Source organism: Curtobacterium sp. L3-7, from assembly GCF_048756585.1.
Lineage (GTDB): Bacteria > Actinomycetota > Actinomycetes > Actinomycetales > Microbacteriaceae > Curtobacterium.
Genome location: NZ_CP151474.1, coordinates 1633374 through 1691044, shown reverse-complemented (window position 1 = coordinate 1691044; position 57671 = coordinate 1633374). Strand labels below are relative to the sequence as shown.

The following is a 57671-nucleotide window of genomic DNA, read 5'->3' as shown; positions in this document are numbered from 1 at the left end:
AGTCCTGCCCGCGCTTGATGCCCTCGTCGAAGAGCCCCACCGCGAACAGCCGGTCGCGCTTGAAGACACCGAGGTAGGCGGTCTCGGCCGGACCCGCCTGGCCGCCGACGTGGTGCGGGGTCCCGCCGAGACCGACGCGGCTGCCGTAGGCGAGTGCGACCGCTTTCTCGAACGGCGTCCGTCCCTCGGCGCGCATGATGCCGCCGACGTTGTCCGCGCCGGACTCCTGCAGCGTGCGCACGGCGATCCGCGTGTAGTCGCGGGGCAGGACGGAGTGCGCGTCGACGCGGACGACGATCGGGTGCTCCGAGGCGCGGATGGCGACGTTCAGGCCGGCCGGGGTGGAGCCGACGGCGTTCTCGACCGCACGGATCCGGGGGTCGGCTGCGCTCATCTCGGCGACGAGCTCGTTCGTGCCGTCGATCGACGGGCCGAGGGCCAGGACGACCTCGAACGGCCCCTCGTAGTCCTGATCGAGGAGGCTCGCGACGGCTGCACGGACCTCGGTGACCTCGTTGAGGACGGGCATCACGTACGAGACGCCCGGCAGGGGCTGTCCGTCTGTCTGCATGCGTTCCTCGGGGTCCTGGCGGTGAGCGACCTGAAGCCTATCAACTGCCCAACCAGCGCACCTGCGGACCACCCCACCGCCGAGCGGGCGAAATACCCGGGCCCACCCCGCGCCCCACCGCGGTATTTCGCCCGCTCGACCGGACGCGGACGTTCCGCGCCCCGTGACGCGCGCCGAGCGGTGGCGGGACCACGGACGGACGGGAGGCGCGGTGCCAGCTGGCACCGCGCCTCCCGTCCGTCCGTCCCTGCGTCAGCTCTTGCTGTCGTAGGTCCCGAGCGTCACGTCCGCCGTGCGGGTCTCCCCGTTGCGGACGTAGGTGATCGTCGTCTTCGCGCCACCCGCGAAGTAGCGGACCTGCGCGGTCAGGTCGGTCGCGTCCGAGATGGTCGCGTCGCCGATCTTCGTGACGACGTCGCCCTTCTGCAGGCCGGCGGCTGCTGCGGCGCCACCGGACGTGACGGACTTGATCAGTCCGCCCATCTGGGTCGCCTTGGCGTCCTCGTTCGCGTCACCGACGGTCGCGCCGAGGAGCCCGTGGGTCGCCGATCCGTTGTCGATGATCTCGTTCGCGACGCGCTTCACGAGGTTCGACGGGATCGAGAACCCGACGCCGATGCTGCCGGACTGCGAGCTCGACGAGTCCGTGCTGCCCGCGCTGGCGATCGCGACGTTGATCCCGATGAGCTTGCCCTTCGAGTCGAGCAGTGCACCGCCGGAGTTCCCGGGGTTGATCGACGCGTCGGTCTGGATGACCGGGAGGGACACCGTGGTGCTCGCCCCGGAGCTCGATCCGTTGTCGCCGTTGCCCCAGAAGTCGAACGGGCCGCTGCCGTTGTTGCCCTGGCCCTCGTTGGAGTCGCCGCCGGCGTTCGGGTCGCTCGAGGTCACCTGGATGCTGCGGTTCAGCGTCGAGACGATGCCGTCCGTGACGGTGTTCGACAGGCCGAGCGGCGCACCGATCGCGACCGCGGTGTCGCCCACGTTGAGCTTCGACGAGTCAGCGAACGACATCGGCTTGAGGTCGCTCGCGTCGATCTTGATCACCGCGAGGTCGACCGTCGGGTCGGTGCCGATGAGCTTGCCGGGGTAGATCTTGCCGTCCGACGTCGTCACCTGGATGGTCCCGCTGGAGCTGTCGCCGTCGAGGGTCACCACGTGGGTGTTCGTGACGATGTAGCCGTCCTTGCTGAGGACGACGCCGGACCCGGTGCCGGCCTCGCTGGAGGACGACACGTTGATCGTCACGACGGAGGGCGTCGCCTGCGCGGCCACGGCGGTGACGACCGTCGCGGAGTTGTAGTCGTTGACGGTGAGGTTGCCGCCGCCGTTCGAGCTCGACGAGCTGGAGGTGGTGCTGCCGCCGTTCGACGTCGCTGCGACCCAGCCGCCACCGGCTGCACCGCCGACGAGCGCGCCGACGATGAGGCCGCCGACGACCGGCAGGACGAGCTTGGAACGGCCCGACTTCCGCTTCGTGGTGGTGTCGGTACCGGCCGCTGCTGCACCGCCGGCAGCGCCGCCGAAGTAGTAGCCGTTCGTGCGCTGCTCCGCGCCGTCGGTGTCACCGAAGGAGCTCGAGGTCGGCGCGGGGGCCGAGGCGTTCGCCGCCGGCTGGCCGTAGGCAGAGGTCGGCGCCTGGGCGGAGCCCTGCTGCGCGTACTCGCCGTACCGCGGCTGCTGGCCGTACTGACCTGCCTGGCCGTACTGGCTCGTCTGGCCGTACTGACCCGCCTGGCCGTACTGCGCCTCCTGGCCGTACTGGCTCGTCTGGCCGTACTGACCTGCCTGGCCGTACTGCGCCTCCTGGCCGTACTGGCCTGCCTGGCCGTACTGCGCCTGCTGGCCGTACGGGGCCTGCTGGCCGTACGCTGCCGTCGGCTGCTGGCCGGTCTCACCGTCCGATTGCCGGGACGCGGGCGCCGCGTACGCCGAGTGGTCCTGCCCGTAACCGCCCGACGTCTGCTGGGTGTCCTGGGCCGTCGGGTACGGCGCGGTGTACTGGCTCGTCGGGTGCTCCGAGGCGGGGAACTGCTCCGTCTCGCTCACCGTCGACGCCGGTTCGATCACGTCGGTGTGGTCCGCGTCGCGGTGCGCGCTGGTCTCTGCTTCGCTCGGCGTCGACGCTCCAGCGTCGCCCGCCTGCTGCGCGACGTCGTCGGCGCCGACCCCTGGGGTCGTGTCGTCCTGACGGTCGTCGTCGCCGTGCCCGTTGGGCGTGGTGTCGGTCATGCTGGACGTGCTCCTTTCAAGCTCGTGCAGTCTGTCGCACGCACCTGGGCGGTCATCCTGACAGGGCTGCGAGTGCCCTATGGCGATCTTATGCGTCAGCTGTGGGCAGGATCCCGGGGCTGTCCTCGGGGACGCACTAGGTTGGGGTCCGTTCAGCGGCACAGCGCGTCGAAGGGAACCCCATGCGGCACTCAGGACCATGGTTGCGAGCAGCGGAGGGCGCCATGCTCCTCGGCCCGGACGGCACACCGGCGCCGACGGTCTTCGCCGAGATGAGCGCCCTCGCCGCCAGCACCGGAGCGATCAACCTCGGGCAGGGGTTCCCGGACGAGGACGGTCCGGCCGAGGTGCTCGACGCCGCGGTCCGAGCGATCCGCGACGGCGTGAACCAGTACCCGCCGGGCCGCGGGACGCCGGACCTCCGGCAGGCGATCGCCGAGCACCAGCAGCGCTGGTACGGACTCGACGTTGACCCCGACCGAGCGGTCCTGGTCACCGCCGGGGCGACGGAGGCACTGGCCGCGACGCTCCTCGCCCTGGTCGAGCCCGGGGACGAGGTGATCACCTTCGAGCCGTTCTACGACGCGTACGGGGCGCTCATCGGGCTCGCCGGGGGCACGCACGTCACGGTCCCCCTGACCGCACCGGACTTCCTGCCGGACGAGGACACGCTCCGTGCCGCGTTCTCCGACCGGACCAGGGCAGTCCTGGTGAACACGCCGCACAACCCGACCGGACGGGTGCTCCCCACCGAGGTGCTGCAGACGATCGTCGAACTCGCCGAGCGGTACGACGCCGTCATCGTCACGGACGAGGTCTACGAGCACCTGACGTTCGACGTCCCGCACGTCCCGATCGCGACGCTCCCCGGCGCCCGGGACCGCACCGTGACGATCTCCAGCGCTGGGAAGACCTTCAGCACCACGGGTTGGAAGATCGGCTGGCTCACGGCTCCCCCGGCACTCGTCGACGCGATCACGTCGGTCAAGCAGTTCCTGACGTTCGTCAACGGTGCCCCGTTCCAACCCGCGGTCGCCGCCGGACTCCGTCTGCCGGACGCGGTCTTCGCCGGGATCACCGCTGACCTCTCGGCGAAGCACGGCGTGCTCGCATCCGGGCTCACGGCCGCCGGCTTCGACGTGATGCGCCCGGACGGCGGGTACTTCGTCATCGCGGACACCGCACCGCTCGGGTACGACGACGCGCGCGCGTTCTGCATGGAGCTCCCGGCACTCGCCGGGGTCGTGGGCGTCCCGGTGTCCGCGTTCGTGCGGCCCGATCGCTCGGCCGGCTACCGGTCGCTCGTGCGGTTCGCGTTCTGCAAGCGACGCAGCGTGCTCGAGGACGCGGCCGAACGGCTCGCGGGCCTCAGCGAGCCGTCACGTCGTACCGGCGCAACGCCAGCGAGGGGTTGACCCGCCGGACCTCGTCCGTGACGGCGGTGTCGACCGTCGCCACGAGCAGGCCGGGCATGGAGCCGAGCGCCGCCGTGGCGACACCGGCGGGATCGAGCACGACCGAGCCACCGATCCCGACCGGCGGAGCCTGTCCCACGCCGACGACCCACACCGTGTTCTCGATCGCGCGGGCGGTGAGCAGCGTGCGCCAGTGGTGTTCCTTGCCGGGACCGCGGACCCACTCCGCCGGCAGCAGGACGACGTCGACCGGGGCCACCGCCAGCCGCCGCGTCACCTCGGGGAACCGCAGGTCGTAACAGGTCTCCAGACCGATGCGCACGCCGGCGACCTCGAACACCGGCAACTGCGCGGGGTCACCGGGCTCGATCCGATCGGACTCCCGGGAGCCGAACGCGTCGTAGAGGTGGACCTTCCGGTAGGTCTGCAGCACCGCGCCGTCCGCGCCGATCGCGACGAGCGTGTTCCGGAACCGGTCGACCCGGTCCGAGCGCTCCGCGACCCCGACGACGACGGCCACGCCGGTCTCGCGGGCGATCTGCTGCAGGCCCTGTACGAACGGGCCGTCGAGCGGCTGCGCTGCGGCGACGAACCGGTCGTCGATCTCGGCGGTGAAGTACGAGGTGTACTCGGGCGTGACGAGCAGGTCGGCTCCACGGGCCGCGGCGTCGACCGCCGCCGCACGGACCGTCTCGAGGTTCGCCGTCGGGTCGTCGACCGGGGCGAACTGTGCTGCTGCGATCGTCAGGGTGGTCACGATGCCAGGCTAACCGGCTCCGGTCAGCGGACGTCGAGCACGTCGAACGACCGACGCAGGAGGCCGCTCACGTCCCGCTCGGGCCCGGTCGCCCATGCAGTGATCGCGACGTTCAAGCACCCCAGCGCCGCCTGCGCGATCGTGGGGATCTCACTGTCGCAGCTGGCCCTCGCGTGGATCCTCGCGCAGCGGGAGGACATCGTGCCGATCCCGGGATCGCGGAACCCCGGACGGGTCGCGGAGAACGTCGCAGCAGCCGAGATCACCTTCACGGAGGACGAGCTCGCCCGCATCGACGCGCTCGGTCACGGGGTGCGCGGCAAGCGCGCGGGCTGATCCGCGACCACTGACGGACGGGAGGCCCGGCCCCACGGCCGCCGCCGCGTCGCCGAGTCTCGGCCTGGGCGACATTGCTCGGGCTCCGGCGCCCGGATTCTGTCGCTCACGCCGAGACTCGCGCCAGCACTGGGCGCCAGGCACGCCGGGCACACGAAGAAGCCCCGGTCCGAAAGGACCGGGGCTTCTTGTGTCGCGTTGGTTGCGGGGGCAGGATTTGAACCTACGACCTCTGGGTTATGAGCCCAGCGAGCTACCGAACTGCTCCACCCCGCGGCACGTTGAACAGCCTACACGGCAACGGGCGGGGCACCAAATCGAGCGCCCCGCCCGTGTCGTCAGTTGCCGGAGCTGCTGCTCGCCTCGGCGTCGATGGCTGCCTGGATCGCCTCCTGCAGGCGCTTGTCCGCCTCCGCAGCGGCAACGAGGTCGTTGTCCGCGTAGGCCTGCTGGCGGTCCTGCAGTGCGGCGTTCGCGTCGTCGAGGGCCTGCTGCACGGCCGGGTTCGTCGACGTCGATCCACTGCCGCCCGTCGACCCGGATCCCGAGCTCGACCCCGAGTCCGAGGACCCGTTGTCCGAGCCGTTGTCCGACCCGCTCGACGAACCGGAGCCGCTCGCGGCGCCCTGGTCACCCGCGGCAGCGCCGGAGTCACCGCCGAAGAGCTGGTTGAGCGCCTCGTCGAGGGTGTCCTCGAACGCGATCTTGTCGCCGAAGGCCACCAGGACCTTCTGCAACAGCGGGTAGGAACCGCTCGACGTCGACTGCACGTACACCGGCTGGACGTAGAGGAATCCGCCGCCCACCGGGAGCGTCAGCAGGTTGCCCTGCTTCACGGTGCTGTTCCCGCGCTTCAGGATGTTCAGCTCCTGCGACACCGTGGTGTCCGAGTTGAAGAGGTTCTGCACCTGCAGCGGCCCCGGGATGTTGTCGGTCTTGGGGATCGTCAACAGCGTCAGCTTGCCGTACCCCGAGGCCCGTTTGCCCTTGCCGGCACCGCCCGCATCGGAGTCGACGGCGAGGTAGCCGGTCAGCACGTTCCGGGCGTTGGAGCCGGTCTGCTGCGGGATGTACGTCGTGTACAGCGAGTAGGCGGTCCCCTGCCCCGGCACCTTCATCGTGAGGTAGTACGGGTCCTGCAGATCCGCCCTGGTCGCCGTCGTCTGCGTCCCGAGGCCGGTCGTCGTGGTCGTCGTGCTCGTGTCACTGCTGGTGTCGCTGTCGCTCGACCCGGTCGTCGGGTCGGACGGGGTCGTCCAGGCGTCGTCACCCGAGTAGAACGAGTTCGCGTTGGTGACGTGGTAGGTCCCGAGGATCGAGCGCTGCACCTTGAACAGGTCGGTCGGGTACCGCACGTGGTCGAGGAGCTCGGCGCTCATGCTCGACACCGGCTTCATCGACGTCGGGAAGATCTTCTGCCAGGTCTTCAGCACCGGGTCCTTGGTGTCCCACGCGTACAGCGTGACCTTGCCCGTGTACGCGTCGACCGTGGCCTTCACCGAGTTCCGGATGTAGTTGACCTGATCGGTCCGGAAGGTCGACGACTCGGTGCCGGCGATGCTGTCGGACAGGCTCTGGCTCTGCGAGTACGGGTACGCGTCCGAGGTGGTGTAGCCGTCGACGATCCACTGCAGGCGGTGGTCGACGATCGCGGGGTAGGCGTCGGTGTCGGTCGTCAGGTACGGCGCGACCTTCTGGACGCGCTTGATCGGGTCACGGTCGTAGAGGATCTGCGAGTCCTTGTTGACCGCGTTCGACAGCAGGATCTGCTCCGACTGGAACTTCGCCGCGTAGACGAGCCGGTTGAAGAAGTTGCCGATGCTCGGCCCGCCGTTGCCCTGGTACGTGGTGGTCGCGTTGCCGCCGTTGTCGTCGGCGCTGTCCGAGCCGGACGGGTAGTCGAGCTCGACGTTCTTCGAGCCCTTCGGTGCGCCGACGATGGAGTACGGCGGCGAGGTCTCACCGAAGTACACGCGCTGCTGGTAGTCCCCCAGTGCCCCGGTGGACGGGATGCCCGACTCGAGGAACACCGGCTTGCCGTCGCTCGCGCGCTGGTTGCCGTACGCCGCGGTCACACCGAACCCGTGCGTGTACACGAACGTACGGTTGTACTGCGTGTTCGCCGCGCTGCTCAGTCCGTCGAGGTCGATGTCGCGGACCGCGATGACGGTGTCCTCGGTCTGGCCCTTGATGTTGTAGCGGTCGACGTCGAGCTCGTCCGGGAACTGGTAGTACTGCCGGGACTGCTGGAGCTGACTGAACGTGTCCGAGACGATCTTCGGGTCGATGAGCCGGATGTTCGTGGTCGTCTGCGCGTCCTCGGCGAGGGCACCGGTGGCCGTCTCGGTCGTGGCGTCGTAGTTCGACTCCTTGACCCCGGAGACGCCGTACGCGTCACGGGTGGCGTCGATGTTCCGCTGGATGTACGCCGACTCGAACGAGCGCTCGCTCGGTGCGACCTGCAGGCGCTGCACGATCCACGGGTAGATGCCGCCGATGACGATCGCCGACACGAGCAGCAGCCCGGTGCCGACGATCGAGATCCGCCAGCGGCCGATGATCGCCGTGACGATGAACAGGATCGCGACGATCGCCGCGATGCCCGCCATGATCTCGCGACCCGGGATCGTGGCGTTCACCTCGGTGTACTGCGCACCGGTGATGAGCGAGTTGTCCTTGGTCAGCGCCGCGTACTGGTCGAACCACAGGCTGAGGGCCTGCAGCGCGATGTAGACCGCGGCGGTGATCGCGAGCTGCACTCGGGCGGCCCGGGAGATGCGGACCTCTCGCCCGCCGAAACGCATCGCGCCGTACAGGTAGCTGGCGGCGAGCGCGGCCAGGCCGGCGATGAGCACGACGGCGGACGAGTACGCCACGACGGAGCGCCAGAACGGCAGCTCGAAGACGTAGAAGGCGATGTCCAGGCCGAACTGCGGGTCGGTCTTGCCGAACGGCGTCCGGTTGAAGTACTCGAGGACCATGCTCCAGCGCGGAGCGGTGGCGAGCCCGGCGAAGACGCCGAGGACCACCGGGATGCCGATCATCACGACACGGCGGAGCGGTTCGATGACCTGCTGGTACCGGTCGAGCTGCGAGCCGAGCTTCGCGTAGACCGGCCGGAACCGGAACGCGAGCAGGATGCTGACGTACACCGGCACGGCCATGCCGAGGAAGCCGGCGACGAACATCAGCCCGCCGGCGAGCCACCTGGTGGTCAGCACGTTCTGGAAGCCCAGCTGGGCGAACCATGCGTAGTCCGTGTACAGGCTCGCGAAGATGAAGAAGGCGATCACCAGTGCTGCGAGCACGATGATCGTGACCACGATCGGGACACGCGGCGAACGCCGTCCCGCGGTGGACGAGTTGGACGAGGTTGTCGTCACGTGATTGTGCTCCAGACGTGTCGGACCGGCAGGCCCGGCGCACCGGGCCGTCAGTGCACCGATCCTATGGGACGGGACCGACAGCGAACCTGTACCCGATCTCAGGAACCCCGATTTCAGGAAACCCGATCTCAGGAAGGCGCCACGAGCCTCCCGGCCCGGCCTGGAGGCACGGCAGACCCCGCCACGCGACGCGCGTTGCCGACGTGGCCGGGCTCATGGCCGCGGTCAGGACCCGCAGGTCGCCAGACCGGCCGTGCTCTTCCCGCTCGCGATGGTGTCGAGGTCGGTGACCGCCTGGTCCAGCGTCTTCACGGAGTAGACGTCGAGACCGTCGGGGACGTGTCCGACGACCTCGTCGCAGTTGTCCGCCGGGGCGAGGAAGACGGTCGCGCCCGCGTCCTTCGCGCCGTAGAGCTTCTGGCGGATGCCGCCGATCGGACCGACCTCGCCGTCGGCGGTGATCGTGCCGGTGCCGGCGACGTGCTTGCCGCCGTTGAGCTTGCCCGGCGTGATCTCGTCGATGATCCCGAGGGCGAACATCATGCCGGCCGACGGCCCGCCGACGTCCTGGAGTTTGATCGACACGTCGAACGGGAAGTCGTAGTGCTCGACCACACCGACACCGAGCAGCGCGGTGCCGCTCTCGTCGCGCGGGGTGACCGTCACGTCCTTCGACGCGCCGTCGCGGGTGATCGTGACCGTGGCGGGACTGGACGTCCCGTGCTTCGCCACCGCTTCCCGAAGGGTGGTCGCGTCGGCGTTCGTCGTGAGCGACGTGCCGTCGAACGCGGTGATGACGTCGCCCTTCCGGATCGTGCCGTCGGCGGCGGAGCCGTCCTGCACGGTGCCGACCTCGAGCGTCGTCGGGATCGCGAAGCCCTGCTGGATGAGCGCGGCCGCGACGGCGGACTGCTGCGAGTTCGACATGTCGGCGGCGTCCTGCTTGTTCACCTGCTCGGTCGTGGTCCCAGGGGGGTAGATCGCCGACGCGGGGACGACGGCCTGGGACTTCGTGAACAGGGCCCGGATGACGCTCGTCCAGGCGGGGCGCTGCGTGGCCGTGCCCTCGACGCTCACCGTGAGCATGTCGAGCGCGCCGGCGGTCGGGTACGTCTGGTGCCCGTCGACCTGGATGAGCTTGACGTCCTTCGCGTCCTTGCCGGTCCCCTGCCGCTGCGTCCCGATCGTGTTGAAGACCGGACCGGGCAGCTCGATGACGTACGGGCTCGGGAGCACGCTCGCGATGATCGCCAGCACGACGGCCCCGACGACGAATGCCCACCCGACGGTCCTGGTGCGGGAGCGGCGGCGGGGAGCGGGCGCGAAGAGGGTCAACGGGGTCCTTCCGGAGTGAGGTGCGCCGCGGCATCCGCCGGGCCGTTCGCCGCGGCGTCCGCTCGGCTGTTCGCCGTGGTTCTTGCTCGGCTGTTCGCCCTGGGCGCAGCCCGCGGAGCGATCCCACGGGTCCGTCCCAGGTCCGGCCCCACGAGCAGCGATTAGCGTAGTCGGCATGCCTGATGAACCGCAGCCGGGGCCGGACGACGACTTCCAGGAGATGCTCCGCAAGCTCCTGTCCGGGGAAGGCCAGATCGACCCGTCGCAGCTCGCCGGTGCGGCCGGTCTGCCGAACGACCCGGCCTTCGTCGCCAACCTGATGAGCCAGCTCCAGCGTGCGGCGCAGGACGGCGGGGACGGCATCGACTTCTCGGTCACGGCCGAACGCGCCACCGCGATCGCGAAGGACGGCCAGCACGGGGTCGACCCGGCGACGTCGCAGGCGAGCGACCAGGCCTTCCAGGTCGCCGCGCTCTGGCTCGACGAGGTGACGACCGTGGCCGAGCTGACCGCGACCCCGAGTCTCTACACCCGTGAGCAATGGGCGAAGGCGACCGCACCCGTGTGGACGCAGATCGCCGAGCCGGTCGCGGACAGCATCGCGACCGCGCTGACCGAGGCCATCGACCAGCGCGCCCCGGAAGAGCTCAAGGCCATGCTCGGCGACGTGTCGAAGGCGATGCGCGGCGTCGGCGGCGCACTGTTCGCGATCCAGCTCGGTCAGGTCGTCGGGCAGCTCTCGAAGGAGGTCGTGTCCGGCGGCGACGTCGGTGTGCCCCTGCTGGACGAGCAGGTCGCGGCCCTCCTCCCCCAGAACGTGGCCGAGTTCGCCGAGGGCCTCGACGTGCAGGAGGACGAGGTCCGCATCTACCTCGCCGTCCGCGAGCTCGCACACGCCAGGCTCTTCCGCTCCGCGCGGTGGCTCCGCCTGCACATCATCTCCTCGATCACGGAGTACGCCCGCGGCATCCACATCCCGTTCGACCGCGTCGAGGAACTCGCAGCGGACATCGACCCGACCGACCAGGAGCAGCTCCGCGACGCCCTGGCGTCCGGTGCGCTGATCCCGCCGCGCACCCCGGAGCAGGACGCGGCGCTTGCCCGCCTGGAGACGATGCTCGCGCTCGTCGAGGGCTGGGTCGACACGGTCACCGCGGCCGCCACGGCACGCCTCCCGCGTTCCGGCGCGATCGCGGAGACGGTCCGGCGTCGCCGCGCAGCCGGTGGTCCGGCCGAGTCCGCGTTCGCCACGCTGGTCGGCCTCGAGCTCCGTCCCCGTCGTCTCCGGGAAGCAGCCGCCATGTGGCAGCGGGTCACGGACGAGCTCGGCGCCGAGCAGCGGGACGCGCTCTGGGCGGCGTTCGACCTGGTCCCCGTGTCCGACGACATCGACTTCCCCGACGCACTCGTCGCCCGGCTCCGCAACCCCGGGCAGAGCGCCGCGGACGACGAGTTCGACCGGGCGCTCGAGGACCTGCTCAACGACACGACCGGCGACCGCCCGCACGAGGACGAGTCGGGCGGGATCGAGGACGACGACGAGGCTGGTGACGACGGGCCCAAGGGTCCGTCGGGTTCTCCACAGATCTGACGACGGCCCCCACCGGTCCCGGCACGTCCGGCACGGTGGGGCCATGGGCATCCGCATCGATCCGACCCTCGAGTTCGTCTGGCGCGACCCGACGACCGTCCAGCTCGGCGTCGATCCGCCACGCGCCGTGGTCGCCGTCCCCACCACGGCGGAAGAACGATTCCTGTGCACCCTCCGCCGCGAGACCGGGCGAGACGCCCTGTCCGGCGTCGCCGCGAGCGTCGGGTGCCGACCGGAGGTCGCTGCGCGGGTGCTCGGCGCGGCGTCACCCGCCGTGCTCGACATGCTCCCCGAACCGCTCGCCCGGGTCGAGGTGCACGGCGCCGCCGACCTCGCCGGGATCGTCGACGACTTCCTCACGGGTGACGGTGTGACCGTGGTCCGGACCGTCGCCCCGCGCGGCGGTCCGGTCGTGCTGCCGGATCCCGAACCGTCGATGGCCGTCGTCGTCGCCGAGCACGTGGTCGACCCGGCGCTGCGGTCGGCGTGGACCCGCCGTGGGACGCCGCACGTCCCCGTCGTGGTCGGTGACGGCCGCATCCGGATCGGACCGCTCGTGGTCCCCGGTACCGGACCGTGCCTGCAGTGCATCGAGTACGCCCACGTCGACGACGATCCCGCGTGGCCGGCGATCGCCGCGCAGGTCTGGGGCCGACCGGCCGCACCGCTCTCGCCCTACCGTGCCGGTGCGGTCGCGGCAGCGGTCACCCGCATGGTCCTCGAGCACCTGCCGGGGACAACGGTGCGTCCCGACGACGAGCAACTCGTCTTCGAGCGCGACGACCTGTCGGTCAGTCGGCGGCAGGTGCGGCCGCATCCCCGCTGCGCGTGTCGAGCGCTGCCAGGAACCGGCTCGGCGCCCGCGCACCGCCTCGGGTGGACCCCTGTCGTGACCACGTGACGGTGACGGTGCGGCGGGCACGGGTGAGTCCGACGTAGAAGAGCCGGCGTTCCTCGTCCACCTCGTCGTCGGTCGTCGCGTGCGAGATCGGCAGCAGCCCCTCGGCGACGCCGGCGATCACCACGTTCGGCCACTCGAGGCCCTTCGAGGAGTGCAGGGTCGCGAGTGTGACGGCGTCGAGCTCTGGCTCGTGGTGGGTCGCCGCGCGGTCGACCAGGTCCTGGGTGAACTGCTGCATGGTCGTGCCGCCCGGGGCGTCCTCGGCGAGGCCCATGATCGCCTGCAGCGCCTCCCACTGCTCGCGGACCGCTCCGGTGCCCTCCGGTGCGGTCGGTGTCCACCCGCTGACCTGCAGCACGAGCCCGACCCGGCGGGTGAGCTCGTCGTCGGTCTGCCGGATGGCCTCGCCGCGCATGTGGTGCACCGCGAGCTTGACCTCGGGACGGTCGAAGAAGCGCGTCCCGCCCTGCACCCGGTACGGGATCCCCGCGCGGCCGAGCGCCGCCTCGAGCGCGGCCGACTGTGCGCCGACGCGGAACAGCACGGCGCAGTCGCCGTACGTCGCGCCCCCGGCGACCAGGTCGGTGATCCGTCTGGCGATGGTCTGCGCCTCGTCGCCGTCGTGCACGCACGGCACGACCACCGGGTCCGGGCCGGGTTCCGTGGTCTGCGCGACCAGGTCGAGGGCACCCGGCTGGCCGCGCATCAGCGCGTTCGCGGCGTGCACGACCTCGCGCGTGGACCGGTAGTTCCGCTCGAGCCGCAGCACCGATCCCCGGGGGAACTCCGATCCGAACCCGAGCAGGTAGCGACTCGACGCCCCCGCGAACGAGTAGATGGTCTGGCTGGCGTCGCCGACGACGCACAGGTCCTGACGGTCGCCGAGCCATGCCCTGAGCAGGTCGTGCTGCACGGGCGAGACGTCCTGGTACTCGTCGACCACGAAGAACCGGTACTGCTGCCGGACGTAGCTCGCCACCCGGGGCTCGGTCTCGACCATGCCGAGCGTCGCCAGCAGGACGTCCTCGAAGTCGAGCTGCCGACGGTCGTCCTTCAGCCGCTCGTACGCGCGCATCAGGTCGATCACCCGCGCGGGGCTCGTCTCGCGGGGCATGACCCGTTCGGCGGCGGCTGCCTCGTACTCCTCGAGGGTGAGCCGCTGCACCTTCCGCCACTCGACCTCGGCGGCGAGGTCGCGGAGCACCGGCTTGTCGACGCTCATCCCGACGGTGTCCGCGGCGTGCGCGATCATCCGCGCCTTCGACTCCACGATCCGCGGCGCGTGACCACCGACGGTGTCCGGCCAGAAGTAGCTGAGCTGCGACATCGCCGCGGCGTGGAACGTGCGGGCCTGCACGGCGCCGGCGCCGAGCGCACGTAACCGGGAACGGAGTTCACCCGCCGCCCGGGTGGTGAAGGTCAGCGCGAGGACGTGCGCGGGCGAGTACGTGCCGGTCGCGACCCCGTAGGCGATGCGGTGCGTGATCGCACGGGTCTTGCCGGTGCCCGCGCCGGCGAGGACGGCGACGGGGCCGAGGAGCGTCGTCGCGACGGTGCGCTGTTCCGCGTCGAGCGCGGCGAGCAGCGCCTCCGGAGACGAGGCAGGGTTCACGGCAGGTCCAGCGGGCCGCCGTACCACTCCTCGATGATCGCCCGGGCGATCGACGTCCTGCCCGGGAGCAGGAGGGTGTCCCCGGCACGCTCACGGATCTCGTCGCGCGAGAACCACCGGACGTCGAGGATCTCGACCCCGTCCGGCCGTGCGGTGGAGGGGTCGCCGTCGACCGCCTTCGCCCGGAACCCGACCATCAGCGACGCGGGGAACGGCCACGGCTGCGACCCGAGGTACTCCGGCTCGTCGACCCGCACGCCGGACTCCTCCCAGACCTCGCGGCGGACGGCGTCCTCGAGCGACTCCCCCGGCTCGACGAACCCGGCGAGCAGCGAGTAGCGGTCCTGGTCCCATGCGGCGTTCGAGCCGAGCAGGATGCGGTCGTCACCGTCGGTGACGCCGACGATGATCGCGGCGTCGGTGCGCGGGAAGTGCTCGTGTCCCTCGGGGTCGCGGCGCACCCAGCCGCCGGTCACCACCTCGGTCGCCGAACCGGTCCGGGGCGAGAACCCGTGGACCGCGTGCCAGTTCGCCATCGCGACGGCCTCGACCGCGAGGCCCTGGTCGCGCGGCGAGAGCTCGGTGCCGAACATCCGCAGGCTCTCCCACGCGTCGGCGTCCGGCTCGATCCGTCGGGCGGCTTCGTCGTCGACCAGCGCGGCCGCGAAGCGCGTGCCGGACGGGGCGTCGTCAGCGTCCCGCACCGACCGCCCCAGGTAGATCACCGGCGCGTCGTCGGGCACGTCGGCCGCGCCCACGAAGCGCAGCGAGCCGGACGGCAGGCGCAGCATCGCACCGCCGTGGACCGGGAGGAAGCGGGTCTCCGGATCGTCCCGCAGGGACCGCTCGAGGTCGTCGGTGGTCCGGAACTCCGCGTCGCGGTCGAGTTCGTTGCGGGAGAGCGCAAGCCGGGCGGCGAACTCCACGGTCACGTGGGACTCCTCAGATCGGTGTCGTGTCGGGACCGGGTCAGCGTGGCGAACGTCGTTCGCGGCGCATGCGGACCTACCCTGAGGGGCATGGCGGGATCCCAGTTCACTCTAGCGGCGTTGGCGACGACGGCCGTTCCCGGACTCGTGGTCACGGGCACGCGCACCCTCGGTTCCATCGCGTCCGGGGACTACGAGTCGGCGGTCCTCCGGGACGCCGACGGGGCCGAGTCGGCCATCCGGCGACCCCGCAACCAGCGCGCGGAGGCACGGCAGTCGGCCGACCTCCTCGCGATCCGGGCGCTGAGCGCCGGGATCAGGTCGCGCCTCCCGTTCGCCGTTCCCGAGTACCGGGGTCAGGCGCCGATCGGGTCCACGCGTGCCATCGTGACCACCTACGTCCCGGGGGCACACCCCGCGCTCCGCGCACTCGCGGAGCGGCCGGAGCTGGCGACCAGCGTCGGCCGGTCCATCGCCGCCGTGCACGTGCTGCCGACGAGCTTCGTGACCGACGCCGGTCTGCCGTCCCTCACCCCGTTCGAGATCCTCCGTTCCGCGGTGTCCGTGATGGACCGTGCGGTCGCGACCAAGCTGGTCCCGGCCGCACTGCAGGAGCGGTGGGAGGGCGCTGCCCGCGACCAGCAGCTCTGGCAGTTCACGCCCACCGTCGTGCACGGCGCCTTCGGGGTCGACGCGATCCTCGTCGAGGGCGACGCCGTCTCCGGTGTCCTCGGCTGGGGCGAGCTCCGGCTCGGCGACCCGGCGAAGGACCTGGCGTGGGTGCTGGCCGGACGGCGCGAGGCGTTCGACACGGTCCTCAGCGCGTACGAGGCGAACGGCGGCGGCCGTGACCGGCAGCTCGCCCAGCGCGCCAGGGTGTACCACGAGCTCGAGACCGCGCAGTGGTTGCTCCACGGTGTCCAGGCGAAGAGCACCGAAGTGGTCGACGACGCGGTCGCGATGATGCACCGGCTGGTCGACGCGGTGCACGCGCCGACGTCGACACCGCTGCAGTCGGTCTCCCCGGAGACGATGGAGATCGGCGAGGTCGAGCAGCTGCTGTCGTCGACCGAGCGTCGGCACGGCTGACGCCGGTCGGGCCGCAGCTCTCACCCGGGGGGGCTCTGACCGGGAGGCTCTGACCGGGAGGCTCCGACCGGTCACAACACACCGCTCACGTTCGCCGAGCGGTCACGTTCCGTCGTCCGGTGCGCCTCCCAACGACGATTCCCGACCGGTCAGCGGGAGTGGGCGGCCGGGAGGCTCGGGGCGGCTCCGCCCCCCCCCCCCCCCCCGTCGCGTCAGCCGACGGCCGCGGTCCAGGCGCGCTCGAGCCCGGCGCGGTCGAGGAGCTCGGTCGGCCGGACCTCGAGGTCGTCGGCCACGAAGTAGAACACCGCGTCGATCTCGTCCACCGGTCGCCCGGTGAACTCCGCGTACGCCACGCGGTACAGCGCGAGCTGCAACTGCCGCCGTTCGAGGTCGGTCCCGCCCGACGGCGCCTTCCCGGTCTTCCAGTCGACGACCTCGATCCGGCCGTCGATCTCGTAGACGGCGTCGAGCTTGCAGACGACGCTGTGCCCGAGGAACGGGATGTGGATCTCGCGCTCCACCTCGACGGGGGTGAGCCCGGCCCACCGTGAGCGGGCGAAGGTCTCCTGGAACTCCCCCAGCCGTCGGGCGTCGTCGTCGCTGACCGCGGCGTCTGCCGGTGCGGACTCGTCGAGGTCGATGTCGAGTTCGTCGTCCCACGCGTCGAGCGTCTCGAGCGCACCGCCGGCACGCCCACGCTGTTCGACCCACTGGTGGAAGAGCGTGCCGAGACGGGTCGCACGGTACGGCCGCTCCGGCATCGGTCGGCGCAGCCGCTCGGCCACAGCGTCCGGCTCGGTGAGGTAGTCCTTGAACCCCGACGCCGGCACCCGGTGCGGCACCACCACGCGGTGCTTGCCGGAGCGGCTCGCGCGACGTTCCGCGAGGAGCAGGTCGATGTCCGCGGCGAACCGCCCGGCGGCACCGGGGTTCGCGTTCCGGACGCGGTCGGCCGCAGCCTGGACCCGGACGGCGCGAGCGCCGAACGGCACGTGTGGCCAGGACTGGGTCGCGCCGGCGTCGCCGAGGGGGTTCTCGTCGTGCACGGTCGTCTCGGGGATCGCGCCGCCGTCGATCACACCCGCCTCGACGAGGTCCCCGAGGTACCGGCTGGGCTGCATCGGCTTCACGCCGCCGGCCCAGAACGAGCCGGACACCAGGAGCTCGTGCCGCGACCGGGTCAGCGCCACGTAGGTCAGGCGACGCTCTTCGTCCTCGTTGCGCGACTTCACCTCGTCCTTGAACGCGTCGATCGCGACCGTGACGTCCTTCTGGGAGTCGTGCCCCCGCCACGCCAGACGCGGCAGCTCGTCGGCGTCGCCCCGGAACTCGTACGGCAGCCGCCCGAAGCCGATCCAACCGGACGAGCCCTCCTGCGGGCGGGCCGGCAGTGCGCCCTCGACCAACCGGGGCACCGCGACGGCGTCCCACTCGAGCCCCTTCGAACCGTGGATCGTCAGGATCTGCACGGTGCCGGACTCGGGTTCCTCGGACCGCGGTCCCATGTCGTCACGACGGGCAGCCGCGTCGATCCAGCCGAGGAACGCCCCGAGATCGGCACGGTCGTCGATAGCGACGAACCCGGACAGCTCGTCCACGAAGGCGTCGAGGAAGGCGCCGCTCCCCTGCTCGTGCGCGGCGACCTCGATGTCCAGGTGCATCTCCTGCACGACGAGTGTGACGAAGTCGACGAGGTCCCCACCTGCGCGGGACCGGAGCATCGCGAGCTGCTGTCCGAGCCGACGCATGCGTGCACGCCCGGCCTCGGTGATGCCCTCGAGCGCACCGTGGTCGTCCGGCGCGACGGCGACGAAGTCGAGTGCGTCGACGACCGAGCCGTGCTCGCCGACCGCGACGGACGCCCGGAACGCCGCGGTGACGTCGTCGTCGAGGCGCTGCTGGGTGTGGTCCCGCTTGAACAGCCACTGCGCCAGCCCGTGCAGCGCAGCGATGTCCGCAGCACCCACCCGCCACCGGGCACCGGCGAGCAGCCGGATCAGGTCGTTGCCGGCAGCCGGGTCGTGCAGCACGCGCAGGCACGCGACGAGGTCGACGATCTCCGGACGCTGCAACAGCCCCCCGGTGCCGAGCACGTGGTACGGCACACCCCGGTGCCCGAGCGCCGCGGTGAAGGCGGCGAGGTCCTTGCGGGCACGGAGCAGCAGCGCCATCGACCCGTTGGGGTTGCGACGCCGGTGGTCCTCGAACCAGGCGGCGACGGCGTCGGCCTCTTCCGGCAGGGTCTCGGTGAAGACGGCACGGACGTCGCCGGAGTCCGCGCCGGGACGCGGGGAGAGCCGCTCGACGTCGACGTCGGACGCCTCGGACAGCGGGGAGACCACGGCGTTCGCCCCGGCGAGCACGTCCACCGGGTTCCGCCAGCTCGTCGACAGCGCGAACGTCCGCGGTGCGAGGTCACCGGCGCCGCCGAAGTCACGAGGGAACCTGGCGAGGTTCGCCGCACTCGCGCCGCGGAACCCGTAGATCGACTGGTGCGGGTCCCCGACGGCCATGACGGCGTGCTCCCGGAACAGCCTGGCGAGGAACCGCGTCTGCACGACGGAGGTGTCCTGGTACTCGTCGAGCAGCACGACGCGGAACCGCTGCCGGAGGTCCGTGACGACGCGCGGAGCGGCCTCGGCTGCGGCGAGCGCCAACGCGATCTGGTCCGAGAACTCGACGAACCCGCGGTCGACCTTCTGTCGACGGAACTCCTCGACCAGGTCGGCGAGCGGCTCGAGTGCGCCGATCGACGCGACCGCGGCGGTGATCGCTGCGTACGGCTTGCCGCGGTTCCCGGGGAGTTCGAGGAGCTCCGTGAACTCGATCGCGAACCGGCGCAGCTGCTCGGGTTCGACGAGGTGCTCGGACGCGGCACCGGCGAGCGCCACCACGGCGGCGGTGATCGTGTCGACGTTCCGGTCCAGCCCGGCGAGTCGGTCGTCCCGCGCGGCGACGACGACCCGTCGCGCGAGCTGCCACGCGGACGGCTCGGTGAGGACCTGGGACTCGCCGTCGCGGCCGACCAGCAGCGCGTTCTCGCGGAAGACGCTGTTCGCGAAGGCGTTGTAGGTGGACACGGTCGGCGCTTCGAAGGCGTCACCCGGGGTGATCAGCCCCGCGGACTCCAGCGCGGCGATCCGGTCGTTGATGCGGATCGACAGCTCGCCGGCGGCCTTGCGCGTGAACGTCAACCCGAGGACCTCGTCCGGCCGCACGTGTCCGTTCGCCAGCAGCCAGACGACGCGCGACGCCATTGTCTCGGTCTTGCCGCTGCCTGCTCCCGCGACGACGAGGGCGGGAGCGAGCGGCGATTCGATGACGGCGCGCTGTTGTTCGGTCGGACGTGGTCGCCCGAGCGCGTCGGCGATGGCGTCGGCGCCGTGGCGGACCGTGGTGCCGGGCGCAGCAGGCGCGCCGGTCGTGCCGGTCGCGGCAGGCGTGCCGGTCATGTCGGTCGTGCTCACCAGGTCACCTCTCCCACCACGTGGATCCGGCACTCGACACCGGTGCGCGCCTTCTCGCAGTGGTCGTCCACGTTCGCGACGAAGGTCCGGCCGGCCATGCCGCGGGCCACCGCGTGCAGGCGTTCCCGGTACGCGGCACGGTCATCGGCGTCGAAGGCGTGCTGCGTGCGCTCCGAGTAGGCGTGCCCGCCCTTCGGGTTCTGCACGAAGACGAGTCGGGCATCGGCCATCGGCGACCCGGCGGGCACACCGTCGACCGCGCCGTCCTCCACCGCGAGCTGGTAGGCCCCGAGCTGCGGGTGCTCCGGCATGTCGTTCTTCTCGCTCGGCATGCTCCGCCCGGTCTTCAGGTCGACGACGCTCACGGTGCCGTCCGGGTCGATCTCGATCCGGTCGATGCTGCCGCGGACCCGAGCCGGCCCGGTGACGAGCGCGAACGAGGTCTCCGCACCGAGCAGCTGCCGACCGGCGGCGGCGAAGGTGCGCAGGTAGTCGCTCAGCCCCTCGATCATGCGGCGGGTCCTGGCACGCTCGCGGTCGGCGATCCACGGCGACTCGAAGGTGAGCTCACCCCAGCGGGCGTCCACCCGCTGCCAGAGGGACTCCACGTCGATCTCCGTGGCGTGCTCCATCGCTTCGTGGACGATGGTGCCGATGCCCATCGCCGGGCTCGGTGCCCCGCCGCCGAACGTCTGCACGAACCAGTGCACGGGGCACTCCTCGAAGGTGCCGATCCTGGACGGGGACACGCTGACCGTCGGCGGGGTGGGTTCGCCGCTGACGGGGTCCGGTTGCGGGTCGACGTCGAGGTCCACGAGCGGGTCGTCTGTGGTGACCTCCGCCGTGCCGTACCAGTCGTCCGGTGACGCGCCGGGGACGTCTTCCGCCGCCAGGCGCGCCAACGCGGAGGCCGCTTCGTGGTCCCCGGTGGAGACCACCCGACGCCGGAGCGACCCGGCGAGGCCGCGGAGGGACAGCGGGTGCACGGTGGGTTGCCGATCGGGCGGCACGGGGACGAGCCGGACGAACGGCGACGGCGCTTCGTCGTCGTTGGCGATCGTCCCGATGACGACCTGGGTGGTCGCGCGGGACACCGCCCGCGCGAACAGCCGCAGCTCGTCCCCGATCACGGCCGCACGGTCGTCGACGGGGGCGTGGTCGATCCCGGCGGCGGAGCGGACCAGGCCGTCCGGGTCGAGCAGGCTGCCGCGCACCCGGGTGTTCGGCCACACGCCGTCCTGCAGTCCGAGGACCACGACGACGTCGGTCTCGAGGCCGATCGTCGCAGACGGTGTCAGCACGCGCACCCGGCCGGCCGTGCGATCCGGGCCGATGCTGTCCTCGGCCAGGTCGGCGCCGAGCACGTCGTCGACGAACACCCGGGCGGGTGCGTCCGGCGTCCGCTCGACGAACCGCTTGGCGGCCGTGAACAGGCCGACCACGGCGTCCAGGTGCCGGTCCGCCTCGGCCGCTCCGACGCCGCCGGCGAGGGACTGCCCGCCCCAGATCCCGGCGAGACCGCTGCGCTCCCAGAGCCCCCAGAGGATCTCCTCGATGCTGGCACCGGCGTCGGCGTCCGCTCTGGCCTGCACGAGGCTGCGCGCGAGTCGGGTCGCGCGTCGGGCGAAGGCAGCGTCCACGGTTGCGAGGCGCTCAGGAGCCCCCAGCGCGTCCACGAGCAGCTCGTCGGCGGTCCGGGAGCCGCCACCAGCGAGCTCTTCACGGCGCAGCGCGAGCCGGAGCCGACGCATCGCGAGCGTGTCGAGCCCACCGAGCGGCCCGGTCGCGAACGCGGTGGCGAGGGTGGCGTCGAGGGACAGCACACCGAGCGACACACCGGCCGCGTCGATGAGGGACCGCGCGGCGGTGTCGTCCCGTGGGCGCGTCGGGGCAGCGCCGGCGGTCGCCGGGACCTCTGCGACGGAGAGGGCGCGGACGAGCTCGGGGATCGCCGCGCCGCTCCGCGTGACCACGACCATGCGGTGCCACGGGACGCCGTCGAGCAGGTGGTGTTCACGCAACCGCCTGGCGATCGCGACGACGAGCGCCGATCGACTGCCGGCGTCGAGGTGCAGCACGGAGTCGGCGCGCGCGTCCGTGTCCGCGGCGACGGCCGTGCGCTGACGCCCCGCGGCGGCGGCACCGACACGCCCGGTGATGGCAGAGACGAGCGCACGGATGGGCGCGGGGTGGCGGTGCACCGTACCGAGGACGATCTCCTGGACGCGGTCGACGCCGAGCCGCGGTGCGAGCCGGCCGAGGACGTCGGGCTCGGCGCCGCGGAACGCCGATGCCGCGATGTCGGGATCTCCGAACGCGACGACCTGCACACCGGAGCGCGCCAGGGCCCCGAGCAGGGCGATCTCGCCCTCGACGAGTTCCTGGGTGTCGTCGACCACCAGGAGCCGGAGCGCCGCGACGGCGGGTGGGAGTTCACCGCGGAGCACCGCGGCGGTGGCGAACGCGACGAGTTCGGCCGCGTCGAGACTCGTCGCACGGAACGCGGTGACCGCCGCGCGGTACTCGTCGACCAGGTCGCCCACCGCACGCCACTCGGGACGGCCGTGGTCGTCACCGAGCTCGCGCATGTCGTCGGGTTCGACACCGGCGGCGACGGCGCGCATCATCACGTCACGGAGCGCCGTGCGGAACCCCGCGCGCTCCCGGACGACCGCCGTGATGGGCTCCGGCCACGCCGGCCCGGTGCCGTCGGTCTCGTGCCCGGCGAGGAGGTCGCCGAGGATGCGGTCCTGCTCCCCACCGGTCAGCAGCGTCGGCGCCGGCTGCCCCTGGACGGCTGCGGCGTGCGCGACGATCTGGAAGGCGAGGGAGTTCACGGTCCGTGCGAGCGCGCCGGGGGTGACGCGTTCGACGGTGACGGCGAGGTGGTCGCGGAGCGCGGTCGCCGCCGTGCGCGAGGAGGTCAGGGCGAGCACGGTGGCGTGACCATCGGCGATCGCGTCCGGACGCCGCAGCCGAGCTGCGACGAGCCGCGCGAGCGTCGAGGTCTTGCCGGTACCCGGTGCGCCGATCACCGCGGCGTGCACGTCGTCCGGCAGGGCGAGGACCGCCGCCTGTGCCGGGTCCGCCACGAGCGCGCGCGACACCTGCTCGGGAGCGGGTGCTGGTGTCAGCGTGGTCTGCGGCACGCTCGTACGGTACCGACCGCGACCGACATCGCCCCGTCCCCACCCCGTGCGCCCGCGGCGAACGCACCGGACCGGCGCGGACCCCTCGGATATGGTGAGCACGTGGACATCAAGATCGGCATCATCAACAGCCCGCGCGAGATCGCCTTCGAGACGAAGCAGACCGCTGAGGAGATCGAGCAGGCCGTCGCGGACGCGCTGTCCTCCGACGCGACGCACCTGACGCTGCAGGACGACAAGGGCCGCAAGTTCATCGTCCCCGCGGTCGCCCTCGCCTACGTCGAGTTCGGTGCCGAAGAGGCCCGACGCATCGGCTTCGTCGCCTGAGCTGACGCGTGGAGCTCCTCTTCGCCGTCCTCGGCGGCATCATATGCGGCGCTATCGCGCACGTGATCCTGCCCTGGCACTCGACGCGCGGACAGCTGCTCGGCCCCGCGGTCGGCGGCATCACGGCCGCCGTCCTGTGGGAAGCGCTCACCTGGGCCGGCTGGCAGTACGACGCCACCTGGATCTGGGTCGTCGCCCTCGTCGGTGCCGGTGTCGTCGCCCTCGTCGTGGAGTGGCTGCTCGGCCGCAACCGGACGGCCAAGGACACCGCCTTCTACGAGCAGGTCAAGGCGCGCGGCGCCTGAGACAGCCGGCAAGAACGAGGCGACCGACCATCGGACAGGAGGCTCGTGGCGGCGTCGCCACGAGCCTCCTGTCCGTCGTCAGGCCGTCAGGCCGAGCGCGTCCATCCGCCTGGTGTGCGCCGCGATCAGCTCGGTCCACACCGGCTCGAGCCGGGACTGGTCCTGCCTGGCGTGCGATGCGAGCGCTGACCGCGCGACCAGGAGCGTGTCGCCCACGAGCCGCCGGCCCCACATCGCGAGCCGCGAGGCCACCTGCGGCTCCTCGTCGATCCGCGCGCTGAGTTCCTCGACCACGGCGGGCTCTTCCCGCGCGTCGAACACCGAGCCGAGCCGCTGCCGGACGTCGTTCGGGAGCGAGCGCAGCAGGTTCGCGAACAGGTCGTTGAGGATCCCGGCGGTGACGTAGCCGGTGAGCATCGACTCGTACCAGTCGGCGCCGCTCGTCCGCTCCAGGAACACGTCGATCGCGGCGCGGTGCGGTGCCATCAGCTCGGCGGGGTCCTCGCCGAGGCGTTCGATCTCGGCCACGATCGACCGGTGCCGTTCGAGCGCGGTCGTCGCCAGGACACCGGTCACCAGGCGACCGGACAGCGTGGGAGCGCCGGCCCCTGCACGGCCCATCGTCTCGTACAGCGAGAGCTGGAGGTAGGCCGCCTGCCCGAGGTACACGTCGAGCTCGGGGCTGACGTCGTCGAGCTGCAGGCGCTCCGTCTGGGCGGCGTTCTTCGGGTTCCGCGACGCGAGCCACTGTGCTGCGAGCTGCGCCGCGCGCTTCCGATTCCACCACGACACCACGCGACCAGCATAGGGGCCGCGACGGCGCGCACCTCGCACCCCGGTAGACTGGCTCGGACTCCCCGATAGGACAGGGTGACCTTCTTGACTTTCTCAGACCTCAACATCGACCAGGACATCGTCGATGCGCTGGCCGGCAAGGGCATCATCGAGCCCTTCCCGATCCAGGAACAGACCATCCCCCTCGGCCTCACCGGCCAGGACATCATCGGCCAGGCGAAGACGGGTACCGGCAAGACCCTCGGCTTCGGCCTGCCGCTCATCCAGCGCCTCGGCGCAGACCCCGCGCACGGCGTCAAGGCGCTCGTCGTCGTCCCGACCCGCGAACTCGCGGTGCAGGTGACCGAGGACCTCGAACTCGCGTCGTCGAACCGCCCGACCACGATCGTCTCGATCTACGGCGGCAAGGCGTACGAGGGCCAGGTCGAGCAGCTCAAGGCCGGCGCGCAGATCGTGGTGGGCACCCCTGGGCGCCTCATCGACCTGCACCGGCAGCGTCTGCTCGACCTCTCCCACGTGCAGGAGGTCGTGCTCGACGAAGCCGACCGCATGCTCGACCTCGGGTTCCTCTCGGACATCGAGCGGATCTTCCAGGCCGTGCCCGCCGTGCGCCACACGATGCTGTTCTCGGCCACGATGCCGGCGCCGATCGTGGCCCTGGCCCGCCGGTTCATGACGCGTCCGGTGCACATCCGCGCGACGGACCCGGACGAGGGCCTCATGCAGGCCAACATCAAGCACGTCATCTACCGCGCGCACTCGCTCGACAAGGACGAGGTCATCGCCCGCATCCTGCAGGCGAACGGCCGCGGCAAGACCGTGATCTTCACCCGGACCAAGCGTGCGGCGGCGAAGCTGGTCGAGGAACTCAAGGACCGCGGCTTCAACGCCGCAGCGGTGCACGGCGACCTCAACCAGGAGCAGCGCGAACGTGCGATGGCCGCCTTCAAGGCCGGCAAGCGCGACGTGCTCATCGCCACCGACGTGGCGGCCCGCGGCATCGACGTCGACGACGTCACGCACGTGATCAACCACACGATCCCGGACGACCCGGACACGTACCTGCACCGCGCCGGCCGCACCGGTCGCGCGGGCAAGACCGGCATCGCGGTCACGTTCGTCGACTGGGACGACCTGCACAAGTGGACGCTCATCGACAAGGCCCTCGAGTTCGGCATCCCCGAGCCCGTCGAGACCTACTCGTCCTCGCCGCACCTGTTCGAGGACCTCGACATCCCGCAGGGCACGAAGGGCCGGCTCCCCGGCTCGTCGTCCCACGCCGCCACGGCGGGCACCGCGGAACGCACCGGGTCACGGCCGCCGCGTCGTTCCGGTGACTCCTCCGACTCGAGCGAGTCGCGTCCGCGTCGCCGCACCCGGACAGGAGGCTCGGATCGCCCGGCAGCATCGGCTGCGGACTCCGCCCCCACGGCCGAGAGCACGGGTCCGGACGCCGCCGAAGGTGACGGTTCGGCACCGAAGCGCCGTCGGCGTCGCCGTCGTCGCGGGGCCGGCACGGGTGGCGAGGCGACCGCCTCGGCACCGCAGCCGGCGTCGGACGGCGAGTAGCGCCTCCAGTCCGAAGGGCCCGTCGCTGACGCGACGGGCCCTTCGGCGTCCGGGCGCTGTTCGGCCGGGCCCTCCTCGCGAAAGCGACAGCGTGCGTCCAGCCGTTCGCGGCGATCAGTCGCTTTCGCGGAGGGGACAGAACGCCCGAGGCGGGATGTGTCGCCTTCGCGGGTCAGGGCAGGCGCGAACCCGGGCCGACCACCGGGGCCGACCCCGTCGCCTGCGAGAGGATCTCGTCGAAGGCGCGGCGTGACGTGCGGTGCTCGCCGAGACGGTTCGGCTTCCCGGTGCCGTGGTAGTCGCTCGAGCCGGTGACGAACAGGCCGTAACGGTCCGCCCACTCGAGCAGGGTGCGCTTGCCGTGGGCGAGGTTCTCGCGGTGGTCGACCTCGAGTCCGCCGAGCCCCGCGTCGACGAGCTCGCGGAGGCCCGCCTCGTCGATGACGATCCCGCGCGAGGTCGCTGCCGGGTGCGCGATCACGGGGACGCCCCCGGCGGCACGGATGAGTTCGACGCCACGGAGCGGTGTCGGGGCGTCGTGCGGTTCGTAGTACCCGGAGGCCGGGTGCAGGATCCCGCGGAACGCCGCGCTGCGGTCGGGTTCGAGCCCTCGGGCGACGAGGGCGTCGGCGATGTGCGGCCGGCCGATCGTCGCACCGGGGCTCGCCTGTGCGAGGACGTCCCGCCAGGTGATCGGGTGGTCCTCGCCGATGCGGTCGACCATGCGGTGCGCTCGGGACAACCGGCCGTCACGGATGCGCTCGGTCTCGGCCGACAGGGCTGCGTCGTCGGGGTCGACGAGGTAGCCGAGGACGTGCACGCTCCGGTAGCCGATGCGCGTGCTCAGCTCGAGGCCCGGGACCAGCGTCAGCGGGAGCTCGCGAGCGGCGTCAGCGGCGTCCGCCCATCCCGCGGTGGTGTCGTGGTCGGTCAGCGCGACGGCGTCCAGTCCGGCGGCCGCCGCTGCCCGGACGAGGTCGGCGGGCGGCTCGGTGCCGTCGGAGACACTCGAGTGCGCGTGCAGGTCGATGAACGGGTCGGGCACGCGCCAATCGTATCCACAGGTGAGCAGGCACACAGACCGGGCGTCGAGCGCGGTGCGATGATGGGGGCATGGCCGACACGACTCCCCGCGCAACGAGCAACCGCTCCACCACCCCCGGCTCCTCGACCTTCAAGGACTTCATCGGGTCCCAGTGGGCCGAGCGCGACCGCCCCGTGCCAGCAGCACGTGAGCAGGCTGCTTTCGCCGCCGCCCGTCGGGCCCGCATCTCCGAGCTCCACCCGGGTCGGACGATCGTGGTCCCCGCCGGCACCGCGAAGGTCCGCTCGAACGACTGCGACTACCCGTTCCGCCCGCACTCCGCGTTCGCACACCTGACCGGCTGGGGCACCGACACCGTCGTCGGCTCCGTGCTCGTGATGACGCCGAACGGCTCCGGGCACGACGCCACGCTCTACTTCCGCTCGACCGCTGGACGCGACTCCGAGGAGTTCTACGCGAACCCGGAGATCGGCGAGTTCTGGGTCGGTCCGCGCCCCTCGCTGGACGAGGTCGCCGCCGACCTGGGCATCGCCACGGCCGACCTCGGTGAGTTCTCCGGGGTGCAGGACACCCTCGACGCCTCGGTGCTCGTCGTCCGGGACGCCGACACCGAGTTCACGCGCTCCCTCGACGAGCGCCTCGGCTCCGCGGTCGGTGGCGCTGCCGCGACCGACGACGTCGCGGCGACGGACGACGTGCTCGCCCGAGACCTCTCCGAACTCCGCCTCGTCAAGGACCCGTACGAGGTCAACGAGCTCCGCAAGGCCGTCGACGCGACCCAGCGCGGGTTCGCCGACGTGATCGCCGACTTCGACGCGGTCCTCGCACACCCCAGGGGCGAGCGCATCGTCGAGGGCACGTTCAACCGCCGTGCCCGCGCCGACGGCAACACGGTCGGGTACGACACCATCGCGGCGTCCGGCCACCACGCCTGCATCCTGCACTGGACCCGCAACGACGGCGCCGTGCAGCCCGGTGACCTCATCCTCATCGACGCCGGCGTCGAGGTGGACTCGTTCTACACCGCGGACATCACGCGCACGCTGCCGGTCAGCGGCACGTTCACGTCCGTGCAGCGTCTGGTCTACGAAGCCGTGCTCGAGGCCGCTGACGCTGCGTTCGCCATCGTGAAGCCCGGCATCACGTTCCGTCAGGTGCACGCGACGGCGATGGAGGTCATCGCGCGCAAGACCGCCGAGTGGGGCTTCCTGCCCGTCTCGGCCGAGGAATCACTGCAGCCGGACAACCAGTTCCACCGCCGGTACATGGTGCACGGCACCAGCCACCACCTCGGCCTCGACGTGCACGACTGTGCGAAGGCCCGTCGTGAGATGTACATCGACGGCATCATCGAGCCCGGCATGGTCTTCACGATCGAGCCCGGCCTGTACTTCCAGCAGGACGACCTGACGGTGCCGGAGGAGTTCCGCGGCATCGGTGTCCGCATCGAGGACGACATCCTCGTGACCGCCGACGGCGCCGAGAACCTGTCGATCGGCATCCCCAGGACCCCCTCGGAAGTGGAGGGGTGGATCGCCCGCACCGGGCGCTAGCCTGAGCGGGTGACGACACCCGAAGCTTCCTCGCAGAGCATCACGATCGACGTCGAGCACTTCGACTCGCCCGACGCCCAGCGGCTGCGTGCTGCCCAACGCATCGAGATCGACAGCACGTACGGCGGTGACACCGAGCCCGGTGACAAGCCCACTGCCGAGTCGATCGCGGTGTTCTTCGTGGCGCGAGACGAGGACGGCACGCCGATCGGGTGCGGCGGGCTCCGGCTCGTGGCCGACGGGGTGACCGAGATCAAGCGCATGTACGTCCGTCGCGAGTCCCGCGGAACCGGGGCGGCGACGGGGATCCTCCGACGCCTCGAGGAGGCAGCGCTCGACCTCGGCTCCCCCGCACTCGTGCTCGAGACGGGCACGGAGCAGAAGCGTGCGATCCGGTTCTACGAGCGCGAGGGCTTCAGCCGCATCGCGAACTTCGGCCCGTACGTCGGCGCCCCGCTGTCGGCCTGCTACTCCAAGGTCCTGTAGCCGCCCACGCCCACGCCCACGCCCACGCCCATGCTCGCGCGCGGCTCACCCGCGCCACCGGCCGCACGCGCGCCGGCGTTCGGGCACGGAGGTTCACCGCGATCGCGAGCGGTCACAACACCCCGTCGGCGCGACGCTCACCGGTCACGATCGGGCGGTTCGGAGGCGTTCGGACGACAGGTCGTGACCACTCGACGAACGCGAACGGGGCGTTGCGACCAGTCGGGCGTCAGCCCCCAGCGATCCGGGCGGGCTCGTGCGGTGAGGGGCCCGGGGGTCAGCTCCGGTCGTCGTCAGCCGACGGAGCCGAGCCGGACGGTGCGGGAGCGTCCGGATCCTCGGGAGCAGAGTCAGCGCGCGCGGGCGGCGTCGCACCGGGGACGCGCTCCCCGTACCGCGGCGGCTCATCCGCACGAGGTGCCGGAGCGGCGGTCGGCGCGGCCGGCTGCTGCGGAGCCGTCTCCGGGGTCTCGCCGTACCGCGGACCGTCGTTGGTGCCGTAGCGCGGCTGCGCACCGGGGACCGGTGCCGACGCGCCGGGCTGCCGCGGGCCTCCAGGCTGACCGAACGGCTGCCCGGGCTGCCCTGACGAACCCGGCTGGCCCGCCGAACCCGGCTGGGCCGACGAGCCCGGCTGACCGGACTGGCTGTGCGGCGTGGACTGCCCACCGTACGGCGACCCCGTCGGCGGACCGGGACGCCACGGCTCCTGGCGAGGAGGCTGTCCAGGCTGCCCAGACTGCCCCTGGAACGGCGCACCGGCGCCACTGCCCGGCTGCCCGGGGTTCCACGCGGCGTGCGGCGTCGCGCCGAACTGCCCGAGGATGCGCTGCGCCTGCCCGACGAGCTGCGGGTCGACGATGATCTGGTAGTTCGTGGCGAGCACCTGGTGCACGCTCGTGAAGTCCCGCTGCCGCTTCGTGATGGCGAACGAGACGATGCCGTAGAGCATCCCGAACGCGGCGCCGATGATCGCGGCGGCGAAGATGAGGCCGCCGGCGGTCGGCGAGAACAGCGTCAGCACGATGCCGAAGAAGAAGCCGAGCCACAGGCCCGACAAGGCGCCCGCAAGCGCCGCGCGCCCGTAGGTCATCTTGCCGGTGACCCGCTCGACGGTCTTGAGGTCGTTGCCGACGATCGAGAGCTTGTTCACCGGGAACTCCGACTCGGCGAGCTTCGCGACCACCGCCTGTGCGTCCGGGTAGCTGTCGAAGGTGCCGAGGACGTCCCCGCGGGGCAGCGTGGGGAACGCCTGCGCCGTACGACCGCGGAAGGGGCTCTGAGTGCTCACACAGTCATCTTCCACCGTCGTCCTTGCAATCGCACGAGAACCACCAGGGAACGACCAGGACGGACGGCCAGGGAACGGACGGGTGACCGGCTACGCTGGCGGGGTGAGCGCCTCGAAGGTATTCGTCGCCCGCCTCGCCGGGTGCTCCGTCTTCGACCCCGCCGGCGATCGCGTCGGCAAGGTCCGGGACGTCCTGGTGGTCTACCGCCGGGCCGACCCCCCGCACGTCGTCGGGTTGATCGTCGAGGTCCCCGGCAAGCGCCGCATCTTCGTCTCGGTCGGCCGGATCACGTCGATCGGTGCCGGGCAGGTCATCACGACGGGCCTCGTGAACATGCGCCGCTTCGAACAGCGCGGCGGTGAGGTCCGGGTGATCGCCGAGATGCTCGGGCGCAAGGTCCTCATCACGAAGGACCGCATCCGCGCCACGATCGAGGACATCGCGATCGAGGACCGGGGCCAGGGCGACTGGGAGGTGTCGCAGCTCTTCCTCCGCAAGCCGAAGACCACGCCGTCCCCGTTCGGCAAGGGGCCGACGACGTTCGCCACGTGGAACGAGGTCACCGAGGACGAGCTCCCCGGTGAGTCGCAGTCCGCCGAGCACGTCATCGCCGCGTACTCCGACCTGGTGCCGGCGGACCTCGCCTCGACGCTGCTCGACCTGCCCGTCGAGCGGCGCCTCGAGGTCGCCGAGGAGCTCCCCGACGACCGTCTCGCCGACGTGCTCGAGGAGATGCCCGACCAGGAACGGGTCGAGATCCTGTCCTCGCTCCAGGACGCGCGCGCAGCCGACGTCCTCGACCAGATGCAGCCGGACGACGCCGCCGACCTCCTCGCCGAGCTCTCCGACGAGCGGAGCGAGGCGCTCCTGCAGCTCATGGAGCCGGAGGAGGCGCAGGACGTCCGCATGCTCCTCGAGTACGAGCCGGACACCGCTGGTGGCCTGATGACCACCGAGCCCGTGATCGTCTCCGCGGACGCCACCGTGGCCGAGGGACTCGCACTCATCCGCCGGCACGAACTCGCGCCGGCGCTCGGCGCGAGCGTCTGCGTGACCCTGCCGCCGTACGAGCCGCCGACCGGCCGGTTCCTCGGGCTCGTGCACTTCCAGCGGATGCTGCGCTACCCGCCGAACGAGCGACTCGGCACGCTGATCGACCAGCAGACCGAGCCGGTCCGGGTCGACGCCAGCGCCGCCGAGGTGACGCGTGTGATGGCGACCTACAACCTCGTGTCCGTCCCCGTGGTCGACGACGCCCACCGCCTGGTCGGGGTGGTGACGATCGACGACGTGCTCGACCACGTCCTGCCGGACGACTGGCGGAGTCAGGGGGACGGCGAACCCGCCCGCCCCCGGACGAAGACCCGCAGGCCCCCCGTGAGCACCGGAAGGAGGACCGCACGTGGCACGAACGGATGAGAACCGGCGCGAGCAGCGTCCGGATGGCCGACTCGACTCCCCGAAGGGCATGCGGACGAGTGTCCTGCCGACCCGGCGCCGCTCCGGCCGCGGAGACGCGTTCGGCCGTGCGACCGAGGGCATCGCACGAGCGATGGGCACCCCCTGGTTCCTCGTCGGCCTGACGCTCTTCTGCGTCGTGTGGATGGGGTGGAACACCCTCACGCCGAAGCCGTGGCAGTTCGACTCCGCGGCGATCGGGTTCACCGCGCTGACCCTGGTGCTCTCCCTGCAGGCGTCCTACGCGGCACCCCTGATCCTGCTCGCGCAGAACCGGCAGGACGACCGCGACCGCGTCCAGTTCGAACAGGACCGGCAGCGCGCGGAGCGGAACCTCGCCGACACCGAGTACCTCGCCCGCGAGGTCGTCGCACTCCGCCTGGCGATGCGGGACATGGCGTCGAAGGACTTCATCCGCGCCGAGCTCCGATCGCTGCTCGAGGAGCTCGACCGGCGTGACGCGGACGACGCCGGCTTCGCCGACGAGCCCGGCAGCACCACCCGTGGCTGAGGCCACCGACGAACAGCTCGGCGCCGCGGTCCTCGCTGCGCTCGGCCGCGTCATCGACCCCGAGATCCGACGGCCCGTCACGGAGCTCGACATGATCCATGGTGTCGACGTCCAGCCAGGAGGCTCGGTGCGCGTCGACCTGCAGCTCACGATCGTCGGGTGCCCGGCCGCCGACACGATCGAGCGCGACGTCCGGTCGGCCGCCGGTTCCGTGGACGGCGTGCAGCACGTGGACGTGGACGTCTCGGTGATGGACCCAGCGGTCCGGAAGGCACTCACCGAACGCCTCCGCGAGGGACGTCCACAGGGCGTGCAGTTCACCGCGGACTCGCTGACGCGGGTGATCGCCGTGACGAGCGGCAAGGGCGGCGTCGGGAAGTCCACCGTCACGGTGAACCTGGCGGTCGCGCTCGCCCGTCGCGGCCTCCGGGTGGGCATCGTCGACGTCGACGTGCACGGGTTCAGCGTCCCGGGGCTGATGGGCCTCACGGACGAGCGCGGAGTCGCACCCCGTCCGACCCGGGTCGACAGCATGATCCTGCCGCCGGTCGCGCACGACGTGAAGGTGATCTCCATCGGCATGTTCGTCGACGATCCCTCCACCGCGGTGTCCTGGCGAGGCCCGATGCTGCACCGCACGGTGAACCAGTTCCTGTCCGACGTGTGGTTCGGCGACCTCGACGTGCTCCTGCTCGACATGCCGCCAGGCACCGGGGACGTCGCGATCTCGGTCGGCCAGCTGCTCCCCCACGCCGAGGTCCTCGTCGTCACCACACCCCAGGCAGCGGCGGCGGACGTCGCCGAACGCAGCGGCGTCGTCGCGCGACAGACCGGCCAGCGTGTGGTCGGCGTCGTCGAGAACATGGCGGGCCTCGTCCAGCCCGACGGCTCCGTGCTGCACCTGTTCGGTGAGGGCGGCGGCGCCGAGACCGCAGCCCGCCTGTCTCGAGGGCAGGACTCCCCCGTGCCGGTGCTCGGCAGCGTGCCGCTCTCCGTCCCGCTCCGCGAGGGCGGCGACGCCGGCGTCCCGGTGGTCCTCGGCGCACCGGAGGACGTCGCCGCGGTCGCCCTGACCGCGATCGCGGACCGGGTCGCCACGATGGGCCGTGGACTGTCCGGCCGGAAGCTCGGGCTGTCCCTCTCCTGACCGGCACCACACTCCGGTTCACGCTTCCTGTACGTCTCCTCATGGACGCACACCTGTTGCCGAGAGCAATATGCAGGGGTATTCCACAATGCTCCTGCGTATTCAGGGTGCAGGAGCTCCACCGTGCTGACGACGACGTCGGCCGAAGCATTGGAGAACCCAGGTGAACAGGACCACCAGGATCCGGATCGGCGTCATCGGCGCCGTGGCAGCAGCGCTCGCAGGGGGAACGCTCGCAGCCGTACCGGCCACGGCCGCCACCGCCGCGACGAGCTGCGCGACCGCGTGGGCGTCGGGCACCGCCTACAGCGGCGGGCAGACGGTCAGCGAGAACGGCACGAACTACACCGCGAACTGGTGGACGCAGGGCGACGACCCCGCGACCCACTCGGGCGCGACGGGCAGCGGGCAGCCGTGGACCTCGACGGGGGCCTGCACGGGCGGGACCACCACGCCCGGCGGCGGCACGGGCGGCGGCGGCACGACGAACCCCGGGAACGGCAGCACCGGCACCGCCAGCGGACTGGTCTTCAGCCCCTACAAGGACGTCACCGTGAACCTCGACTGGAACACGAACGTGATGAACACCGCGGTCACGGGGACGCGCATCCCGGTCGTCGGGAGCTCGAACAGCCTGGTCTCGACCAGAGAGCCCGGCCTCAAGGCGATCACCCTCGCGTTCGCGACCGGCACCTGCGGCAGCGAGAACTGGGGCGGGGTCGCCGCCGACGCGTTCGCGAGCGCCAACATCCCGAAGCTCGACGCCGCCGGCGTGAACTACATCGTCAGCACCGGTGGAGCGGCCGGGTCGTTCAAGTGTTCAGGCACTGCGCTCCAGAGCTTCATCGCCCGGTACGCGTCCCCGCACATGATCGGCGTCGACTTCGACATCGAGAGCGGGCAGTCAGCAGCCGACGTCCAGAACCTCGTGAACGCCGCGGCGCTCGCGCAGGCGAAGTACCCGGGCCTGCGCTTCTCGTTCACCCTCGCGACCCTGGCCGCATCCGACGGATCGTACGGCGGACTCAACAGCACGGGTGACGCCACCGTGAAGGCGATCAAGGCGTCCAGCCTGACGAACTACACGGTCAACCTCATGACGATGGACTTCGGCCGGGCCACCACGGCGAACTGCGTCATCGTCGGATCGACCTGCGAGATGGGGCAGTCCACCATCCAGGCCGTGACGAACCTGCAGCACACGTACGGAATCGCATCGTCGAAGATCGAGGTCACGCCGATGCTCGGGGTGAACGACGCCTCGGACGAGGTCTTCACGCTCGCCGACGTCGACACGGTGTCGTCGTACGCGAAGTCGCACGGGCTCGCAGGGGTGCACACCTGGTCCCTCGACCGCGACACCCCTTGCGCGACGCCGACGAGCACCGCGTCCGCGACGTGCAACTCCGTGACGGGGTCGGCGGCCCTCGCCTGGACCGACCGCTTCCTCGCCGACCTGAAGTAGCGGGTCGAACCGCGCGGAGGAAGCCGAATCGCGCGTAGGAGGCCGATCATCCGGGCCACCTACGGGCGATTCGGCTTTCCATTGCGGGCGGGATGGGTCGGAACGCACCACGGCCCGGGCGACGGTGTCTGGCGAGAAATCGGGCGTCAGGTCGCTTCGCCGTCGTACGGTGCCTTCTCGCCGGCGGCGAGCGGCACGATCGGTGCCGGCGCACGCACCTTCGTGGCGGTCACCTGCGGCGCGGCGGCAGCAGCAGTGCCGGTGCCGGAGTCGAGGAGCGCGTCGCGGATGATGCGGCGCGGGTCGTACTGGCGCGGGTCGAGCTTCTGCCAGTCGACGTCGTCGAAGTCCGGCCCCATCTCCTCGCGCATGCGGTCCTTGGCGGTGTCCGCGAACCGTCGGACCGCCTTGACGAACTCGGCGAGCTTCTGCGCGTACATCGGCAGACGCTGCGGCCCGAGCAAGAGCACGGCAATGATCCCGATGATCAGGATCTTGTCGAGCGGGATGTTCACACGAGCGAGCCTAACCCGAACCGGCCGAACTGCACCCTAGAGTTGTCGTTCGAGGAGTGTGCGTGTCAGAGAAAGAGTCGAACTGGAAGTTCGCGGAGGACATCGTCTCCGAGTCCGAAGTGATCGCCCGTGCCCGCGAGCACTCGCTCGAGCTCGGTGTCGAAGCAGTCGCCCCGTCGATCGGCGCGCAGATGAGTGTCATCGCGGCAGCATCCCGAGCGACCGGCATCATCGAGATCGGCACCGGCCTCGGGGTCTCCGGGCTGTACCTCCTCGGCGGCGCCCCGAAGGCCACCCTCACCACCATCGACATCGAGGTCGACCACCAGCAGTACGCCCGCGACGCCTACATCGCCGCCGGGACCGCGCCGTCGCGCGTCCGGCTGATCCCGGGTCGCGCCAACCAGGTGCTCCCCCGCATGAACGAGGCGTCCTACGACGTCGTCCTGGTCGACGCCGACCCCGAGCACGTCATCGAGTACGTCGAGCACGGGCTGCGGCTCGCGCGACTCGGGGGGACCGTCCTGGTGCCGCACGCACTGTGGCGCGGTCGGGTCGCCGACCCGGTGAAGCGGGACCGTGCGACGACCGACTTCCGGCTGCTGCTCACCGAGGTGTCGACCTCCGGTGCCGTGATCAGCTCGCTGTCCCCCGCCGGTGACGGCCTGCTGCAGATGACGAAGGTCACCGCCTAGCTCACTCGAGGTGTCGCAGGTACCGCTCCGGCGACTCGAGGAACGCGCGCTGGTTCCGCACCAGGTCGAGGTCGGCCCAGGCACTGCGCCGGAGGCCCCACTCCCCGACCTCGTGGATGGTCGCTCCGGGGAACGCCGCCAGCACGGGCGAGTGCGTCGAGAGGACCACCTGCCCGAGGCCGTCGTCGACGATCGCCTGCAACAGCCCGATGAGCGCCAGACACCCCTGGAACGACAGCGCCGACTCGGGCTCGTCGAGGATCCACAATCCCGGCCACTGCGACCGGTCGATCACGAAGTCGAGGAACGACTCACCGTGGCTCCGCTCGTGGAACACCGGCTCCGGCCGGGACCCCGGGTGTTCTTCGAGGTACGTGAAGAACCCGTGCATGGTCTCCGCACGGAGGAAGAACCCGCCCTTCGGTGCCCCCGGCTCCCGGTGCAGCGCGATGTGTTCCCACAGATCGGATTCGCTCGGGCGCGTGCTGTGGCCGGAGTTCGTCGACCCGCCTTCCGGACTCATGCCGAAGGCGAGGGCGATCGCCTCCACCAGGGTCGACTTGCCGGCGCCGTTCTCCCCGACGAAGACCATGACGGTGTCGAGGTCGAGCCCGTCGTCGAGCACCTGCCGGACGGGAGCGAGCGTCGCGGGCCACGCGCCGCGCGGCATCGGATCGGCGGCGTACTCCTCGACACGGCGGACGGATCGGCGGGAACGTGGCACGCGACCATCATGGCGGCGACCGACGACAACCGCGCACGGACCACAGAGGGCCCGGAACGTACGCGTTCCGGGCCCTCTGCTGTGGAGCGTCGACGAACTATGCCGAGACGACCTCGGCGAGTGCGTCGTGGAGTTCCTTGGCCTCGGCGTCGTTGACCGAGACGACCAGGCGGCCTCCACCTTCGAGCGGAACCCGCACGATGATGAGTCGACCCTCCTTAACAGCCTCCATCGGCCCGTCACCGGTCCTCGGCTTCATGGCTGCCATCAGATGTCCCCTTTCGTGCAGTACATGCCGTCCCATTATCCCGTACGGAGGGGCCAACTGCGAAACCGCCCAGGTTGGGGGCCATCGATCACGTCGTTCTCGCGACCTTTCTCCCTACCCTGTGTGCGTGCCGATCATTCCCTCCATGCGCCGTGCGGACCCCGCTCCCGGAGCCGACGACGCCGTGCCCGCCGGCATGCGCATCGCCGGCGCGTTCTCGTGGCGACTGCTCGTGGTCGGCGCGCTCCTGGCCGTCGTGATCGCGCTGGTCGTCCTGCTCAGCGAGATCGTCGTCCCGTTCCTCATCGCGCTGCTCCTGTGCGCGTTGCTCGCTCCGATGTCGTCGTTCCTGCAGCGCCACCACTGGCCGAAGTGGGCGGCGGTGCTGTCGAGCCTGATCGTCGTCGTCGTGGTGATCGGTGTCCTCGCCCTCGTCGTCACGGCACAGATCCGGTACGACCTGCCGTCGCTCGAACACCGGCTGCACGTGCAGATCCGCTCGCTGCAGTCGCTCCTCGACAGCGAGCCGTTCGGCATCACGGTCAAGCAGGTCAACGAGTGGGTGTCGAAGGGCACCGCGTACCTGCAGGCACACGCCTCGTCGATCCTCTCGGGCTTCCAGGAGGCCGGCACCGGGGCGATCCACGCGCTCGAGGGTCTGTTCATCATCGTCTTCACGACGATCTTCGTGCTCATCGACGGGCCGCGGATCTGGGCATGGGTCGTCCGGATCTTCCCGCGACGGGCACGGCCGCGCATCGACGTCGCCGGTGCCGCCGGGTGGAAGACCCTCACGAGCTTCATCCGCGTGCAGCTCGTCGTGGCGGTCACCGATGCCCTCGGCGTGGTGATCGGCGCGCTCATCCTCCAGGTGCCGCTCGCGATCCCGATCGGCGTGATCGTGTTCATGGGCGCCTTCGTCCCCGTCGTCGGCGCGATCGTCGCCGGCGTCGTCGCCGTGCTCGTCGCGCTCGTGTTCAACGGCTGGGTGCCGGCGCTCATCATGCTCGGCATCGTCGTGCTCGTGCAGCAGCTCGAGAGCCACGTGCTGCACCCGTTCCTCACGGGCAGCGCCGTCAAGGTGCACCCGCTCGGCGTCGTGCTCGGCGTCACCGCCGGGACGACGATCGCCGGGGTGGTCGGCGCCTTCTTCGCGGTGCCGTTCATCGCGACGGTCAACGCGATGGTGACGGCCGCCGCCGCGTGGAGGCCCGAGGACGGATCAGCGCCCGAGGCGCTCGACGCGAGCGCAGACGCAGCCCCCACCGATCACGGCGGGGTCCAGTCGTAGCCGTCGACCCACCAGCAGAAGTACATCCACACCCACTGCAGCACGACGCACAGCACGACGACCAGCACGCGGTACACCCGTGACCGCGGCAGCGCCACGATCCCGAGCAGCGGTGCGATCGGCAGCAGGATGCGCCACGTGCTGGACTGCGGGAAGAACACCGCGAGCAGGTACACCAGGTAGGCGACCGCCCAGAGCCGCAGCTCGAGCCCGATCCGCCGAGCGGGCGGCATGAACACGAACGCCGCGAACCCGACGAGCACCAGGACGAGCAGCAGCCCGCCGGCCGGCTGCCGGAACCACCACCCGAAGCCCTGCACCCACGGGGCGAACGGCACGAGCTCCTTCCACCCGATGTAGGACGACCGCCAGGCGAGCTCCGTGTCCGTGTACGCCTTCGGGACGCCGGTGACCGCCCACGCGATCGCCGGCCACGCGAGCCCGACCAGACCGGAGACGACCGCCACGACCGCCGGCGGGACGAGCGACCGGAACGACGGGCGCGACGGCATCCGCACCCACGCGGGCCGGAGCCACCACACGCCGATGAAGAGCACCATCAGCAGCGCGAACGCCAGCCCGGTGGGGCGGGTCATGCCGAGCAGCAGCACGACGGGCAGCATCGTCCAGAACCGGCGCTGCACGAGGAGGAGTAGCGCGACGACCAGCAGGAACAGCCCCATCGCCTCGGCGTAGGCGACCTGGAACATGACCGAGACCGGCGCGACGCAGAACAGCACCGTCGCGAACGTCGCCCGCGCCGGGTCGAGGAACCGCCCCATCAGCCGGCGGAAGACCAGCGCAGCACCCCAGCCGGCGACGAGCGACACCGAGACCGCGACGAGCTCGAAGGACGCCCCCGTGAGCAGCATCAGCCCGCGGACCAGGAACGGGTACGCCGGCATGAACGCCCACGCGTTCTCGGTGACGTGCCCTGCGGTGTCGAGCGGGAGCGTCGAGGGGTACCCGGACGAGGCGATCACCCGGTACCAGGCACCGTCCCAGATCGACGCGAACGACAGGTACGGCGGGTGCGACAACGTGAACGAGTTCGCGGTCTGGATGCTCGAGAACCCCATGAGCATCGCGCCGGTGACGATCCGGGCGAGCACGTAGACGACGGTGATCCGCGCCCACCAGGGCACGACCCGGTAGCGCGCACGCCAGCGCGCGACCCCTGGCCGTGGACGCCGGACCGGCACGGAGCCGGACGGCGACGCGGTGGTCACGCCGTCAGCCACCGACGCAGACCGTCCTCGACCGCGGTGATCTGCGCGACGGGGACCTGTTCGTCGTCGTGGTGTGCGAACACCGGCTCACCAGGGCCGTAGTTCACGGCGGGGACGCCGAGGGCCGAGAAACGGGCGACGTCGGTCCAGCCGTACTTCGGGCGGGGCTCTGGGCCGCCGACCGCGGCGACGAAGTCCTGCGCGAGCGGCGCGTCGAGACCCGGGCGTGCGCCGGCGGCCAGGTCGACGATGTCCACCTGGTAGCCGTCGAACAGCTCGCGGATGTGCGCGACGGCCTCGTCAGCCGAGCGGGACGGCGCGAACCGGTAGTTCACGTGGACCATGACCTCGTCCGGGATGACGTTGCCGGCGATGCCGCCGGTGATCCCCACGGCGTTGAGGCCCTCGCGGTACTCGAGCCCGTCGACCTCGACCGTGCGCGGCTCGTACGCGGCCAGGGTCGCCAGGATCGGAGCGGCCTTGTGGATGGCGTTGTCACCGATCCAGCTGCGGGCGCTGTGCGAGCGCTTGCCGTAGGCACGGATCTCGGCGCGGAGGTTGCCGTTGCAGCCGCCCTCGATCTGGGCGCCGGACGGCTCGCCGAGGATGGCGAAGTCGCCGGCCAGCAGCTCCGGGCGCGTGCGGGCGAGGCGTCCCAGGCCGTTCAGCGCATCGGACACCTCCTCGTGGTCGTACCAGACCCACGTGACGTCCACCGACGGTGCCGCCAGGTCGTACGCGAGCTTCAACTGCACCGCGCAACCCGCCTTCATGTCGACGGTCCCACGCCCCCAGAGGATCTCGGTGCCGTCCTCCGCCGTCCGGAACTCCGTCGGCAGGTTGTCGTTCAGCGGCACGGTGTCGATGTGGCCGGCGATCACCACGCGGCGGTCACGGCCGAGGTCCGTGCGCGCGACGATCGCGTCACCGTCGCGGATCACCTCGAGGTGCGGCAGCGGCGCGAGCACCGCCTCGATCGCGTCGGCGAGGGACCGCTCGTTGCCGGACACCGACTCGATGTCGCAGATGGCACGGGTGATGTCGATGGACGAGGCGGTGAGGTCGAGCTGCTCCGGCATGCGGTCACCCTACCGGGCACCACTACCCTGGAGCCGTGACCGACACCACCGCCCGCCCGACCTCCGCCTGGGGCCACGGCCTCGCGACCGTCGCCTCCGACGGCACCGAGCTCGACACCTGGTTCCCGGAGACGCACCTCGGCGCGCTCCCCGCGGACGCCGAGTTCCCCCTCGAGCTGCAGGAGCACATCGGCGAGGACGACCGCCGTGGGGTCCGCATCGAGGCCGTCACGGTCGAGATCGAGATCGACGCAGCCCCGGCCAGTACCCCGGACGCCTACCTGCGCCTGCACCTCCTCAGCCACCTGCACGTGCGCCCGAACACGATCAACCTCGACGGCGTCTTCGCCCACCTGCCGATCGTCGCGTGGACGAACGCCGGGCCCGTGCTCCCCGCCGACCTGACCCGCCTCCGCCCGTCCCTGCAGCGCGCGGGCATCGCCGTGCACGCGATCGACAAGTTCCCCCGCCTGGTCGACTACATCGTGCCGGACCGGGTCCGCATCGGCGACGCCAACCGTGTCCGACTGGGCGCACACCTCGCACCGGGCACCACCGTCATGCACGAGGGCTTCGTGAACTTCAACGCCGGCACCCTCGGCGACGCCATGATCGAGGGCCGCGTGTCCCAGGGCGTCGTCGTCGGGAACGGCACCGACATCGGCGGCGGGGCGTCCATCATGGGCACGCTCTCCGGCGGCGGCACGCACCGCGTCTCGCTCGGCGAGCGCGCACTCCTCGGGGCGAACGCCGGGCTCGGCATCTCCCTCGGCGACGATTCCGTCATCGAAGCCGGCCTCTACGTCACCGCCGGCACCAAGGTCGTGCTGGTCGGATCGGCGCCGAACCCCGACGGCACCCCGAAGACCGTGAAGGCAGCCGAGCTGTCCGGCGCGCCGAACATCCTGTTCCGCCGCAACAGCGTCTCCGGCGCCGTGGAGGCGCTGCAGCGCAAGGGCGAGGGCATCCAGCTCAACACCGCGCTCCACGCGTAGCGAGTTCGCAGGCGGGTCGCGGTCGCGCTGGGTCGCGCCGGGTCGCAGGACACGCCGCTCGGGTTCGCCGAGGTGTCACGAACTGTCGCTCCGCGCCCACTCGGCCGACCGTTCGTTACCCTCCAGCGGGAGTGGGCGGCACGTTGCGCGCCCTCGCGCCCGCCGCGCCACATACGGACGGGAGGCGCGGTGTCGGCTGGCACCGCGCCTCCCGTCCGCGCGAGTGGTCACAACACGCCACTCGGGTTTGCCGAGGGGTCACTTACCGTCGCTCCGCGCCCGCTTGGCCGACCGTTCATGACCAGTGGGCGGACGTGAGCGGCGCGTCGTGCGACTTCGATCTCCCCCGCGGATGCGGACGCGGTCGCGGTCGGCACACAGAACGCGCTCCGCACTCCCGGACGCACATCGCGCCCCGTCGGTACGGGGCGCGATGTGCGTGAGCGGGTGCGCCGCGTCAGCGAGCGGGCAGGTCCCGCTTCGGGGAACCCACGTAGAGCTGCTGCGGGCGACCGATCTTGTTGAGGGGGTCGTTGTTGAGCTCGCGCCACTGGGCGATCCAGCCGGGCAGGCGCCCGATCGCGAACAGCACGGTGAACATCCGCGGCGGGAAGCCCATCGCCTTGTAGATGATGCCGGTGTAGAAGTCCACGTTCGGGTACAGCTTGCGATCGATGAAGTACTGGTCGCTGAGCGCGATCTCCTCGAGCTCGCGGGCGATGTCGAGCAGGTCGTCCTGCACGCCCAGGGACTCGAGTACCTCGTCCGCCGACTCCTTCACGAGCTTCGCGCGGGGATCGTAGTTCTTGTAGACGCGGTGTCCGAAGCCCATGAGCTTCACGCCGCGCTCCTTGTTCTTCACGCGCTCGACGAAGCGCTGCACCGGCTCGCCGGAGTCCTTGATCTGCTGGAGCATCTCGAGGACGGCCTCGTTCGCGCCACCGTGCAGCGGACCGTACAGGGCGTTGATGCCGGCGGAGATCGACGCGAACATGTTCGCCTTCGTCGAGCCGACCAGGCGGACCGTCGCGGTGGAGGCGTTCTGCTCGTGGTCCTCGTGCAGGATGAGCAGCCGGTCGAGCGCCTTCGTCAGCACCGGGTTCGGCGTGTAGGTCTCGGCCATGGTGCCGAAGTTCAGGCGCAGGAAGTTGTCGACGAACGACAGCGAGTTGTCCGGGTACAGGAACGCCTGCCCGATGGACTTCTTGTGCGCGTAGGCGGCGATGACCGGGAGCTTCGCGAGGAGCCGGACGGTCTGGAGCTCGACCTTCTCCGGGTCGTCGACGTCCATGTCGTCCTCGTAGTACGTGGACAGCGCACTGACCGCGCTGGAGAGCACGGACATCGGGTGCGCCGAGTGCGGCAGGGCGTCGAACAGGCGACGGAGGTCCTCGTGCAGGAGCGTGTGCCGGCGGATGCGCGCGTCGAAGTCCTCGAGCTCGGACTCGGTCGGCAGCTCACCGTAGATGAGCAGCCAGGCGACCTCGAGGAACGTGCAGTTCGAGGCGACCTGGTCGATCGGGTACCCGCGGTACCGCAGGATGCCCTGGTCGCCGTCGATGTACGTGATCGCGCTCTTGGTCGACCCGGTGTTCACGAACCCGTAGTCGAGCGTGTTCATCCCGGTCTGCTTCTTGAAGGTCGAGATGTCCACCGTGGACGCGCCGTCGACGCTCGGCAGGATCGGGAACTCCGCCGTCCCACCCGGGTACGACAGCGTCGCGGTCTCCGTCGCCTGCTCGGCGGCGGGACTCACGGGGACGGGCGTCGTTGGCGGTGTGGCCGTCTTCTGAGCGTCATTGGCAGTGTCAGTCACGAGAACAGCCTAATCGCGCCGTCTGTCGCTCGCGCACACCCAGAGCCTCGGAACTTGGTGGGACTCACGAATTGCGGCCGGGTCGCCGCCCCTGTCGCCTACGCCGAAGCCACGCGTCGGCCGCTCGTCAGCCGCTGGGCCGCCGCTGCGATCCGCTCGTCCGTCGCGGTGAGGGCGACACGGACGTGCTCGCCGCCGGCCGCGCCGTAGAAGGTCCCCGGGGCGACGAGGATGCCCCGCTCCGCCAGCCACGCCACCGTGTCGAGTGCCGGTTCGCCCCTGGTCCCCCAGAGGTACAGGCCCGCCTCGCTGTGGTCGACGCGGAAGCCGGCGCCCTCGAGCGCACGTCGGAGCATGCCGCGACGGGCACGGTACAGCGCCTTCTGCTGCTGCACGTGCGTCTGGTCCTCGAGCGCGACGATCATCGCCTGCTGCACGGGCAGTGGCGGCATCATGCCGGTGTGCTTCCGGACGGCCAGGACCTCGGCCAGCACCGCGGCGTCGCCGGCGACGAAGGCGGCCCGGTAGCCGGCCAGGTTGGACTGCTTCGACAAGGAGTACACGCTGAGCACGCCGTCGACGGAGTCGCCGACGACGCGCGGGTCGAGGATCGTCGGGGTCGGCTGCTGGTCGAAGGGGGCTTCCCAGCCGAGTTCGGCGTAGCACTCGTCCCCGACGATCACGGCGCCGAGGGCACGGGCGCGGGCGACGGCGACGCGGAGGTCCTCGATCGAGAGCACCCGCCCGTCGGGGTTGCCCGGGGAGTTCAACCAGACGAGCTTCGTGCCCTCCGGCCACGCGGCGGGGTCGTCCGACGCCAGGGCCGTGGCTCCGACGAGCGCCGCGCCGAGCTCGTACGTCGGGTACGCGGCGGCGGGGAACACGACGGTGTCACCCGGCCCGATGCCGAGCCAGAGCGCGAGTCCGGCGATGAACTCCTTCGAACCGATCGTCGGCAGCGTCTGGTCCTCGGTCAGCTGCACGCCGTGGCGGCGGCCGTACCAGTCGGCGATCGCCTGGCGGAGCGCGGGGGTCCCGGCGACCTGCGGGTAGGCGTGCGCGTCCGTTGCGTCGGACAGCGCCCTCCGGATGACCGCGGGGGTCGGGTCGACGGGGGAACCGACGCTGAGGTCGACGATGCCGCCCTCGTACTCGGCCGCGCGCTGCTTGAACGGGACGAGCTGGTCCCAGGGGAAGTCGGGGAGGTCGAGTGCCACGTGCGCGTCGTTCAGCCGCGCGGCGGTTCGGCCATGACGACCGGGTGGTCCTTGTGGATCACCCCGACCTTGGCGGCACCGCCCGGGGAGCCCACCTCGTCGAAGAACTCGACGTTGGCCTTGTAGTAGTCGGCCCACTCGTCCGGGAGGTCGTCCTCGTAGTAGATCGCCTCGACCGGGCAGACGGGTTCGCAGGCGCCGCAGTCCACGCATTCATCCGGGTGGATGTACAGCGAGCGATCGCCCTCGTAGATGCAGTCGACGGGGCATTCGTCGATGCACGCGCGGTCCTTGACGTCGACACAGGGCTGGGCGATCACGTAGGTCACGGTCGGGTTGCTCCCTTCGAACTGAGCGCTTCGAGTCTACTCGCGGGCGGCCGGCGTCCCTGACCGCGGCCCGTCGGCGTCGACACGGGCGTCGGCGGCGGCGCGCGCACCGGACAGGTCGGGCCACGCGAGCGCCAGCATGGCGACGATCGCCGGCCCGAACGTCCACACGTACCCGGCGGTGTTCGCGAGCACGAGCGGGGAGCTCTGCCCGCCGACCGAGACCAGCACCTGCGTCGCGACGATGACCCCGATGCCGATCGCCGCGACCATCGCCCGCGACCGGTACAACAGCCGCACGCCGACCGTCAGCCCGACGACGATCAACGTCGTGAGGACGATGCCGATCGGGAAGGCCCCGAGGGTCTGCTGGTGGGTGATCGTGCCGAGTCCGCCGGCGAGGAGCCCGACCACGAGCGACACGACGACCGCGGTCGCCTTCCCGGCAGGGGTCATCTCGGCGTACGTCTCCGGGGCGGGCGCCGACGGCGGTGCGTCGTGCCGGAAGGCCTCGGTCGCCGGAGCCTGGTGACGCGCACCGTGCGGCATCACCCACGACAGCGCGAGCGGGTCGGCGGGATCGACAGGGTCGACGGTGACCTGGGAGCGGTACTGCTCGACCGCCGCACGGACCTTCGCCCGGACCGGGAGCACGTCCACGGTCAGGTCCGCTTCACCGGATCCCGGGTCGACGATCATCGAGAACGGGACGTCCTCGGCCTTCGCCGCGTACTTCGCCGCGTGGTGCACCCGCACGTGGTCCGGATGTCCGTACCCGCCGTCGTCGGCGTAGCTGATGACCGCGTCCGCCGCCGTGGAGCGGATCGCGGCGCGGACGTCGTCGACGACCTCGCCGAGGTCGGCCATCGTCAGGGAATCAGCGGGGGCGTCGTCCGCGGCGACCGCTCGCCCGTCCGCTCCCCACTGCATGCCGGAGTCCGTGTAGCGGCGCTCGGGCAGGTCGGTCGGTCGGGCACCGGGTCCGCCGAGCCAGAGGTGTGCAGGTCCCCCGAGGGCGGCGAGTGCCGCCGCGATCTCGGTCTCACGGTGGGCGGCGACGCGCGGCGCGTCACCGAAGAGCGGCGCCAACTCCGGCGTGAGCATCTCGCCGCGCTCGCCCCTGGTCGCCGTGAGCACGGTGACCTCGGACCCGAGCTCGAGGAGCGTCGCGATGGTGCCACCGGACGACAGGGTCTCGTCGTCGGGGTGGGCGTGCACGATGAGGACACGCTCGGGGCGCGTCGCGGTGGCCTTCGACATCGGGTCCAAGCGTACGGGACCGTGGCCGGACGAGGCCTGCCTAGCGCGGGGTGACGATGTACGTCGCGGTCGCCCCGGCGTCCGACTTCGAGAAGGTCAGGACGACCCGGTGGTCGTCGCTCCGGAAGATCCCGAACGCACTCGACGTGTCCGACCGCTTCGCCGACTCGGTGAACCCGGCGTCGGTGAGCTGCTGCGCGGCCGCGGCGAAGTCGTCGACCCCTGCGGCCTGCACCTGCACCACCCAGCCGGACCCGTTCGGACCCGTCCCACCGCCGAGTACCGTCCCGTCCACGAGCGGCACCGCTGCGGTCGGGAACCCCTCGGGGACCTTGCCGTCCGAGGTCACGTTCGCGCCCTTCAGCGCGGTGTCGAGCGCGCCGTCGATACCGCCGGCGATGTTCGACATGCCCTGCTCGATCGCGGAGCCGTCGATGCCCTGCACGTGCTCGCTGACGTCCGAGGCCACCGAGGACCCGAGGTCCGTCGCCTGCTTCAGGGTGTCCGAGGAGCAGCCGGTGAGCCCGGCCAGGGCGATGCCGGCCGCCACGGCGGCCACGAGCGGGGTGCGGATGGCGTTGCGCATGCGGCGACAGTAACGAACCAGGCAGGAGGCCCGGCGCGAGTTCCCTGGGAGTCTCACCTCCCTGCCGGGCGCGACCCGAGCCTCCCGTCCGGTCCGCCGCTGGGTCGGAACACGCGTAGGTGGTCGGAACGCGCGTAGGGGGTCAGTTCTTTCGACCCCCTACGCGCGAAACCGCTTCCCAGTGCGGGCGTTGTGGGAAGGTCTTCGCGTCAGGACAGGTAGGCGCGCGCGGCCGCGACGAGCGCGTCGACGCCCACCGGGATCGCGGTCTCCGCCTGCGGCGCGTAGAACGGCGAGTGGTTGCTCGGGATGTCCTCGCCGCGGCGGAACAGCTCCGGGTCGGTGATGCCGGTGAACCAGTACACGATCGGCACACCAGCAGCCGTGGCGAGCTGCCCGACGTCCTCCGACGCCATCGCGAGGCCGGACTCCAGGTCGACGGCGTTCGGGACCGCCGGACGGAGGGCATCGAGGACCTTCGCGGCCTGCTCCGGGTCGTTCACGAGGACGTCGGCACCCGGGAACCGCTCGATCGTCGGCTCGGGCAGGCCACCGGCCTGGCTCTCGGCGCGGACGATGCGCTCGATCGAGTCGATGATGCGGCCGCGGGTCTCCTCGTTGCGCGCCCGCGTCGAGATCTCGATGACGGCCTTGTCGGGGATGATGTTCGCCCGGCTGCCGGCGTGGAAGCTCCCGACGGTCACGACACCCGCGTCGCTCGGGGAGGTCTCGCGGGAGACGATCGTCTGCAGCCGCACGACCGCCGACGCCGCCGTGACGACAGGGTCGAGCGAGGACTGCGGAGCCGACCCGTGGGCGCCGCGGCCGTTGAACGTGACGGCGAACCGGTCGCTCGACGCCATCACCGCGCCGGCACCGACGGCGACCATGCCGACCGGGGCGGGTGCCGAGTGCTGGCCGAGCACGATCGAGGGCTTCGGGAAGCGCTCGACGAGGCCGTCGTCGACCATCGCCCGGGCACCGGAGATGACCTCTTCGGCGGGCTGGAACACGGCGACGACGGTGCCGGACCAGTCGGCCTTCGTCGCGGTGAGGCGCTCGAGCGTGCCGAGGAGCCACGTGACGTGGATGTCGTGGCCGCAGGCGTGCATCGTCGGGACGTCGGCGCCGGTCTCGTCGGTGCCGCGGTGGGTGCTCGCGTACGGCAGGCCCGTGCGCTCCTCCACCGGCAGGCCGTCCATGTCGGCACGGAGCCAGATGACCGGACCGTCGCCGTTCGACAGGACCCCGACGACGCCGGTGCCGCCGACGCCCTCGGTCACGTCGATACCGCCCAGCTCGTGCAGCTTCGCGGAGACGACACCGGCGGTGCGGTGCTCCTGGAAGCCGAGCTCCGGATGGGCGTGGAGGTCCTGGTACAGCGAGAGGAGGTCGAGAGTCACGGCATCAACCGTATCCCTCGACCTCCTCGTGCACTGTGTGCTGGTGCTTAGGCGTCCTGACGCTTCAGGCGTGCGTACGCGCGCTGGCGAGCCTGCGCGTCGAGCTCGACCTTGCGGATGCGCACGGCGTCGGGGGTGACCTCGACGCACTCGTCCTCGCGGGCGAACTCCAGGCACTCCTCGAGGGAGAGCTGCCGCGACGGCGTCATCGACTCGAAGGAGTCGGCGTTCGCCGAACGCATGTTCGTCAGCTTCTTCTCCTTCGTGATGTTCACGTCCATGTCGTCGGCGCGCGAGTTCTCGCCGATGACCATGCCCTCGTAGACCTCTTCGGTGGGGTTGACGAAGAACGTCATCCGCTCCTGGAGGTTCGTGATGGCGAACGGCGTGACGACACCGGAGCGGTCGGACACGATCGAGCCGTTGATGCGGGTCTGGATCGGGCCGGCCCACTCGGCGTAGCCGTGCGAGATCGCGTTGGCGATGCCGGTGCCGCGGGTCTCGGTGAGGAACGAGGTGCGGAAGCCGATGAGGCCGCGCGACGGCACGATGAACTCCATGCGGATCCAGCCGGTGCCGTGGTTCGTCATGTTCTCCATGCGACCCTTGCGCGCGGCCATGAGCTGCGTGATCGCGCCGAGGTGCTCCTCCGGCGTGTCGATCGTCATGTGCTCGTACGGCTCCTGCAGCTTGCCGTTCTCGTCACGCTTGGTGACGACCTGCGGCTTGCCGACCGTGAGCTCGAAGCCCTCTCGACGCATCTGCTCGACGAGGATGGCCAGTGCGAGCTCGCCGCGACCCTGGACCTCCCACGCGTCGGGGCGGCCGATGTCGAGCACCTTGAGCGAGACGTTGCCGACGAGTTCGCTGTCGAGGCGGTTCTTGACCATGCGCGCGGTGAGCTTGTGGCCCTTGACCTTGCCGACGAGCGGGCTCGTGTTGGTCCCGATGGTCATCGAGATCGCCGGGTCGTCGACCGTGATGGTCGGCAGCGGGCGGACGTCCTCGGGGTCGGTCAGGGTCTCACCGATGGTGATCGTGTCGAAGCCGGCGACGGCGACGATGTCACCGGGACCGGCGGACTCGGCCGGGTAGCGGTCGAGCGCCTTGGTGATGAGGAGCTCGGTGATGCGGGCGTTCTGGACGGTGCCGTCGTGCTTGACCCACGCGACCGTCTGGCCCTTCTTCATCGTGCCGTGGAAGATGCGCAGCAGCGCGAGGCGGCCGAGGAACGGCGACGCGTCGAGGTTCGTGACGTGCGCCTGCAGCGGGTGCTCGTCGTCGTACTTCGGGGCGGGGACGTGCTGGAGGATCGCTTCGAAGAGCGGCTCGAGGTCGTCGTTGTCGGGCAGCGAGCCATCGGCCGGCTTGTTGCGGCTGGCGGCGCCGGCACGACCCGAGGCGTAGACCACGGGGACGTCGAGGATGGCGTCGAGATCGAGGTCGTCGACCTCGTCCGAGAGGTCGGACGCGAGACCGAGGAGCAGGTCCTGCGACTCGGAGACGACCTCGTCGATGCGGGAGTCGGGGCGGTCCGTCTTGTTGACGAGCAGGATCACCGGGAGCTTCGCGGCGAGCGCCTTGCGGAGCACGAAGCGGGTCTGGGGCAGCGGACCCTCCGACGCGTCGACGAGCAGCACGACACCGTCGACCATGGACAGGCCGCGCTCGACCTCGCCACCGAAGTCGGCGTGGCCGGGGGTGTCGATCACGTTGATGGTGATGGGGCCGTCGGAGCCGAACTCGGTCGCGTGCTTCCCGTTGTAGAGCACCGAGGTGTTCTTCGCGAGGATGGTGATGCCCTTCTCGCGCTCGAGGTCGTTCGAGTCCATCATCCGGTCTTCGCCCTCGAAGTGGGCGTCGAACGAGTTGGTCTGCGTGAGCATCGCGTCGACGAGCGTGGTCTTGCCGTGGTCGACGTGTGCCACGATGGCGACGTTGCGCAGGTCGGACCGGGTGGCGAGCGCCATACAGGACATCCTTCAGGTTCTGGGAGAGTGTCGGGCCGACGTCGTCACGACACCGCACCCGCGGGCAGAACGCCCGACACACCAGTCTACCGGTAGTTCGCAAGTGGCAGGAGTACAGCACATGAGCCGACGGCGAACGTGGGTCGAGATCACGATCGTCCTGATGCTCTCGTTGGGCGGCAGCGCGCTCTACTCGGTGCTGCAGATCATCGACGACCTGTCGCAGACCACCCCGCTCGGGCAGCAGTCCACGGCGCTCAACACGTCGACGACCACAGTGCAGTACGTCGACCTCGCGAGGCAGCTCGTCGGCATCGCGGTGGACCTGGCCCCGGTCGCGCTGGTCTGCTACCTGCTCTGGAGCACCACCCGCCCACACCTGTCGCGCCTGGGCATCGACCGGTTCCGGGCCGGGTCCGACATCGGCGTCCCCGTCCTCATCGCGCTCGGCATCGGGATCCCGGGGCTCGCGCTGTACTTCACGGGCCGTGCGCTCGGGTTCACGGTGAACGTGAACCCCGCTGCGCTCGACTCGTACTGGTGGACGATCCCCGTCCTGCTGCTCTCGGCGATCCGCTCGGGGCTGCAGGAGGAGGTGATCGTCATCGGGTACCTGTACGCGCGCCTCGGCGAGATCGGGTGGGGGCGCTGGCAGATCATCCTGTCCACCGCACTGCTGCGCGGCAGCTACCACCTGTACCAGGGCTTCGGTGCGTTCGTGGGGAACGCCGTGATGGGCATCGCGTTCGGGTGGATCTACACGAAGTGGGGCCGGCTCATGCCCCTCATCGTGACGCACTGCATCCTCGACGCCGCCGTCTTCGTCGGGTACCCCTGGGTGGCGCACGCCTTCCCGGCCCTGTTCCGGTAGTCGCCGCCGGCGACCACGCGGCGGACGGGAGGCTCGGTGCGCGTCCGGCACCGAGCCTCCCGTCCGGCACCTGGTCAGGAGCGGCCGACGGACGAGTGCGCAGAAGGCGGGGTCCGGACGCGTCCGTGAGCCCGTCGTCTGCGCACTCGATCGAGTGTCGGCGGCTACGCGGTCAGCGTCGCCACCTGGTCCGGGTAGTGGCACGCCGCGCGGTGGTCGACCGACGCACCGCGGTGCGACGTCTTCTCGGGGACCTCGTCCTCGCAGCGCGACTTCTGCGCATCCGGGAGCATCGCGTACAGCGGGCAGCGCGACCGGAACCGGCAGCCGGTCCGGCGCTCGGTGGGACTCGGCGGGTCACCGGGGAGCAGGATCGTCGTCCGGCTGCGCTCGATCACGGGGTCGGGCACCGGCACCGCCGACATCAGCGCCGCCGTGTACGGGTGCATCGGGCGTTCGAAGACCTCGTCCACCGCGCCCTCTTCCACCGTGCGGCCGAGGTACATGACGCTGACTCGGTCCGCGACGTGCCGGATCACCGACAGGTCGTGCGAGACGAACAGGTACGACAGGCCGAGGCGCGCCTTGAGCTCGGCGAGCAGGTTGAGCACGCCGGCCTGGATCGAGACGTCGAGTGCGGAGACCGGCTCGTCGAGGACGATCAGCTCCGGCTCGGTGGCGAGCGCCCTGGCGATCGAGATGCGCTGCCGCTGGCCGCCGGAGAACTCGTGCGGGTAGCGGTCGGCCTCGGCGGAACGGAGTCCGACGAGTTCGATGAGCTCGGGCACGCGGTCGGCGATGCGGTCGGCACTCGCTCCGACTGCTCGCAGCGGTTCGGCGACCACGTCGTACACGGTCATGCGTGGGTCGAGGCTCGCCGCCGGGTCCTGGAACACCATCGAGATCCGGTTGCGGAGGGTCTTCGTGCCGGACTTGCTCGTGTCGACCGGGGCGCCGAAGAGCTCGACGGTGCCGACCTCGGGACGCTCCAGGTCCATCAGCTGGTGCAGCGTCGTGGACTTGCCAGAGCCGGACTCCCCCACGAGCCCGAGCGTCTCCCCCTGGCGGATGTCGAGGTCGACCCCGTCGACGGCGTAGACCTCGCCGACCTTGCGGCGGAAGACCGAGCCCTTGACGAGCGGGAACGTCTTCGTGAGCCCCTCGACCTGGACGACGGGGTCGCGGTCGGCGCGCTGCACGTGCGCGGCCGGGGCGGTGTCGATCGACAGCAGCGTGAAGATCGCACCCGCGTCGGCGTGGGCCTTCGCGACCTCGTCGGTGCGGTGGCAGGCGGCGGCGTGCGGGACGCTCGTGTCCACCGGCGCCTCGCCGGGGACGCCGGCCGCGACGTCGAGGACCTCGAGCGCCGGCTCGGACGTCCGGCATGCCTCGGCGGCGAGCGGGCAGCGATCGGCGAACGGGCACGCGTCGGCCAGCCCGATGAGCGACGGCGGCGATCCGGGGATCGGCACGAGCGGACCGCCGCTGGACTCGTCGAGCCTGGGTAGCGCGCCGATGAGGCCGATCGTGTACGGCATCCGGGGCCGCGCGAACAGCTCGTCGGCGCTGGCGGTCTCCACGATCCGTCCCGCGTACATGACCGCGATCCGGTCGGCGATGCCGGCGATGACGCCGAGGTCGTGGCTCACGAACACCAGTGCCGCGCCGGTCTCCCGCTGCGCGGTCCGGAGCACGTCGATGATCTGCGCCTGGATCGTCACGTCGAGCGCCGTGGTGGGCTCGTCGGCGAGGATCACCTCGGGGTCGTTCGCCATCGCCATCGCGATCATCGCGCGCTGCCGCATGCCGCCGGAGAACTCGTGCGGGAAGGCGTCGACGCGGCTCTCCGCCTGCGGGATGCCCACGAGCTTCAGGAGCTCGATCGCACGCTCACGGGCCTGCTGCTTCGTGACGTCGCGGTGGATCCGGACGGTCTCGGCGATCTGCTCGCCGATCGTGTACACCGGCGTGAACGCGGACAGCGGGTCCTGGAAGACCATCGCCACCTTCGACCCGCGGAGCTTGCTCATCTGCCGGTCGCTGCGACCGACGAGCTCCTGCCCGTCGAGGTCGATCGAGCCGGTGACGACGGTGGTCTCCGGGAGCAGGCCGAGGATCGCCATGCTCGTGACCGACTTGCCCGAGCCGGACTCGCCGACGATGCCGAGGACCTCGCCACGACGGAGCTCGAGGTCCACCCCGCGGACGGCGTGCACCTCGCCCCGAGGGGTCGGGAAGCGGACGTGCAGGTCGCGGACGCGGAGGATCTCGTCGGTGTTCGTCGTGGTGGTGCTCATGCGCCCGCTCCGGCCTGGGTGTTCAACGCGGCGACGTCCACGGCCGCCTGGTTCTGGTCGCGACGACGGTTCCGCTTCTGCCGCTTGCCGGTGGTCGACGTCGGGTCGAGGGCGTCCCGCAGCCCGTCACCGATGAGGTTCGCGGCGATCGCGAAGACCACGAGGGCACCGGCTGCGAAGTAGAACAGCCACGGGCTCGTCAGCGCGTTGTCCTGGTTCTGGGCGATCAGGGTGCCGAGCGAGACGTCGGGCGCCTGCACACCGAAGCCGAAGTAGCTCAGCGTCGTCTCCCCGAGCACCGCGGTCGCGACCTGGATCGTGCCGTCGATGATCAGGAACGATGCCACGTTGGGCAGCACGTGCCGGAAGATGATCCGGAACGGTCCGATGCCCATGTAGCGGGCGGCGCGGACGAATTCGCGTTCCTTGACGGACAGCGTCATCGAGCGGACGACGCGGGCGGTGATCATCCAGCCGAAGACGGTGATGAGGACCACCAGGACGATCCAGCCGGCGTTCTGGATGCGCGGGCTGATGATCGCGATGATCAGGAACGACGGCAGCACGAGCAGCATGTCCACGAAGAACATCACCAGCCGGTCGACCCACCCGCCGAAGTACCCGGCGGCGGCCCCGGTGATGGCCGCGATGGCCGTTGAGAACACCGCGACGAGCAGTCCGATGAGCAGGCTCTTCTGCATGCCCCTGGCCGTCTGGGCGAACACGTCCTGACCGATCCCGTTCGTGCCGAACCAGTGCGCTGCGCTCGGCGGTCGCGTGAACGCGGTGTAGTCGATCTGCGAGTACTGCCACGGGCTGACCAGCGGCCCGATGAACGCGAAGGCGAAGAGCAGCAGCACGACGACGGTGCCGATCGCCGCGCCGCGGTTCATGAACAGGCGGCGGACGGTCTGCGCGAAGCGGTTGTTCTGCCGGGTCGCCCGTGCCGGGGTGTCGCTGCGGGCGACGAGGGTCGGGTCGACGGGCTCGATGCGGGTGTCGGTCATCTCAGCTCCTCCGCACGCGCGGGTCGAGTGCTGCGGTCGCGACGTCGGCCAGGAACCCTGCGACCAGGACGACCACCGCCGCGAACAGCGTGTACGCGGTCACCACGTTGACGTCGTTGTTGTTCACCGCGTCGATGAACCACGACCCCAGCCCGTTCCACGCGAAGATCTTCTCGGTCAGGGTCGCGCCGGTCAGGATCCCGAGGAACCCGTACGCGAACAGCGTCGTCATCGGGATCAACGCCGTCCGCAGGCCGTGCTTGAACGTCGCGCGGCCGCGGGTCAGGCCCTTCGCCCGCGCCGTGCGGAGGAAGTCCGAGCCCAACACATCGAGCATCGTCGCGCGCTGGTACCGGCTGTAGATCGCGATGAGCCCCACGGCGATCGAGATCGTCGGCAGCAGGAGGTGCGCACCGCGATCGAGCAGGAGCGTCCAGGTGGACCCGTCCAACCCGGGGGTGGCCTCCCCCGTGAAGTTGATGATCTGGCGTCCCGCGTCCTGGTTCAGCTTCGTCGCCCCGATCTTCAGGAAGACGGCGGTCAGGAACACGGGCGTCGAGAACAGGACGATCGATATCGCTGCGCTCACCCGGTCCGACAACCGGTACTGCCGGATCGCGTTCCAGACACCGACGAGCACCCCCAGCACGATGCCGGCGACCGACCCGACCAGCAGCAGGCGGAGGCTGACGCCCAGCCGCGGGAAGAACTGCTCGTTCACCGAGCGGTCCTGGATCGTCTGTCCGAGGTCGCCGTGCACGACGTCTCCGAGCCAGTGCGTGTACCGGATGACGATGGGCGTCTTGTCGTTGACGCCGATGTCGTCGAGCTTGGCGTCGATGACCTGCGCCGACGGCGCCGGGTTGCGCTGCGCGTAGACGGAGCGGGGGCTGAACGTCGCCGATGCCAGGAAGTAGGTCAGCGAGGTCGCGATGAAGACGAGCACGACGTAGTACACGAATCGACGCGCCAGGAAGCGGATCATTCCGCCACCTTACGGCCCCGTTTGTTTCCGGCAGATCACATGGACCGTCCGGCCGGGTAACGATTGATGGTTCGAACACGAAATGTTCTCCCACCCCCGCGCGAGGGCCATAAGGTGAATCCCAACTTCACGAGGGGAACAGAATGAAGCACGGGAAATTCCTTGCGGTCACGGCGGCCCTCGCCGGGATCGCACTCGCCGTCACCGGCTGCTCGGGCGGTTCCGGCAGCTCCGGCAACGACAGCTCCAGCGACTCCGGCAAGAAGACCCTGCCGACGTCGGCACAGATCAACGCACAGCCGGTCTCCGACCTGCAGAACGGCGGGACACTCCGTCTGCCGATCTCGCAGTGGGTGTCGCAGTGGAACTACAACCAGGTCGACGGTCCGCTCGTCGACGCGTCGACGATCGAACAGGCGACGATGCCGTTCATCTACACGATCGACGACAAGGGCGCTCCGACCCTGAACACGGACTACGTGTCCAAGGCCGAGGTCACCAGCGACGACCCGCTCACCATCTCGTACACGATCAACGACCAGGCCAAGTGGAACGACGGCTCGCCGATCACCTGGCGTGACTTCGAGAACGAGTGGAAGACCACCAACGGCACGGACAAGGACTACCTGATCGCCGGGTCCACCGGGTACGAGGACATCGACTCCGTCACCCAGGGCGCGACCGAGCGCGACGTCGTGGTCAAGTTCGCCACACCGTTCTCCGACTGGAAGTCGCTGTTCAGCCCGCTCTACCCGGCCAGCCAGACGAGCACGCCGGACCAGTTCAACAACAACTACAAGGGCAAGGTCCCGGTCTCCTCCGGCCCGTACAAGATCACCGACCTCAACGAGACCGCCGGCACGGTCACGATGAAGCCCGACGAGAACTGGTGGGGTGACAAGCCGAAGCTCGATCAGGTGATCTTCCGCTCGCTCGACGGCAACGCCGACGTGGACGCCTACCTGAACAAGGAGATCGACTCCGTCCTCACGACGACGTCGGAGCGCTTCGACCGGGTGAAGAACGCGAAGAACACGAAGATCCTCGCGTCCACGTCCGCCCAGTACACGCACGTCGACTTCTCGACGAACGGCCTGCTCAAGGACAAGCAGCTCCGACTGGCGATCCAGCACGCGGTGAACCGCGACGCGCTGGCGCAGGTCATCGGTGGCACGCTGCCCTACAAGCTCGGCACCCTCGACAACCACCTGTTCCTGTCGACCGACAAGGGCTACAAGTCGAACATCAAGCCGAACGCCACGTTCGACGTCGAGAAGGCGAAGAAGATCCTCGACGACGACGGCTGGAAGACGGATGGCACGTACCGATCGAAGGGCGGCAAGACGCTCTCCATCGCGATCACCATCCCCTCCGGCGCTCCGACGTCGCAGCAGCTGGCCCAGGTCATGCAGCAGCAGCTCAAGGAGGTCGGTGTGAAGCTCACGCTGAAGTCGGTCGCGACGGACGACTTCTTCGAGCAGTACGTCACGCCGGGCAACTACGACATGACGATCTTCGTCTGGGGCGGCACCGGCTTCCACTCCAGCAGCGCGACGATCTACACGTCGGGCAGCGTCGGCCAGAACTACGGGCGGGTCAGCTCCGACACGATCGACAAGCTGACGAAGCAGGCCCTCTCCGAGCCGGACTCGGACAAGGCCAACGTCATCTGGAACAAGATCGACAAGCAGGTCTGGGCGATCGGGCACTCGATGCCCATCACGGCCAAGCCGGCGCTCGTCGCACAGAACCCGAAGCTCGCCAACTACGGCGCGTTCGCGGGTGCACAGAACATCGACTGGACGAAGGTCGGCTTCACCAAGTAGCCACCGACGGACACGACACAGCGGGGTCGAGCGCAGCAGCGCTCGGCTCCGCTGGTCGTTTCGACAGCACCCGTCCGACCCCGCTGGCCGTTTCGACAGCAACCATCAGGACTCACAGCCCTCCCGCAGCGCGCCGAGGGCTCCCCTGCTCCCGCGCGCCGTACGTTGTGCACATGAGCATCCCCGCGGTCGGCGAACCCGCCCCGACCTTCACCCTGCCGGGCATGATCGTCCGCGACGGGGTGCGCACCGACGACGAGTACGACCTGTCGTCCGAGATCGGTCGCACGATCGTCCTCGCCTTCTACCCGGGCGATGCCACCCCGGTCTGCACCGCACAGCTCTGCAGCTACCAAGAGGAGCTCGACGACTTCGACGACCTCGGTGCCGTCGTCTGGGGCATCAGCCCGCAGGCGCTCGACTCGCACGAGGCCTTCGCCCGCGGCTCCTCGCTCACCTTCCCGCTCCTCAGCGACACCGCGGGCACCGTCGTCCGCGACTACGGGGTCCGCGCGCCGGGGCTGGGACTCCGACGATCCGTGTTCGTCGTCGGCCCGGACGGCGTCGTCCGCTGGCGGCACA

General features: G+C 70.7%; 47 protein-coding genes and 1 tRNA gene (2 of these 48 cut by a window edge). 20 read left to right on the top strand and 28 right to left on the bottom strand.

Annotated elements, in window-relative coordinates; genetic code table 11:
- Nucleotides 1-571: the 5' portion of a glycosyltransferase family 2 protein gene (locus AAEP80_RS08245; protein ID WP_402729118.1), read on the bottom strand. Its footprint begins 473 nt before the window's first position; 571 of the gene's 1044 nt are visible here — the first part of the coding sequence; the start codon lies at nt 569-571; its stop codon lies off the left edge, out of view.
- Between the two features lie 252 nt (nt 572-823).
- The gene (locus tag AAEP80_RS08240; RefSeq protein WP_420366662.1) at nt 824-2803 is read right to left on the bottom strand and encodes a S1C family serine protease; all 1980 of its coding nucleotides are present in this window, start codon (nt 2801-2803) and stop codon (nt 824-826) included.
- A 182-nt stretch (nt 2804-2985) separates the two neighbouring features.
- On the opposite strand from AAEP80_RS08240, the gene AAEP80_RS08235 reads away from it, so the two are divergent.
- Nucleotides 2986-4218, top strand: a complete 1233-nt coding sequence (locus AAEP80_RS08235) for an aminotransferase class I/II-fold pyridoxal phosphate-dependent enzyme (RefSeq protein WP_420366661.1) — start codon at nt 2986-2988, stop codon at nt 4216-4218.
- On the opposite strand, the gene AAEP80_RS08230 is transcribed toward AAEP80_RS08235, so the two are convergent.
- Nucleotides 4172-4975 (bottom strand): carbon-nitrogen hydrolase family protein, encoded by an 804-nt coding sequence (locus tag AAEP80_RS08230; protein ID WP_420366660.1) that lies wholly within the window; start codon nt 4973-4975, stop codon nt 4172-4174. The genes AAEP80_RS08235 and AAEP80_RS08230 overlap by 47 nt on opposite strands.
- A 99-nt stretch (nt 4976-5074) precedes the next feature.
- Here AAEP80_RS08230 and AAEP80_RS08225 point away from each other — a divergent pair, with 99 nt between their 5' ends.
- On the top strand, nt 5075-5311 hold the full coding sequence (locus AAEP80_RS08225) for an aldo/keto reductase (protein WP_420366659.1): 237 nt from the start codon (nt 5075-5077) through the stop codon (nt 5309-5311).
- A gap of 199 nt (nt 5312-5510) precedes the next feature.
- Here AAEP80_RS08225 and AAEP80_RS08220 read toward each other — a convergent pair.
- The 3 genes from AAEP80_RS08220 to AAEP80_RS08210 form a co-directional block, all read right to left on the bottom strand.
- Nucleotides 5511-5587: transfer RNA gene (locus tag AAEP80_RS08220), tRNA-Met, on the bottom strand.
- A gap of 62 nt (nt 5588-5649) precedes the next feature.
- On the bottom strand, nt 5650-8694 hold the full coding sequence (locus tag AAEP80_RS08215) for a UPF0182 family protein (protein ID WP_402729112.1): 3045 nt from the start codon (nt 8692-8694) through the stop codon (nt 5650-5652).
- A 228-nt stretch (nt 8695-8922) separates the two neighbouring features.
- A complete protein-coding gene (locus AAEP80_RS08210) occupies nt 8923-10032 on the bottom strand; it encodes a PDZ domain-containing protein (RefSeq protein WP_281267228.1) in 1110 nt (369 codons plus the stop codon).
- Nucleotides 10033-10207: 175 nt separating this feature from the next.
- On the opposite strand from AAEP80_RS08210, the gene AAEP80_RS08205 reads away from it, so the two are divergent.
- Nucleotides 10208-11623, top strand: a complete 1416-nt coding sequence (locus AAEP80_RS08205) for a zinc-dependent metalloprotease (protein ID WP_420366658.1) — start codon at nt 10208-10210, stop codon at nt 11621-11623.
- A 43-nt stretch (nt 11624-11666) separates the two neighbouring features.
- The gene (locus AAEP80_RS08200) at nt 11667-12524 is read left to right on the top strand and encodes a TOMM precursor leader peptide-binding protein (protein WP_420366657.1); all 858 of its coding nucleotides are present in this window, start codon (nt 11667-11669) and stop codon (nt 12522-12524) included.
- Here the strand turns inward: AAEP80_RS08200 and AAEP80_RS08195 are convergent.
- Nucleotides 12415-14136: an ATP-dependent helicase gene (locus AAEP80_RS08195; protein ID WP_420366656.1), complete on the bottom strand. Its 1722-nt coding sequence runs from the start codon at nt 14134-14136 to the stop codon at nt 12415-12417. The genes AAEP80_RS08200 and AAEP80_RS08195 overlap by 110 nt on opposite strands.
- Nucleotides 14133-15068, bottom strand: coding sequence for an NAD(+) diphosphatase (nudC, locus tag AAEP80_RS08190; RefSeq protein WP_420366655.1), 936 nt, complete (start codon nt 15066-15068; stop codon nt 14133-14135). The genes AAEP80_RS08195 and nudC overlap by 4 nt, the downstream gene beginning before the upstream one ends.
- A gap of 87 nt (nt 15069-15155) precedes the next feature.
- Between nudC and AAEP80_RS08185 the strand changes: the two genes are divergently transcribed.
- Nucleotides 15156-16154, top strand: a complete 999-nt coding sequence (locus AAEP80_RS08185) for a phosphotransferase (RefSeq protein WP_420366654.1) — start codon at nt 15156-15158, stop codon at nt 16152-16154.
- A gap of 212 nt (nt 16155-16366) precedes the next feature.
- Here AAEP80_RS08185 and AAEP80_RS08180 read toward each other — a convergent pair whose 3' ends face one another.
- Together AAEP80_RS08180 and AAEP80_RS08175 are read right to left on the bottom strand one after the other, a co-directional pair.
- Entirely contained in the window at nt 16367-19624 is a 3258-nt protein-coding gene (locus AAEP80_RS08180) for a UvrD-helicase domain-containing protein (RefSeq protein ID WP_420366653.1), read from the bottom strand.
- A complete protein-coding gene (locus AAEP80_RS08175) occupies nt 19621-22773 on the bottom strand; it encodes a PD-(D/E)XK nuclease family protein (protein WP_420366652.1) in 3153 nt (1050 codons plus the stop codon). The genes AAEP80_RS08180 and AAEP80_RS08175 overlap by 4 nt, the downstream gene beginning before the upstream one ends.
- A 102-nt stretch (nt 22774-22875) precedes the next feature.
- On the opposite strand from AAEP80_RS08175, the gene AAEP80_RS08170 reads away from it, so the two are divergent.
- Both AAEP80_RS08170 and AAEP80_RS08165 read left to right on the top strand, forming a co-directional pair.
- Nucleotides 22876-23100 (top strand): DUF3107 domain-containing protein, encoded by a 225-nt coding sequence (locus AAEP80_RS08170; protein WP_420366651.1) that lies wholly within the window; start codon nt 22876-22878, stop codon nt 23098-23100.
- 62 nt (nt 23101-23162) lie between these two features.
- The gene (locus tag AAEP80_RS08165) at nt 23163-23405 is read left to right on the top strand and encodes a hypothetical protein (protein WP_420366650.1); all 243 of its coding nucleotides are present in this window, start codon (nt 23163-23165) and stop codon (nt 23403-23405) included.
- Between the two features lie 78 nt (nt 23406-23483).
- On the opposite strand, the gene AAEP80_RS08160 is transcribed toward AAEP80_RS08165, so the two are convergent.
- Nucleotides 23484-24197 carry a ferritin-like fold-containing protein gene (locus AAEP80_RS08160; RefSeq protein WP_420366649.1) on the bottom strand — a complete coding sequence of 238 codons (714 nt, stop codon included), beginning with the start codon at nt 24195-24197 and terminating at the stop codon, nt 23484-23486.
- Between the two features lie 87 nt (nt 24198-24284).
- On the opposite strand from AAEP80_RS08160, the gene AAEP80_RS08155 reads away from it, so the two are divergent.
- Nucleotides 24285-25769 (top strand): DEAD/DEAH box helicase, encoded by a 1485-nt coding sequence (locus AAEP80_RS08155; protein WP_420366648.1) that lies wholly within the window; start codon nt 24285-24287, stop codon nt 25767-25769.
- 172 nt (nt 25770-25941) lie between these two features.
- On the opposite strand, the gene AAEP80_RS08150 is transcribed toward AAEP80_RS08155, so the two are convergent.
- Nucleotides 25942-26814 carry a PHP domain-containing protein gene (locus AAEP80_RS08150; protein WP_420366647.1) on the bottom strand — a complete coding sequence of 291 codons (873 nt, stop codon included), beginning with the start codon at nt 26812-26814 and terminating at the stop codon, nt 25942-25944.
- Nucleotides 26815-26882: 68 nt separating this feature from the next.
- Between AAEP80_RS08150 and AAEP80_RS08145 the strand changes: the two genes are divergently transcribed.
- Both AAEP80_RS08145 and AAEP80_RS08140 read left to right on the top strand, forming a co-directional pair.
- A complete protein-coding gene (locus AAEP80_RS08145) occupies nt 26883-28367 on the top strand; it encodes an aminopeptidase P family protein (protein WP_420366646.1) in 1485 nt (494 codons plus the stop codon).
- A gap of 9 nt (nt 28368-28376) precedes the next feature.
- Nucleotides 28377-28853, top strand: a complete 477-nt coding sequence (locus AAEP80_RS08140; RefSeq protein WP_420366645.1) for a GNAT family N-acetyltransferase — start codon at nt 28377-28379, stop codon at nt 28851-28853.
- A gap of 277 nt (nt 28854-29130) precedes the next feature.
- Here the strand turns inward: AAEP80_RS08140 and AAEP80_RS08135 are convergent, their stop codons facing one another.
- Nucleotides 29131-30144 carry a general stress protein gene (locus AAEP80_RS08135; protein WP_420366644.1) on the bottom strand — a complete coding sequence of 338 codons (1014 nt, stop codon included), beginning with the start codon at nt 30142-30144 and terminating at the stop codon, nt 29131-29133.
- Between the two features lie 103 nt (nt 30145-30247).
- Between AAEP80_RS08135 and AAEP80_RS08130 the strand changes: the two genes are divergently transcribed.
- The 4 genes from AAEP80_RS08130 (at nt 30248) to AAEP80_RS08115 (ending at nt 34726) form a co-directional block, all read left to right on the top strand.
- The gene (locus AAEP80_RS08130) at nt 30248-31564 is read left to right on the top strand and encodes a magnesium transporter MgtE N-terminal domain-containing protein (protein ID WP_402729100.1); all 1317 of its coding nucleotides are present in this window, start codon (nt 30248-30250) and stop codon (nt 31562-31564) included.
- 49 nt (nt 31565-31613) lie between these two features.
- On the top strand, nt 31614-32114 hold the full coding sequence (locus AAEP80_RS08125) for a DUF1003 domain-containing protein (RefSeq protein ID WP_402729348.1): 501 nt from the start codon (nt 31614-31616) through the stop codon (nt 32112-32114).
- On the top strand, nt 32107-33261 hold the full coding sequence (locus AAEP80_RS08120; protein ID WP_420366643.1) for an Mrp/NBP35 family ATP-binding protein: 1155 nt from the start codon (nt 32107-32109) through the stop codon (nt 33259-33261). Before AAEP80_RS08125 ends, AAEP80_RS08120 begins: the two co-directional genes overlap by 8 nt.
- A gap of 163 nt (nt 33262-33424) precedes the next feature.
- Nucleotides 33425-34726 carry a carbohydrate-binding protein gene (locus AAEP80_RS08115; protein ID WP_420366642.1) on the top strand — a complete coding sequence of 434 codons (1302 nt, stop codon included), beginning with the start codon at nt 33425-33427 and terminating at the stop codon, nt 34724-34726.
- A 146-nt stretch (nt 34727-34872) separates the two neighbouring features.
- Here AAEP80_RS08115 and AAEP80_RS08110 read toward each other — a convergent pair whose 3' ends face one another.
- Entirely contained in the window at nt 34873-35241 is a 369-nt protein-coding gene (locus AAEP80_RS08110; RefSeq protein WP_420366641.1) for a Sec-independent protein translocase TatB, read from the bottom strand.
- Between the two features lie 62 nt (nt 35242-35303).
- Here AAEP80_RS08110 and AAEP80_RS08105 point away from each other — a divergent pair, with 62 nt between their 5' ends.
- A complete protein-coding gene (locus AAEP80_RS08105; protein WP_281267208.1) occupies nt 35304-35936 on the top strand; it encodes an O-methyltransferase in 633 nt (210 codons plus the stop codon).
- Between the two features lies 1 nt (nt 35937).
- Here the strand turns inward: AAEP80_RS08105 and AAEP80_RS08100 are convergent, their stop codons facing one another.
- Nucleotides 35938-36606 carry an AAA family ATPase gene (locus AAEP80_RS08100; RefSeq protein WP_420366856.1) on the bottom strand — a complete coding sequence of 223 codons (669 nt, stop codon included), beginning with the start codon at nt 36604-36606 and terminating at the stop codon, nt 35938-35940.
- 151 nt (nt 36607-36757) lie between these two features.
- A complete protein-coding gene (locus tag AAEP80_RS08095; protein ID WP_017887054.1) occupies nt 36758-36928 on the bottom strand; it encodes a DUF3117 domain-containing protein in 171 nt (56 codons plus the stop codon).
- Nucleotides 36929-37055: 127 nt separating this feature from the next.
- On the opposite strand from AAEP80_RS08095, the gene AAEP80_RS08090 reads away from it, so the two are divergent.
- Nucleotides 37056-38219, top strand: coding sequence for an AI-2E family transporter (locus AAEP80_RS08090; RefSeq protein WP_420366640.1), 1164 nt, complete (start codon nt 37056-37058; stop codon nt 38217-38219).
- Here the strand turns inward: AAEP80_RS08090 and AAEP80_RS08085 are convergent.
- Both AAEP80_RS08085 and dapE read right to left on the bottom strand, forming a co-directional pair.
- On the bottom strand, nt 38198-39460 hold the full coding sequence (locus AAEP80_RS08085) for a mannosyltransferase family protein (protein ID WP_420366639.1): 1263 nt from the start codon (nt 39458-39460) through the stop codon (nt 38198-38200). The two genes, AAEP80_RS08090 and AAEP80_RS08085, sit on opposite strands and share 22 nt — an antisense overlap.
- Nucleotides 39445-40527, bottom strand: coding sequence for a succinyl-diaminopimelate desuccinylase (gene dapE / locus AAEP80_RS08080; RefSeq protein WP_420366638.1), 1083 nt, complete (start codon nt 40525-40527; stop codon nt 39445-39447). Before dapE ends, AAEP80_RS08085 begins: the two co-directional genes overlap by 16 nt.
- 35 nt (nt 40528-40562) lie before the next feature.
- On the opposite strand from dapE, the gene dapD reads away from it, so the two are divergent.
- Nucleotides 40563-41522 carry a 2,3,4,5-tetrahydropyridine-2,6-dicarboxylate N-succinyltransferase gene (gene dapD / locus AAEP80_RS08075; RefSeq protein WP_420366637.1) on the top strand — a complete coding sequence of 320 codons (960 nt, stop codon included), beginning with the start codon at nt 40563-40565 and terminating at the stop codon, nt 41520-41522.
- Nucleotides 41523-41979: 457 nt separating this feature from the next.
- Here dapD and AAEP80_RS08070 read toward each other — a convergent pair whose 3' ends face one another.
- From AAEP80_RS08070 to typA, 7 genes are all read right to left on the bottom strand, one after another.
- Nucleotides 41980-43278, bottom strand: a complete 1299-nt coding sequence (locus AAEP80_RS08070) for a citrate synthase (RefSeq protein ID WP_281267554.1) — start codon at nt 43276-43278, stop codon at nt 41980-41982.
- 158 nt (nt 43279-43436) lie between these two features.
- Nucleotides 43437-44555, bottom strand: a complete 1119-nt coding sequence (gene dapC, locus AAEP80_RS08065; RefSeq protein ID WP_420366636.1) for a succinyldiaminopimelate transaminase — start codon at nt 44553-44555, stop codon at nt 43437-43439.
- A gap of 11 nt (nt 44556-44566) precedes the next feature.
- Nucleotides 44567-44884 carry a ferredoxin gene (gene fdxA / locus AAEP80_RS08060; RefSeq protein ID WP_281267201.1) on the bottom strand — a complete coding sequence of 106 codons (318 nt, stop codon included), beginning with the start codon at nt 44882-44884 and terminating at the stop codon, nt 44567-44569.
- Between the two features lie 36 nt (nt 44885-44920).
- The gene (locus tag AAEP80_RS08055; RefSeq protein WP_420366635.1) at nt 44921-46144 is read right to left on the bottom strand and encodes a PIG-L family deacetylase; all 1224 of its coding nucleotides are present in this window, start codon (nt 46142-46144) and stop codon (nt 44921-44923) included.
- A 40-nt stretch (nt 46145-46184) separates the two neighbouring features.
- The gene (locus AAEP80_RS08050; protein ID WP_281267199.1) at nt 46185-46730 is read right to left on the bottom strand and encodes a hypothetical protein; all 546 of its coding nucleotides are present in this window, start codon (nt 46728-46730) and stop codon (nt 46185-46187) included.
- Between the two features lie 209 nt (nt 46731-46939).
- Complete coding sequence (locus AAEP80_RS08045) at nt 46940-48133, bottom strand: amidohydrolase (protein WP_420366634.1); 1194 nt, start codon at nt 48131-48133, stop codon at nt 46940-46942.
- A 47-nt stretch (nt 48134-48180) separates the two neighbouring features.
- Nucleotides 48181-50103 carry a translational GTPase TypA gene (gene typA, locus AAEP80_RS08040; RefSeq protein WP_281267197.1) on the bottom strand — a complete coding sequence of 641 codons (1923 nt, stop codon included), beginning with the start codon at nt 50101-50103 and terminating at the stop codon, nt 48181-48183.
- A 121-nt stretch (nt 50104-50224) separates the two neighbouring features.
- Here typA and AAEP80_RS08035 point away from each other — a divergent pair, with 121 nt between their 5' ends.
- Entirely contained in the window at nt 50225-50974 is a 750-nt protein-coding gene (locus AAEP80_RS08035; protein WP_413602552.1) for a CPBP family intramembrane glutamic endopeptidase, read from the top strand.
- Between the two features lie 164 nt (nt 50975-51138).
- Here AAEP80_RS08035 and AAEP80_RS08030 read toward each other — a convergent pair whose 3' ends face one another.
- The 3 genes from AAEP80_RS08030 to AAEP80_RS08020 are packed head-to-tail and all read right to left on the bottom strand — an operon-like array spanning nt 51139 to nt 55263.
- On the bottom strand, nt 51139-53271 hold the full coding sequence (locus tag AAEP80_RS08030; protein ID WP_420366633.1) for a dipeptide ABC transporter ATP-binding protein: 2133 nt from the start codon (nt 53269-53271) through the stop codon (nt 51139-51141).
- Complete coding sequence (locus tag AAEP80_RS08025) at nt 53268-54278, bottom strand: ABC transporter permease (RefSeq protein WP_402729086.1); 1011 nt, start codon at nt 54276-54278, stop codon at nt 53268-53270. Before AAEP80_RS08025 ends, AAEP80_RS08030 begins: the two co-directional genes overlap by 4 nt.
- A gap of 1 nt (nt 54279) precedes the next feature.
- Nucleotides 54280-55263: an ABC transporter permease gene (locus tag AAEP80_RS08020; protein WP_402729085.1), complete on the bottom strand. Its 984-nt coding sequence runs from the start codon at nt 55261-55263 to the stop codon at nt 54280-54282.
- 143 nt (nt 55264-55406) lie between these two features.
- Between AAEP80_RS08020 and AAEP80_RS08015 the strand changes: the two genes are divergently transcribed.
- On the top strand, nt 55407-57089 hold the full coding sequence (locus tag AAEP80_RS08015) for an ABC transporter family substrate-binding protein (protein WP_420366632.1): 1683 nt from the start codon (nt 55407-55409) through the stop codon (nt 57087-57089).
- Between the two features lie 173 nt (nt 57090-57262).
- Nucleotides 57263-57671: the 5' portion of a peroxiredoxin gene (locus AAEP80_RS08010; protein ID WP_420366631.1), read on the top strand. It continues 71 nt past the right edge of the window; the window shows 409 of its 480 coding nt (coding positions 1-409); its start codon is at nt 57263-57265; its stop codon lies off the right edge, out of view.

What these genes read in the sequence shown, in the direction of transcription:
- AAEP80_RS08240 (WP_420366662.1), bottom strand. Translation starts at nt 2,803, where the DNA reads ATGACCGACACCACGCCCAACGGGCACGGCGACGACGACCGTCAGGAC.
- AAEP80_RS08235 (WP_420366661.1), top strand. Translation starts at nt 2,986, where the DNA reads ATGCGGCACTCAGGACCATGGTTGCGAGCAGCGGAGGGCGCCATGCTC.
- AAEP80_RS08205 (WP_420366658.1), top strand. Translation starts at nt 10,208, where the DNA reads ATGCCTGATGAACCGCAGCCGGGGCCGGACGACGACTTCCAGGAGATG.
- AAEP80_RS08200 (WP_420366657.1), top strand. Translation starts at nt 11,667, where the DNA reads ATGGGCATCCGCATCGATCCGACCCTCGAGTTCGTCTGGCGCGACCCG.
- AAEP80_RS08185 (WP_420366654.1), top strand. Translation starts at nt 15,156, where the DNA reads ATGGCGGGATCCCAGTTCACTCTAGCGGCGTTGGCGACGACGGCCGTT.
- AAEP80_RS08145 (WP_420366646.1), top strand. Translation starts at nt 26,883, where the DNA reads ATGGCCGACACGACTCCCCGCGCAACGAGCAACCGCTCCACCACCCCC.
- AAEP80_RS08125 (WP_402729348.1), top strand. Translation starts at nt 31,614, where the DNA reads ATGCGGACGAGTGTCCTGCCGACCCGGCGCCGCTCCGGCCGCGGAGAC.
- AAEP80_RS08100 (WP_420366856.1), bottom strand. Translation starts at nt 36,606, where the DNA reads ATGCCGCGCGGCGCGTGGCCCGCGACGCTCGCTCCCGTCCGGCAGGTG.
- AAEP80_RS08095 (WP_017887054.1), bottom strand. Translation starts at nt 36,928, where the DNA reads ATGGCAGCCATGAAGCCGAGGACCGGTGACGGGCCGATGGAGGCTGTT.
- dapE (WP_420366638.1), bottom strand. Translation starts at nt 40,527, where the DNA reads ATGCCGGAGCAGCTCGACCTCACCGCCTCGTCCATCGACATCACCCGT.
- AAEP80_RS08055 (WP_420366635.1), bottom strand. Translation starts at nt 46,144, where the DNA reads ATGTCGAAGGCCACCGCGACGCGCCCCGAGCGTGTCCTCATCGTGCAC.
- AAEP80_RS08050 (WP_281267199.1), bottom strand. Translation starts at nt 46,730, where the DNA reads ATGCGCAACGCCATCCGCACCCCGCTCGTGGCCGCCGTGGCGGCCGGC.
- typA (WP_281267197.1), bottom strand. Translation starts at nt 50,103, where the DNA reads ATGGCGCTCGCCACCCGGTCCGACCTGCGCAACGTCGCCATCGTGGCA.
- AAEP80_RS08035 (WP_413602552.1), top strand. Translation starts at nt 50,225, where the DNA reads ATGAGCCGACGGCGAACGTGGGTCGAGATCACGATCGTCCTGATGCTC.
- AAEP80_RS08030 (WP_420366633.1), bottom strand. Translation starts at nt 53,271, where the DNA reads ATGAGCACCACCACGACGAACACCGACGAGATCCTCCGCGTCCGCGAC.
- AAEP80_RS08025 (WP_402729086.1), bottom strand. Translation starts at nt 54,278, where the DNA reads ATGACCGACACCCGCATCGAGCCCGTCGACCCGACCCTCGTCGCCCGC.
- AAEP80_RS08020 (WP_402729085.1), bottom strand. Translation starts at nt 55,263, where the DNA reads ATGATCCGCTTCCTGGCGCGTCGATTCGTGTACTACGTCGTGCTCGTC.
- AAEP80_RS08015 (WP_420366632.1), top strand. Translation starts at nt 55,407, where the DNA reads ATGAAGCACGGGAAATTCCTTGCGGTCACGGCGGCCCTCGCCGGGATC.